This window comes from Methylomonas sp. Uni0011 (assembly GCF_056850255.1).
In genome coordinates this window covers 1-57225 of the sequence record NZ_JBVVNO010000024.1, presented here as the reverse complement: position 1 = coordinate 57225, position 57225 = coordinate 1, and the positions used below count along the sequence as shown (strand labels likewise).

General features: G+C 54.0%; 60 protein-coding genes (1 of these 60 only partly in view). 19 read left to right on the top strand and 41 right to left on the bottom strand.

From position 1 onward, the window contains the following. On the top strand, positions 1-548 hold the end of the coding sequence (thiO, locus tag AC0IM9_RS18785) for a glycine oxidase ThiO (protein ID WP_482805003.1). Its footprint begins 556 nt before the window's first position; the window shows 548 of its 1104 coding nt (coding positions 557-1104); its start codon lies beyond the left edge, outside the window; it ends in the stop codon at positions 546-548. Beyond that, a complete protein-coding gene (locus AC0IM9_RS18780; protein ID WP_482805002.1) occupies positions 545-1558 on the top strand; it encodes a quinone-dependent dihydroorotate dehydrogenase in 1014 nt (337 codons plus the stop codon). Before thiO ends, AC0IM9_RS18780 begins: the two co-directional genes overlap by 4 nt. 219 nt (positions 1559-1777) lie before the next feature. Here AC0IM9_RS18780 and AC0IM9_RS18775 read toward each other — a convergent pair whose 3' ends face one another. From AC0IM9_RS18775 to AC0IM9_RS18745, 7 genes are all read right to left on the bottom strand, one after another. Continuing rightward, complete coding sequence (locus tag AC0IM9_RS18775; protein WP_482805001.1) at positions 1778-3250, bottom strand: efflux transporter outer membrane subunit; 1473 nt, start codon at positions 3248-3250, stop codon at positions 1778-1780. Positions 3251-3342: 92 nt separating this feature from the next. Further along, positions 3343-6441 carry an efflux RND transporter permease subunit gene (locus AC0IM9_RS18770; protein ID WP_482805000.1) on the bottom strand — a complete coding sequence of 1033 codons (3099 nt, stop codon included), beginning with the start codon at positions 6439-6441 and terminating at the stop codon, positions 3343-3345. Further along, positions 6438-7619, bottom strand: a complete 1182-nt coding sequence (locus AC0IM9_RS18765; RefSeq protein WP_482804999.1) for an efflux RND transporter periplasmic adaptor subunit — start codon at positions 7617-7619, stop codon at positions 6438-6440. The genes AC0IM9_RS18770 and AC0IM9_RS18765 overlap by 4 nt, the downstream gene beginning before the upstream one ends. 38 nt (positions 7620-7657) lie before the next feature. Continuing rightward, complete coding sequence (locus AC0IM9_RS18760; protein ID WP_482804998.1) at positions 7658-8272, bottom strand: TetR/AcrR family transcriptional regulator; 615 nt, start codon at positions 8270-8272, stop codon at positions 7658-7660. A gap of 74 nt (positions 8273-8346) precedes the next feature. Continuing rightward, positions 8347-9093, bottom strand: coding sequence for an SDR family oxidoreductase (locus AC0IM9_RS18755; RefSeq protein WP_140913656.1), 747 nt, complete (start codon positions 9091-9093; stop codon positions 8347-8349). Positions 9094-9151: 58 nt separating this feature from the next. Continuing rightward, positions 9152-9610, bottom strand: coding sequence for a PaaI family thioesterase (locus tag AC0IM9_RS18750; protein ID WP_140913655.1), 459 nt, complete (start codon positions 9608-9610; stop codon positions 9152-9154). Next, on the bottom strand, positions 9607-9738 hold the full coding sequence (locus AC0IM9_RS18745) for an SDR family NAD(P)-dependent oxidoreductase (RefSeq protein ID WP_260839385.1): 132 nt from the start codon (positions 9736-9738) through the stop codon (positions 9607-9609). The genes AC0IM9_RS18750 and AC0IM9_RS18745 overlap by 4 nt, the downstream gene beginning before the upstream one ends. Positions 9739-9841: 103 nt before the next feature. Here AC0IM9_RS18745 and AC0IM9_RS18740 point away from each other — a divergent pair, with 103 nt between their 5' ends. Then, complete coding sequence (locus AC0IM9_RS18740) at positions 9842-10285, top strand: winged helix-turn-helix transcriptional regulator (RefSeq protein WP_482804997.1); 444 nt, start codon at positions 9842-9844, stop codon at positions 10283-10285. A gap of 96 nt (positions 10286-10381) precedes the next feature. Then, a complete protein-coding gene (locus AC0IM9_RS18735; RefSeq protein ID WP_482804996.1) occupies positions 10382-11107 on the top strand; it encodes a glutathione S-transferase family protein in 726 nt (241 codons plus the stop codon). Here the strand turns inward: AC0IM9_RS18735 and AC0IM9_RS18730 are convergent. Beyond that, the gene (locus AC0IM9_RS18730; RefSeq protein ID WP_140913652.1) at positions 11068-12024 is read right to left on the bottom strand and encodes a LysR family transcriptional regulator; all 957 of its coding nucleotides are present in this window, start codon (positions 12022-12024) and stop codon (positions 11068-11070) included. The two genes, AC0IM9_RS18735 and AC0IM9_RS18730, sit on opposite strands and share 40 nt — an antisense overlap. Positions 12025-12260: 236 nt before the next feature. Between AC0IM9_RS18730 and AC0IM9_RS18725 the strand changes: the two genes are divergently transcribed. The 3 genes from AC0IM9_RS18725 (at position 12261) to AC0IM9_RS18715 (ending at position 15935) form a co-directional block, all read left to right on the top strand. Continuing rightward, the gene (locus tag AC0IM9_RS18725) at positions 12261-12809 is read left to right on the top strand and encodes a tautomerase family protein (protein WP_260839384.1); all 549 of its coding nucleotides are present in this window, start codon (positions 12261-12263) and stop codon (positions 12807-12809) included. 20 nt (positions 12810-12829) lie between these two features. After that, entirely contained in the window at positions 12830-14347 is a 1518-nt protein-coding gene (locus tag AC0IM9_RS18720) for an NAD-dependent succinate-semialdehyde dehydrogenase (protein WP_482804995.1), read from the top strand. A gap of 115 nt (positions 14348-14462) precedes the next feature. Continuing rightward, the gene (locus AC0IM9_RS18715; RefSeq protein WP_482804994.1) at positions 14463-15935 is read left to right on the top strand and encodes an MATE family efflux transporter; all 1473 of its coding nucleotides are present in this window, start codon (positions 14463-14465) and stop codon (positions 15933-15935) included. A 96-nt stretch (positions 15936-16031) separates the two neighbouring features. Here the strand turns inward: AC0IM9_RS18715 and pmbA are convergent, their stop codons facing one another. Genes pmbA through AC0IM9_RS18685 form a run of 6 tightly spaced genes read right to left on the bottom strand, consistent with a single transcriptional unit; the run spans position 16032 to position 21850 of the window. Next, entirely contained in the window at positions 16032-17363 is a 1332-nt protein-coding gene (pmbA, locus tag AC0IM9_RS18710; protein WP_482804993.1) for a metalloprotease PmbA, read from the bottom strand. A gap of 56 nt (positions 17364-17419) precedes the next feature. Next, on the bottom strand, positions 17420-18856 hold the full coding sequence (tldD, locus tag AC0IM9_RS18705) for a metalloprotease TldD (protein WP_140913649.1): 1437 nt from the start codon (positions 18854-18856) through the stop codon (positions 17420-17422). A 36-nt stretch (positions 18857-18892) separates the two neighbouring features. Then, a complete protein-coding gene (locus tag AC0IM9_RS18700) occupies positions 18893-19357 on the bottom strand; it encodes a hypothetical protein (protein WP_482804992.1) in 465 nt (154 codons plus the stop codon). A gap of 11 nt (positions 19358-19368) precedes the next feature. Then, positions 19369-20226: a 23S rRNA (adenine(2030)-N(6))-methyltransferase RlmJ gene (locus tag AC0IM9_RS18695; RefSeq protein ID WP_482804991.1), complete on the bottom strand. Its 858-nt coding sequence runs from the start codon at positions 20224-20226 to the stop codon at positions 19369-19371. A 38-nt stretch (positions 20227-20264) separates the two neighbouring features. Next, a complete protein-coding gene (locus AC0IM9_RS18690; RefSeq protein ID WP_482804990.1) occupies positions 20265-20636 on the bottom strand; it encodes a DMT family protein in 372 nt (123 codons plus the stop codon). Next, positions 20612-21850, bottom strand: coding sequence for a multifunctional CCA addition/repair protein (locus AC0IM9_RS18685; protein WP_482804989.1), 1239 nt, complete (start codon positions 21848-21850; stop codon positions 20612-20614). Before AC0IM9_RS18685 ends, AC0IM9_RS18690 begins: the two co-directional genes overlap by 25 nt. A gap of 427 nt (positions 21851-22277) precedes the next feature. On the opposite strand from AC0IM9_RS18685, the gene pqqA reads away from it, so the two are divergent. The 6 genes from pqqA (at position 22278) to pqqE (ending at position 26083) form a co-directional block, all read left to right on the top strand. Beyond that, on the top strand, positions 22278-22352 hold the full coding sequence (pqqA, locus tag AC0IM9_RS18680) for a pyrroloquinoline quinone precursor peptide PqqA (protein WP_054760176.1): 75 nt from the start codon (positions 22278-22280) through the stop codon (positions 22350-22352). 105 nt (positions 22353-22457) lie between these two features. After that, the gene (gene pqqB / locus AC0IM9_RS18675) at positions 22458-23369 is read left to right on the top strand and encodes a pyrroloquinoline quinone biosynthesis protein PqqB (RefSeq protein WP_482804988.1); all 912 of its coding nucleotides are present in this window, start codon (positions 22458-22460) and stop codon (positions 23367-23369) included. Between the two features lie 12 nt (positions 23370-23381). Continuing rightward, positions 23382-24110 carry a pyrroloquinoline-quinone synthase PqqC gene (gene pqqC, locus AC0IM9_RS18670; protein WP_482804987.1) on the top strand — a complete coding sequence of 243 codons (729 nt, stop codon included), beginning with the start codon at positions 23382-23384 and terminating at the stop codon, positions 24108-24110. Between the two features lies 1 nt (position 24111). Continuing rightward, positions 24112-24675, top strand: a complete 564-nt coding sequence (locus AC0IM9_RS18665; protein WP_482804986.1) for a Uma2 family endonuclease — start codon at positions 24112-24114, stop codon at positions 24673-24675. Between the two features lie 33 nt (positions 24676-24708). Beyond that, positions 24709-24981, top strand: coding sequence for a pyrroloquinoline quinone biosynthesis peptide chaperone PqqD (gene pqqD / locus AC0IM9_RS18660; RefSeq protein WP_482804985.1), 273 nt, complete (start codon positions 24709-24711; stop codon positions 24979-24981). Further along, positions 24959-26083 carry a pyrroloquinoline quinone biosynthesis protein PqqE gene (pqqE, locus tag AC0IM9_RS18655; RefSeq protein WP_482804984.1) on the top strand — a complete coding sequence of 375 codons (1125 nt, stop codon included), beginning with the start codon at positions 24959-24961 and terminating at the stop codon, positions 26081-26083. The genes pqqD and pqqE overlap by 23 nt, the downstream gene beginning before the upstream one ends. 30 nt (positions 26084-26113) lie before the next feature. Here the strand turns inward: pqqE and msbA are convergent, their stop codons facing one another. After that, on the bottom strand, positions 26114-27865 hold the full coding sequence (msbA, locus tag AC0IM9_RS18650) for a lipid A export permease/ATP-binding protein MsbA (protein WP_482805008.1): 1752 nt from the start codon (positions 27863-27865) through the stop codon (positions 26114-26116). Between the two features lie 77 nt (positions 27866-27942). Between msbA and AC0IM9_RS18645 the strand changes: the two genes are divergently transcribed. The 6 genes from AC0IM9_RS18645 to AC0IM9_RS18620 all read left to right on the top strand — a co-directional run bounded on the left by AC0IM9_RS18645 (position 27943) and on the right by AC0IM9_RS18620 (position 34175). Next, entirely contained in the window at positions 27943-29043 is a 1101-nt protein-coding gene (locus tag AC0IM9_RS18645) for a glycosyltransferase family 9 protein (protein ID WP_482804983.1), read from the top strand. Positions 29044-29195: 152 nt separating this feature from the next. After that, a complete protein-coding gene (locus tag AC0IM9_RS18640; RefSeq protein WP_482804982.1) occupies positions 29196-30134 on the top strand; it encodes a hypothetical protein in 939 nt (312 codons plus the stop codon). 146 nt (positions 30135-30280) lie between these two features. Continuing rightward, positions 30281-31579 carry an O-antigen ligase family protein gene (locus tag AC0IM9_RS18635; RefSeq protein WP_482804981.1) on the top strand — a complete coding sequence of 433 codons (1299 nt, stop codon included), beginning with the start codon at positions 30281-30283 and terminating at the stop codon, positions 31577-31579. A 29-nt stretch (positions 31580-31608) separates the two neighbouring features. After that, positions 31609-32433 (top strand): glycosyltransferase family 2 protein, encoded by an 825-nt coding sequence (locus AC0IM9_RS18630; RefSeq protein WP_482804980.1) that lies wholly within the window; start codon positions 31609-31611, stop codon positions 32431-32433. A gap of 78 nt (positions 32434-32511) precedes the next feature. Next, positions 32512-33318 (top strand): glycosyltransferase family 2 protein, encoded by an 807-nt coding sequence (locus AC0IM9_RS18625; protein ID WP_482804979.1) that lies wholly within the window; start codon positions 32512-32514, stop codon positions 33316-33318. An 8-nt stretch (positions 33319-33326) separates the two neighbouring features. Further along, positions 33327-34175, top strand: a complete 849-nt coding sequence (locus AC0IM9_RS18620; RefSeq protein ID WP_140913635.1) for a glycosyltransferase family 2 protein — start codon at positions 33327-33329, stop codon at positions 34173-34175. On the opposite strand, the gene AC0IM9_RS18615 is transcribed toward AC0IM9_RS18620, so the two are convergent. From AC0IM9_RS18615 to AC0IM9_RS18490, 26 genes are all read right to left on the bottom strand, one after another. After that, the gene (locus AC0IM9_RS18615; protein ID WP_482804978.1) at positions 34172-34591 is read right to left on the bottom strand and encodes a DUF2802 domain-containing protein; all 420 of its coding nucleotides are present in this window, start codon (positions 34589-34591) and stop codon (positions 34172-34174) included. The two genes, AC0IM9_RS18620 and AC0IM9_RS18615, sit on opposite strands and share 4 nt — an antisense overlap. Before the next feature lie 209 nt (positions 34592-34800). Beyond that, positions 34801-35274, bottom strand: a complete 474-nt coding sequence (locus AC0IM9_RS18610) for a chemotaxis protein CheW (RefSeq protein WP_054760137.1) — start codon at positions 35272-35274, stop codon at positions 34801-34803. A 24-nt stretch (positions 35275-35298) separates the two neighbouring features. Further along, positions 35299-36039, bottom strand: coding sequence for a chemotaxis protein CheW (locus tag AC0IM9_RS18605; protein ID WP_482804977.1), 741 nt, complete (start codon positions 36037-36039; stop codon positions 35299-35301). Continuing rightward, positions 36036-36839 carry a ParA family protein gene (locus AC0IM9_RS18600; protein WP_445372424.1) on the bottom strand — a complete coding sequence of 268 codons (804 nt, stop codon included), beginning with the start codon at positions 36837-36839 and terminating at the stop codon, positions 36036-36038. Before AC0IM9_RS18600 ends, AC0IM9_RS18605 begins: the two co-directional genes overlap by 4 nt. Beyond that, positions 36836-37729, bottom strand: coding sequence for a flagellar motor protein MotD (gene motD / locus AC0IM9_RS18595; protein ID WP_482804976.1), 894 nt, complete (start codon positions 37727-37729; stop codon positions 36836-36838). Before motD ends, AC0IM9_RS18600 begins: the two co-directional genes overlap by 4 nt. Before the next feature lie 10 nt (positions 37730-37739). Beyond that, the gene (locus AC0IM9_RS18590) at positions 37740-38486 is read right to left on the bottom strand and encodes a flagellar motor protein (protein WP_140913629.1); all 747 of its coding nucleotides are present in this window, start codon (positions 38484-38486) and stop codon (positions 37740-37742) included. Continuing rightward, positions 38486-39586 (bottom strand): protein-glutamate methylesterase/protein-glutamine glutaminase, encoded by a 1101-nt coding sequence (locus tag AC0IM9_RS18585; RefSeq protein WP_482804975.1) that lies wholly within the window; start codon positions 39584-39586, stop codon positions 38486-38488. Before AC0IM9_RS18585 ends, AC0IM9_RS18590 begins: the two co-directional genes overlap by 1 nt. 9 nt (positions 39587-39595) lie before the next feature. Then, the gene (locus AC0IM9_RS18580) at positions 39596-41842 is read right to left on the bottom strand and encodes a chemotaxis protein CheW (RefSeq protein ID WP_482804974.1); all 2247 of its coding nucleotides are present in this window, start codon (positions 41840-41842) and stop codon (positions 39596-39598) included. An 11-nt stretch (positions 41843-41853) separates the two neighbouring features. After that, positions 41854-42579, bottom strand: coding sequence for a protein phosphatase CheZ (locus tag AC0IM9_RS18575; protein ID WP_140913626.1), 726 nt, complete (start codon positions 42577-42579; stop codon positions 41854-41856). Positions 42580-42595: 16 nt separating this feature from the next. Next, complete coding sequence (locus AC0IM9_RS18570) at positions 42596-42970, bottom strand: chemotaxis response regulator CheY (protein WP_445372419.1); 375 nt, start codon at positions 42968-42970, stop codon at positions 42596-42598. 101 nt (positions 42971-43071) lie between these two features. Next, positions 43072-43818 (bottom strand): RNA polymerase sigma factor FliA, encoded by a 747-nt coding sequence (locus tag AC0IM9_RS18565; protein WP_482804973.1) that lies wholly within the window; start codon positions 43816-43818, stop codon positions 43072-43074. Then, entirely contained in the window at positions 43815-44648 is an 834-nt protein-coding gene (locus tag AC0IM9_RS18560; RefSeq protein ID WP_222101925.1) for a MinD/ParA family protein, read from the bottom strand. Before AC0IM9_RS18560 ends, AC0IM9_RS18565 begins: the two co-directional genes overlap by 4 nt. Positions 44649-44679: 31 nt before the next feature. Beyond that, positions 44680-46095, bottom strand: a complete 1416-nt coding sequence (gene flhF, locus AC0IM9_RS18555) for a flagellar biosynthesis GTPase FlhF (protein ID WP_482804972.1) — start codon at positions 46093-46095, stop codon at positions 44680-44682. Between the two features lie 18 nt (positions 46096-46113). Continuing rightward, positions 46114-48210, bottom strand: coding sequence for a flagellar biosynthesis protein FlhA (flhA, locus tag AC0IM9_RS18550; protein WP_482804971.1), 2097 nt, complete (start codon positions 48208-48210; stop codon positions 46114-46116). 18 nt (positions 48211-48228) lie between these two features. After that, a complete protein-coding gene (gene flhB / locus AC0IM9_RS18545) occupies positions 48229-49356 on the bottom strand; it encodes a flagellar biosynthesis protein FlhB (protein ID WP_445372415.1) in 1128 nt (375 codons plus the stop codon). Next, positions 49357-50133 carry a flagellar biosynthetic protein FliR gene (gene fliR, locus AC0IM9_RS18540; RefSeq protein WP_482804970.1) on the bottom strand — a complete coding sequence of 259 codons (777 nt, stop codon included), beginning with the start codon at positions 50131-50133 and terminating at the stop codon, positions 49357-49359. Next, positions 50130-50399, bottom strand: a complete 270-nt coding sequence (fliQ, locus tag AC0IM9_RS18535; RefSeq protein WP_445372413.1) for a flagellar biosynthesis protein FliQ — start codon at positions 50397-50399, stop codon at positions 50130-50132. The genes fliR and fliQ overlap by 4 nt, the downstream gene beginning before the upstream one ends. Positions 50400-50407: 8 nt before the next feature. Continuing rightward, positions 50408-51163: a flagellar type III secretion system pore protein FliP gene (gene fliP / locus AC0IM9_RS18530; protein WP_482804969.1), complete on the bottom strand. Its 756-nt coding sequence runs from the start codon at positions 51161-51163 to the stop codon at positions 50408-50410. Then, entirely contained in the window at positions 51150-51593 is a 444-nt protein-coding gene (fliO, locus tag AC0IM9_RS18525) for a flagellar biosynthetic protein FliO (RefSeq protein ID WP_445372978.1), read from the bottom strand. The genes fliP and fliO overlap by 14 nt, the downstream gene beginning before the upstream one ends. 5 nt (positions 51594-51598) lie before the next feature. Beyond that, positions 51599-52051, bottom strand: coding sequence for a flagellar motor switch protein FliN (gene fliN, locus AC0IM9_RS18520; protein WP_140913617.1), 453 nt, complete (start codon positions 52049-52051; stop codon positions 51599-51601). Positions 52052-52070: 19 nt separating this feature from the next. Then, positions 52071-53054 (bottom strand): flagellar motor switch protein FliM, encoded by a 984-nt coding sequence (gene fliM / locus AC0IM9_RS18515; RefSeq protein ID WP_140913616.1) that lies wholly within the window; start codon positions 53052-53054, stop codon positions 52071-52073. Beyond that, positions 53055-53597, bottom strand: a complete 543-nt coding sequence (locus tag AC0IM9_RS18510) for a flagellar basal body-associated FliL family protein (protein ID WP_445372411.1) — start codon at positions 53595-53597, stop codon at positions 53055-53057. A gap of 285 nt (positions 53598-53882) precedes the next feature. Next, complete coding sequence (gene fbaA, locus AC0IM9_RS18505) at positions 53883-54959, bottom strand: class II fructose-bisphosphate aldolase (RefSeq protein ID WP_140913614.1); 1077 nt, start codon at positions 54957-54959, stop codon at positions 53883-53885. Positions 54960-55063: 104 nt separating this feature from the next. Further along, the gene (locus AC0IM9_RS18500; RefSeq protein WP_140913613.1) at positions 55064-56053 is read right to left on the bottom strand and encodes a transaldolase; all 990 of its coding nucleotides are present in this window, start codon (positions 56051-56053) and stop codon (positions 55064-55066) included. A 249-nt stretch (positions 56054-56302) separates the two neighbouring features. Then, complete coding sequence (locus AC0IM9_RS18495) at positions 56303-56998, bottom strand: LPXTG cell wall anchor domain-containing protein (protein WP_482805007.1); 696 nt, start codon at positions 56996-56998, stop codon at positions 56303-56305. 90 nt (positions 56999-57088) lie between these two features. Continuing rightward, a partial coding sequence (locus AC0IM9_RS18490; RefSeq protein WP_482803537.1) for a transketolase-like TK C-terminal-containing protein occupies positions 57089-57225 on the bottom strand: 137 nt, incomplete at its 5' end.

Genomic DNA, 57225 nt, shown 5'->3' with positions numbered 1-57225 from the left:
GACACGGTCGCTTTACGGTGAACGAACTGGTCGTCAGCACTGGCGCCTGGACTCGCGAATTTTTAAACAATTTGCTGCCGGATTGGCCGGTCGATATCAACATCCGCCCGGTTCGAGGCCAAATGCTGCTATTCGACGCCAAGCCTGACACACTGCAGTATATGGTTCTGGACGGCGACCAGTATTTGATTCCCCGCCGCGACGGCAAGATTCTGGTAGGCAGCACAGTCGAACAGGCCGGTTTCGACAAAACCACCACGGAACAGGCTCGCGAACAACTCTATCGGTTCGCCACGCAACTGCTGCCAACCCTGAAGCAGTTCCCGGTCAGTCACCATTGGGCCGGTCTGCGCCCCGGCAGCCCGCAGGGCATCCCTTTTATTGGCCGACATCCGGACATCGAAAATCTTTACATCAATGCCGGTCATTTCCGCAATGGCCTGGTCATGGGACCGGCATCCGCCAAATTACTGGCCGATCTGGTTCTGCAACGGCCAACCGACCTGGATCCTTCTCCTTATTCGTTAAAACCTGCTACCGCATCATGAACTTATATCCCTACCTGCGCCCGCTATTGTTTTCGCTTGACCCGGAAACCGCCCATCATGTCACTCTAGACTTGCTGAAACTGGCGGAGAAAATCGGCCTGTCCACGCTAAGCCGGGCGAAATCGAGCAACAAGCCGGTCGAGGTAATGGGCTTAAATTTTAAAAATCCGCTAGGACTTGCAGCCGGCCTGGATAAAAACGGCGACTATATAGACGCGTTGGCCGATTTGGGCTTTGGCTTCATCGAAATCGGCACGGTCACGCCGCGCCCGCAACCGGGGAACCCCAAACCACGGCTGTTTCGGCTCCCGGAACATGAAGCCATCATCAACCGGATGGGGTTTAACAATTTAGGCATCGACCATTTGCTGGCACAAGTCGGTAAATGCCAGTATCGCGGAATATTGGGTATCAATATCGGCAAGAACGCCGACACCCCCTTGGAAAATGCCACCGAAGACTATTTGATCGGCTTAAGAAAAAGCTATGCCGCAGCCAGCTATATCACCATCAACATTTCCTCACCCAACACCAAGAACTTGCGGCAATTACAGCAAGGCGACGAGATCAAACAATTATTGAGCGCTCTGAAAGAAGAACAATTAAAGCTGCAGACCGCGCAGGGTAAATACACGCCTATCGCCGTGAAGATAGCCCCCGATTTAACTGACGAGGAAATAAGCCATATTGCAGGCTTACTAATCGAATTTGCGATTGACGGTGTGATCGCCACCAACACCACCATCGCCCGCGACCACATTAAAGGCCATAAGCACGCCGACGAAACCGGCGGTTTGAGCGGCGCACCGGTCAGGGAAAGTTCAACGCGAGTCGTTAAAGGCTTGGTGGCCGAGTTGAACGGCAAGCTGCCGATTATCGCCGCCGGCGGAATTTTGAGTGGTGAAGATGCCCAGGCGAAATTAGCCGCTGGCGCCAGCTTGGTGCAGATTTACAGCGGCTTGATTTACAAAGGGCCGCAACTGATCGAAGAGATATTGAGCACAATCTAATCGCCCCTGACCTTATCAAACCCATCTATTTGAGGCTGTCGTAAAAGTCAAAATGTAGGTTGGGTTAGCGTAGCGTAACCCAACAGAATCAAAATGTTGGACTTCATAGCATGAAGCATAACCTACCTTTTACGCCCCCCTCTATTTGGCAAGATCACTCGATCATTCATCGTCTTCGGCACTTTCAGGGCTCGCTAGCCGATGCCAACTCGCCGCGAATCACCTTGCAGAGGCGTTTTCGAAGGCCCTCACCGACGCATCCATCGACCAGCCGCCGCCAAAAGCCCGGTACAGCGACACCATCGCCACGCCGGTCGCGGTTTCGGCTTTGGCCCGCTCGTCGCTGACGGCCAGTTTGCTGCGTTGGGCGTCCAGTACTGCCAGATAATCGCCCGCGCCATGCTGATACAAGGCATCGACCAGTCGGTAAGCCTTTTCCGCCGAGGCTTCCGCTGCCGTCAATTGGCCCAAACTCTCCGTGGCGGAGCGATGTGCGACGAAAGCGTTTTCCACGTCTTCCAAGGCCAGCAAAAAAGTCTTCTCGTAATTGGCGGCAACTTGGTCCAGCCGCGCATCGGCGGCGGCGATATGGGCGCGGATGCGACCAGCGTTGAAGATCGGCGCGGAAAGACCCGAACCCAAGGCATAGACGCTCTCGGCCAGACTCGGAAAACCACCGACTGCCAGTGCACCGACACCGCCGCTGGCCGACAGCACCAACTTCGGATACAGATCAGCCCGCGCCGAACCCAGGCTGGCGGCCGCCGCACTGACTTCGGTTTGCGCCAGGCGCAGATCCGGCCGTTGTGTCAACAAATCGGCAGGCAGCAGGTTTGGCATGGTCGGCGCTTGTTTCGGTAACGGGCCAACAGCGGCCAAGCAGTTTCCTAGGCTTTCCGGCGACTCGCCCAATAACACACCTAAGCGATGAATCAGGTTTTGCTCGGCGTTGGTCAGTCCGGGCAGCGTCGCTTCGGTGCCCTGCAGCAAGGTTTGCTGGCGAGCAATGTCAGCCTCGTTAGCCAATCCGGCTTTAAAAAATACCTCTAAAGTTCGCAAGCGTTCGCGCTGCAAGGCGATATTGTTTTGCAGAATGCCGATGCGTTGCTGCACGCCGCGCAGCTCCATATAGTTGGTCGCAACTTGCGCCAACAGACCGACTTGCGCCGCGTGCAAACCTTCCTTGCTGCCTTCGGCTTGCGCGGCGGCGGCTTCCGCTTCCAGATGTCGACCACCGAACAAGTCGATTTCCCAGCGTGCAGCCAAGCCGCCGCTGACGGCATCGGCGGTCGGTGTAATCAATTTGATGCCTTGCCCGCTCGGCACGCCGACGATGCGGTCGATGCGTTTTTCCCGGCCGCCCGAGAGTGAGAAATCCAGACTGGGATACAAGGCCGCTTCAGCGACGGTGACCATCGCATTGGCTTCACGGACCCGAGCGGCGGCGATCTTCAGATCGTGGTTGGCGGCCAAGGCTTGGTCTATCAATTCATTTAGCAAGGGATCGTTGAAACCTTGCCACCAAGTCTTCAGGTCAACCGCTTCGGCGGTTTGGGCGGTTTTGGCATTAGCCGCGTGTTGCCATGTTGCCGGGCTATTGAGCGCCACTTGGTCGCCGACACGGGTCGGCGTGCAGGCGATTAGACTAGTCAGGGACAGTAGGAATAGCGGTGTTAAATATCGATTATTCATTGCAAGACTCCGAGGTCTTATTTGCCAAAAACGTAGGTTGGGTTAGCGAAGCGTAACCCAACAAAATCAAAATGTTGGGCTTCAACTCCCCCTCACCCCAACCCCTCTCCCGCGAGGAGAGGGGCTTTTGCGTCGGCATCAGCCTGTCCACGCTCCACCCTAAACCACGCCGCATACAATGCCGGCAGGAAGAAAACCGTCAACGCGGTCGCCACCGTCAGCCCGCCCATGATGGCGATGGCTTGCGGGCCGAAGAAGTCGTTGCGTGACAACGGTATCATCGCCAGGATGGCTGCGGCTGCGGTCAGCATGATCGGCCGGAACCGCCGCACCGTCGATTCGACGATGGCCGACCAGGTGTCGAGCCCCGATTTTTCGTCTTGATCGATCTGATCCACCAGAATCACCGAGTTACGCATAATCATACCGGCCAGCGCCAGGATGCCGAGCAAGGCCACGAAACCGAACGGCGCCCGGAACAGCAGCAAGGCGAAGGCGGCGCCGATCACCCCGAGCGGCGCGGTGCTGAACACCATGAAAGTCCTGGACAGGTTCTGCAACTGCATCATCAACAAGATCAGCGTGACGATCAGCACTAGCGGAATCCAGATCAGAATCGATTTTTGCGCGGTCACCGCGTCTTCCTTGGAGCCGCCGGTTTCGATGAAATAACCGGCCGGCAAGCTATCCTGTATCGGTTTAAGTTTCGGGATGATTTCCGCCGCCACGTCCGGGGCCATCTTGCCGTCGGCCACGTCGGCGCGCACCGAGATGGTTGGGAAGCGGTTACGACGCCAACGTACGCCGTCCTCGAACACGGTCTCGAATTTGACGAACTGCGACAGCGCTACCGACTTGCCGTTGGCGGTGCGCACCGCAACATCCGGCAATTCGTCGGCGGCGGTGCGCAATTCGGGGATGGCCCGCCAGACGATGTCGATTAATTTATCCTGCTCGCGCAATTGTCCGACCGGGATGCCGGCGTAATGCGCCTGCAAGGCTTGCGACAGGCTGGCCGTCGAAACGCCGAGGGCGCGGGCCTTGTCCTGATCCAGCATCAGCCGTAACGACGGCATGCGGTCATGCCAATCGTCGTTGACATCCACGGTGCCGGGATGGTTACGCACGACTTCGGCTACCCGGTCGGCAATGCCACGTACGATGTTGGGGTTTTCGCCGAGCACTCTGAACGCCAACGGATAATCCATCGGCGGCCCGACATTGAGGCGCTTCACTCGGCCGCGGACATTCGGAAAATCCGTCTCAAGAATTTGCCGGACTCGCTGCATCACCCGTTCGCGGGCCTGGTTATCCTTAGTCATCACCACCAATTCGGCCAGATTGGTATTCGCCAGTTGCTGCACGATCAACATGAAAAACCTCGGCGTGCCGCTACCGATATAGCTGGCAACATGTTCAACATCCTCGTCCTTGGCCAGCATTGCCTCCATGCGTTTGGCGGCGGCTTCGGTTTGTTCAAAGGCACTGCCCTCCGGCAGCCACAGGTCGACGATGACTTCCGGCCGGTTGGACAGCGGAAAGAACTGTTCCGGGACATGGGCTAACGCAACGACGCCGAGGCCGAACAAAGCCAGGGTGGCGACAATGACTTTCTTACGATGCGTCACGCAGGCATCCACCCAGCGGCGCAAGCGGTTGTAGAACGGCGTATCGAACAAGTCGTGAGCCGCTTGCTCGCCGTTGGCATGTACCTTGAGGATCAAAAAGCCCAAATACGGAGTGAATACCACCGCGCCTATCCAAGACAATATCAGCGAAATGCCAACCACCTGGAAAATCGCCACGGTATATTCACCGGCCGAGGATTGCGCCAGACCCACCGGCAAGAAACCAGCGATGGTGATCAAGGTGCCGGTCAGCATCGGAAAGGCCGTGGCCGTATAAGCATAGGTTGCGGCGCGCATCCGGTCCCAGCCTTCTTCCAGCTTGCGGGCCATCATCTCGACGGCAATCATCGCATCGTCCACCAACAGGCCCAGCGCCAGAATCAATGCGCCTAACGAAATACGTTGCAGATCGATGCCGCACAGCAGCATGACCAGCAAGGTGGCGGCCAGCACCAGCGGCACGGTCAGCGCCACCACGGAACCGGTGCGCCAACCCAGGCTCAAGAAACTGACCACCAACACGGTGGCCAGGGCTTCGAAGAAGGTACGGCCGAATTCCGCCATCTGGTTTTTAACGACGTGCGCTTGATTGGCGACCGGCGCTACATCCATGCCTAACGGTAACTCGCTTGCCATGCCGGCCAAAGCGTCTTCCAAGGATTTCCCCAAGTCGATAACGTTGCCTTGCTTGCTCATCGTCACGCCAAGACCGAGGGCCGGTTTGCCGTTGAAACGCATCTTGAATTCCGCGGGATCGATATAGCCGCGCGTCACCTTGGCAAAATCGCCGACCTTGAAGGTTCGATTAGCGATGCGCACCACCATATTGGCGACGCTATCTTCCGAGTCGAAGGAGCCGGTCAGGCGTATCGGCAGATTGCGCTGAGGTGAAAACACCGTACCGGCCGGCGTCATGCCGTTCTGTGCTTGCAAAGCTTGGGCGACCGCCGAAGCATCCAGGCCCAATTCGGTCAACTTCTTGTCGGAGAATTCGACGAAAATCTTTTCGTCCTGCACGCCGATCAGATCGACTTTCTCGACATCCTTGACTCGCAACAGCTGTTGGCGGACCGAATCGGCCGCCAATTTCAGATCGGCATAACTAAAGCCCTCGCCGGAAAAGGCATAGATCAGACTGTAGGTATCGCCGAATTCGTCGTTGAAAAACGGCCCGATGCTGCCGGGCGGCAGCGTCATGCGGATGTCGTCGACCTTCTTGCGCACTTGATACCAAAGCTCGGGAATCTCCTTGGGCGGCGTATCCTCGCGGGGCGTGACGAAAATCACCGATTCGCCGGGTTTGGAGTAACTGCGCAGATAATCCAGATTGGGCAGCTCCTGGATTTTCCTTTCCAGTCTATCGGTTAACTGTTGCTCGACTTCCAGTGCGGTGGCGCCGGGATAGAGGGTTTTGACAACCATGATTCGAAAGGTGAACGGCGGATCTTCCTGCTGGCCCAGTTTGTAATAAGCGAATAGGCCGCCGAGCACCACCAATGCGAGCATAAAGCCGGTAAAGGAGCGGTGTTTAAGCACCCATTCGCTGAGGTTGAACTCTTTCATAGTTGTGCCTCTGTTGTACCCTGCTTAGCCGGTGCATTTTCTGCCGGTAAGCGGACAGACTGTCCCTCGGCCAGACGCTGGACGCCGGCACTGACCAGCAATTGGCCGGCGGCGAGTCCCTCGACGGCAATGCGTTCGCCGGCCAGCGTTTCGCCCAGCTTAACCGGCATGGATTTGACGGTAGCCGACTGCTCATCGACTAGCCAGACTAAAGGATGATCGGGCTGGTTTTGCGGGGTATAGATTGCGGAAAGCGGGATGGCGATGCCGGCAGCGGTGTTCGCCACGATATGAACGGTCGCCGTCATGCCTAATTGCGCGGCGTCCAGACCTTCCAACAAGGAGGCCTTGACGCGGTAGGTGCGGCTGGACGGATCGGCGGCCGAGGCGATCTCGCGAATTTTGGCCTTGATCCGCCGGTTGTCGTCGGACCACAAAGACACATTAACGGCTTGTTGACGCTGGATTTCCGATAGTTGATGTTCGGGAACGTCGAAATGAACTTCCTTTTCGTCGAGCTGGGCCAGCGTTACCACGGCCTGACCGGTGGCCAGCACTTGTCCGGCTTCGACAGCCAACGCCGTGACCACGCCGTCGCGGTCGGCATGCAGCTCGGTATAGGATAGCTGGTTAAGCGCCTCGCCCAATTGCGCTTCCAGCGCCGCCGTCCGCTCCCGCGCCGTGGTATAAGCCGTTTCGTGCCGCTCGAACTCCGGTGGACTGATGACTTGCTGAGCCAACAGCTCGCGGTACCTAACAAGATCGTCGCGCAAGAAATTACTGTCGGCCTGGGCGGAAGCCAGTTGAGCCCTAAGACCTTGCACAGCGAGGTGGTAATCATTGCCGTCCAGTATTGCCAGCAGTTGGCCTTTACGTACCGGGTCGCCAACATCAACTTTGCGCTCCAGCAGTTTACCGGCCACCCGGAACGATAAGGGCGTCTCGATTCTTGCCCTGACTTCACCAGCAAAGCTTCTGGCACTAGCGACGGCGTTCTCCTCGATTCGAAACACCTTTACCGGTCGCGAAACTGCTGGTGTTGGTTTGTTCTGGTCGCTGCATCCGACGCTTATCGTCAGCGGCAACAACAACACGGCCAACAACCGGCCTATGCTTAAGTATCGGAATTGCAGCCGGTTACGGTAGTTTGGCATTAACGGAGTTTTGGGGGGTAGCATGTTGCTTACTCCTTCGGTAAAAGGTTCGGTACTATTAGTCATTCAATGCTGTTCGCTATCAGTAGCTCGGCGGCCAACTTGGCATCATCGGCCGCGCCGGAATGGCGCTGCAATTGTTCGGAGACGATGGTGCCTTGGAACAAGGCGCAAAGTTGCCCGGCCAGCCGCTGCGGAGAACGCGCTCCGGCTTGTTCGGCTAGGTCGGTCATATGGTTTTGTAGTTTGCGATAAAACGCCGCGGATACTCGATGTATTACATGGTTTTGATCGGGGAATTCGGCAGAGGCATTGATAAAGGGGCAACCTTGAAAATCAGGATTGGCCAACCATTCGCCATGGATATCGAAAATTGCCAACAACTTGTCTTTTGAGGGCTGATCTTTGCGCTCGATTTGTTCAACAAACCTATCCCACAATTCGGCGTCACGGCTTTGAAGATATGCGACTATCAATGCTTCCTTAGAGGGGAAATGCTTGTACAGAGTCATCTTGTTGGTGTTCGCAGATTTAACGATGCTATCGACGCCGCTCGCCCTGATACCCTGGCGGGAAAATAACGTTGCCGCGACCAGTAAGATTCGTTGTTGCGCACTTGCGGTTTTAGTTGACATAGTCATGCTTGAAATAAGTTTTGCCCCGGCAAAATAAAGCAATTTGACGTGGGAGCGGCGCTTCCTTGCATCGAAACGTCGCTCCCCTGGTTTTCAGTTCAGCTCAGGATTCAGAACTAGTTGGCGATCATGCTGGCGTTGAAGCCGTCGACAAACGCGTGCTCTTCGGGCCCTGGATTGGCCCTAAGCGCACGAACAGCCTCGACGACCACTTCCGGGGCTTCAGTTGCCAAGCCCTGCATGGTTTCGGCGATAAACACATCGACCGGCATGGCGCGAGGGTCGCCGCGCTTTTGGATAATATCGGTGTCCACCCAGGGCGGCGCGATTTCCTGCACACTCACATTGGTGCCGCGCAACAAGAAGCGTTGTGACAGCGCGTAGGAATGCAGCGCGGCCTTGGTGGCGGAATAGATCGCGCTGGGCGCCATCGGCACGAAAGCCAGGATAGATGAGTTGTAGATGATGGTGGCGCGCGACTGACGTTTCAGATGCTCGATCAACGCCGAGGTCAGTAAGACGGGCCCGAGCAGGTTGGTATCGATCAGGCGGCGCGACGCCGCTTCGTCGATTCGACCCGCCGCATCGTCGAAGGTCATGATGCCGGCATTGTTGATTAACACATTGAGTGCCGGATAACGGGCTATCAGAGTTTGCGCCACGGCATTGATGCTGGTCGGGTCGGCGACGTCCAGTTCGATGGCATCCATGCCGGGATTGGCCGCGACGACCTCATCAAGCCAAGCCTTGCGGCGTCCGGCAATGATGACTTTGTTGCCCAGCTTGTGGAAGGCCTCGGCTAGACCGCGACCGATGCCGGAAGCGCCGCCAGTGATGAGGATGGTATTGTCGTTCAGTTTCATGTTGTGTCCTTTGGCTTGGTGTAAAAGGGGTAATGCATTTATGCGCGGTCGAATCGCATCACGAGCCACGCCTATCGAATATCAATAAGGTTGATGTCGCCGAGGCATAGAGCCGGCCTCTGCTGTCGGTAAGTCGAGCTTCGGCAAATGCCGCTTGCCGAGCCAGGCTCAGAACGCTGCCTTCCGCCCGCAGTAGTCCTGTTTTTTTGGTCATCGCCCTGTGATAGGCAATTTTCAATTCCAGAGTCGTGTAGGTCTGTTTCTCGGTGAGCTGGGAGTGGACGGCGCAGCCGCAGGCAGAGTCCAACAAAGCGGCCGCATAGCCGCCATGAACGGTGCCCAGAGGGTTGTATGCATGCTCGCCCGGCTTGCCGGCAAATACGGCTTTGCCGAGGTCGACCTCCACCAGCTCGAAATCCAGCGACACCATGATTCCAGGCTTCAGCCCCGAGGCCATTAAGGCGCGCAGCTGGTCTAGGCCATTGAGCCCGGCACCGATTTTGTTTACGAGACTCATCGTACTGTCACCCTGCGACGAATTCCGAATACGCGGTAACCGGCTTGTTGCAGGGCCTTGGCCGTTACCAGCCCGATGCCCGAAGATGCGCCGGTGACCAGGGCTAGAGCATTGTCTTTATTGCTCATATCGAATCTCTTTTTGAGGGTGGATAGTCTGTCGACTAAGTGTTACTATCATTTTGAAAGCAATGTTACTATCAAAATGAAACCAAGTCACTACTAAAAATGTATGAACGATAAAAATAATTGCGCCGACCCTTGTCCGATCGCTCGCTGCCTAGCTTTTCTTGGCGACACCTGGAGTTTATTGATACTGCGGGACGCCCATTTCGGCCTAACCCGCTTCGACCAATTTCGGAAAAGCCTCGGTATAGCGCCGACGATACTGACCCGGCGCTTGGCGACGTTAACTGAGGAAGGATTATTGGAAAAACGGCTTTATTCGGAGCGACCGCCGCGCGAGGAGTATGTATTGACGGCCGCCGGCCGCGACTTTCTGCCGGTGCTTATGATGATTGGCGCCTGGGGGAGCCAGTATCGCGGCGACGGTCCGTTGGTGCGTATCCAGGATGTTGAAACGGGAGAATATATTAAACCGGTGGCCATCGACGAGGTGACGGGGGCAAAGATAGGCACGCGGCCGTTACGCTTTGTGTTGCCGGACGAAGGCTGATCAATTCACCCGGCAACCCCTTTTTAACCGATACAATAGTTGGCCATTTCTAAAGCGCATGTCGACAGTTGTAGTGAGTCAGAAACGAAGTTCCACATGATTACGTTGTATCAATTTCCCAGAGCCTGGAACATTCCCAACCCCAGCCAGTTTTGCGTCAAGCTGGAAACCTATCTGCGCATGGCCGGCATCGAATACCGGATTGCCGAAACGTTGCCTCTCTATGCACCCTTCGGCAAGCTACCTTTCATAGCAGACAACGGCCTAAAGCTAGCAGATAGCCGGCTGATCATCGGCTATCTGCGAGAGCATTACGGCGATAGCCTGGATGGGCATTTGTCGGCCGCGCAATGTGCGCAAGCTCTGGCTTGGCAACGTTTATTGGAAGAACATTTGTACTGGGTGTGCATGTACAGCCGTTGGCAATACGGAGCGGAAAATTGGCACATCAATAAACAGGCGATCTTCCAAGGTTTACAGCAACCCTGGGCGGATGTGGTGGCCGCACTCTATCGGCTGCGGATTCGAGGGCAACTGCGCGGCCAGGGCATTGGCCGGCTACCTGCCGCACATATTTTCGAATTGGGCCGGCGCGATGTAGCGGCTGTGTCCGCCGCGCTTCAGAACAAGATGTTTTTACTGGGTGATCGGCCCTCTAGCGTCGATGCCTCAGCCTTCGGCGTATTGATCAATCTATTGGCCTGCCCGGTCAGTTCGCCGGTCAAGGATTATGCCTTAACCCAATCCGCCTTAGTCGATTATTGTCGGCGCATTCAAGAACGCTATTTTCCCGAATTGGGCGAACCTAAGTTTGGCGATTGATGGTCCAGCGTGGCGCAAGCCGCACGGATTTCTTCTCGTAGCCAGCGATTGGCAAACTCCTGGTCTTGCAGCGGATGCCAGACCATTACCGTGTCGTAATGCGGTAAATCCAGCGGCAAGGGCACCAATTGTAAAGGCAAAGTCTGAGCAAATTGTTCGGCCGTGCGTTTGGGAAAAGCCATGACCATGTCCGTTTGCGCCACAATCATCGACGCGGATAAAAAATGCGACACGGTCAGCGCCACACGCCGCTCGCGGCCATGTTCCGCCAACCAGCTGTCTACCTGCCCGGTACTGGCGCCGGTTCTGGACACCAGAATATGCGGTAGGTCTATATAGTCTTCCAGCGTTAATGCCGCATTCACTCGCGGGTGGCCGATGCGCGCCACGCAGACCATGAAATCATCGAACAGCCGTTCGCAATGTAGATGCTTGGAGGGATTCAACATCACTTCAAAACCCAGTATCAGGTCTATCTCACCTTGCTCCAGCGCATGCGAAGGAAAATGGCTGCTGGTACGTTTGAAATGAATATCCACGCCCGGTGCCTGTTGAGCAATGCGAGGCGCCAGTATGGGTAAAAGCAAGGCTTCCACGTAATCCGTCGCCGCAATGGTAAAAGAGCGCCGACAAGTGGCGGGATCGAACGGCGCCGGCGCGCGAATCAAACCTTCCACATCTTTGAGTACCGCCGCTACCGGAGCCACCAGGGACAACGCGCGTAGTGTCGGCGTCATGCCCGCCGGGGTTTTCACCAGCAACGGATCTTCCAGTTGTTGCCGCAAGCGTTGCAGCACGTGGCTCATTGCCGACTGGCTAATGAACATTTTGTCCGCCGCCCGCGACACGTTGCGTTCCTTCATCAGCAGATCGAAGGCGATCAATAGATTCAAATCAAACGTTCTTAAGTCCGCCATGGCTGGGTTTCCGGGATGTAAAGGCGGGCTATGTTACCGAAATGCCGGGGGCGTTTGGCATCAATTATTTTCATAGGCGCATGAATACAAAGCATTTTACCGCCTGCGGTCTCAGGCATAAATTTATCCCCGACGCAGCCACCGGCGCTTAGTTTTCCCCCCAAGGAATTTACAAGCCAACGCGGTGGCCCGTCTCCTTACTCTCAATCGTGCAGCAAGCGCGGAGTTTTGGCGGAATGCTGATTGAGAAAAACAAGGTGGTTAGCAAGATCACCAAAACTTACTCAAATATCAGGAGAATCATCATGCCTTTGTGGAAAGTCTATCATCCTACCAATGCGTTCAGTGCCGAAGACAAACAAGAATTGGCTGAGCAAATCACTAACGTCTATGCGGGCGTACCCATCCCAAGATTTTACGCCGTGGTCATTTTCGAAGAAGTGGCGAAAGGTAATTGCTTCGTCGGTGGCGTACGTAATGACAAGTTCGTTCGATTCAAGATCGACCAAATCGCCCGGACATTGCCTGGGCCTATCATACGAGAATGGTGGATGCGAACGCTTGACGAAGTCATTGCGCCTTTTGTGAAAGAGCGCGGATTCGATTGGGAAATTTCAATTGACGAAACCCCATTCGATCTTTGGTCGCTACAAGGCGAATTACCCCCGCCCTTCGAATCGATAGCCGAAAAACGTTGGGTTGCGGAAAACAAGGCCAGTCCTTACACATACCAAGAAAAACTACCCGCAGGCCACTTTTTACTGTCTCCAGGCGTAACCGGTTAGTTAATACGAGTGCCCCGTTCATGGTGAACCGGGCACTTTTTCCAAAATCATCGATACACGTTTCTGATCGCGCTATCGGTCTGGCTTTATGCCTCTTAGCAAGGCGGTATCGACTAAAACGAGATAGAAATATGGCTTATCAATCCATCAATCCCTCATCCGGCGAATTACTAGCATCTTATCCTGAACTATCCGATTCCGATCTTGAGCTTGCCATTGCGAAAGCCGATCAAGCCTATCGGGAGGCGTGGCGCCATTATTCGGTCGATGAACGCGCTAAGGTTCTGACGAAAGCAGCATCGATCCTGCTGGAAAGGAAAGAAGAGTACGCGCAATATTTGACGTTAGAAATGGGTAAACTCATTGGCGAGGCATACGCCGAAGTAGACATTACCGCCGGGATACTCCAGTACTACGCCAAAAATGCGAAAGCGTATCTTGCACCGAAAGCCTTGCCGGAAGCACCGACCGCCCAAGTATCGATCGAACCGATAGGGGTGATTCTGGGCATAGAGCCCTGGAATTTCCCTTATTACCAAGTTGCGCGCGTTGCTGGCCCACAATTGATGGCCGGCAACGTCTTATTGCTGAAACATGCGGAAAACGTCCCGCAGTCAGCACTGGCTTTAGCCAGGCTATTCGAAGACGCCGGCGCGCCGGCCGGTGTGTACACCAATCTATTCGCGACTATAGAACAAATCGGCCGCGTTATCGACGATTCGCGGGTGCGCGGCGTCACGATCACCGGTAGCGAAACTGCAGGTGCCGCCGTAGCGGGACGAGCTGGGCGGGCATTGAAAAAAGTCGTGGCGGAAATGGGCGGGAGTGATCCGCTGTTGGTACTGGAAGATGCTCCGCTAGAGTCCACTCTGGATAGCGCGTTGTTCGGGCGCATGTTCAACTGCGGCCAATGTTGCGTCGGCTCAAAACGCGTTATTGTGGTGGGACAAGCACGCGGCAAGGCTTTTCTGGAGGGTTTTGTCGAACGCATGTCGTCTTTGCACGCCGGCGATCCACTGAACCTGGCCACGACTTTGGCGCCGTTGTCCTCGGAAAAAGCGCTGAAGCTGTTACTCGATCAGATTGCTCAGGCCCAAGCAGGCGGTGCCAAAGTCGTACTCGGCGGCCAAAGAATCGATAGACCAGGCTATTTTCTTGAGCCTACCGTCATCACCGAAATAGACGCCAATAATCCGATCTATCAACAAGAACTGTTTGGCCCGGTCGCCGCCATTTACGTCGTTGAAAGCGAAGCGCAAGCCATTGCATTGGCCAACGCAACCTCGTTTGGACTCGGTGCATCCATTTTTACCGCCGATGTCGAACGCGGCCGTGCCGTCGCGGCGCAAATTGAAAGCGGCATGGTTTTTATCAATCAACCTGCCTGGACCGCCCCGGAACTGCCGTTTGGCGGTATCAAAAATTCGGGTTTTGGTCGTGAGTTATCGGAGCGCGGTTTTTACGAGTTTGTAAACGAAAAATTGGTAAATGTCGCACCGCCCGGCGCTTCGCCTTGGGGCCCGATCATCCCCGGTTAAATAAATCCCAAATGATGGAGAGCTAAAGGAGATTCCTTAATCCGCCAAGCGCAAAGAATGCGGAATTTGGTGTCTCCAGGCCAGACTTCATTCAAGATAACTTCTAAACCATTACATGAAAAAGCCAAGGCTTTCAACATTAAACGATCAGCCAATCCAGCACGGAAATAGCGATGATTGCTCACAGCTGAAAATCCAGTCCAAACTGATATCAAACCGGGAAAAACATGTGACGATGATCTTATCGGGCCCCTTGTTTCCAGTATTGGTTAAATTGGCATTGCCGACGGTTGGTGTCATGTTTCTGTCCGCAATAGTTAGCGTTGCAGAAACTTATTTTGTCAGTTCATTAGGGGTGGATTCGATTGCGGGTGCATCATTGGTGATACCGATGGTGATGTTGATGATCATGATGTCGAACGGAGGCATAGGCGGGGGCGTATCTTCCGCTATCGCTCGTGCCATCGGTGCCAGTGATATAGAAAGTGCGGAACGATTGGCCTATCACGCTACCTTGATAGGTATCGTGTTTGGGGGGCTATTTACCCTTGTGCTACTGGTATTTGGCCGCCCGATATACGCATCGCTGGGAGGAACCGGAGATGCCTTACAACAAGCGCTGCTTTATTCGGACATATTGTTTGGTTCGGCCACCATTAACTGGGTTTACATATTGCTGCAGTCTGCTTTACGAGGGGCAGGCAATGTCAAAGTGCCTGCGTTGATAACACTGGGAAATGTCTTAGCCTGCCTATTACTATCGCCCGTATTGATATTGGGACTATTGGGTACGCCGAAGTTAGGAATTGCAGGGGCTGGCTATGCCCAACTGATTTGCAATGCTGCCTCTCTGCTTTTAATTATTGGCTACATGCGCTCCTCAAGCAGTATTTTACGGTTACGGCGGCACCGAATTCGTTATCACTATTTCAAGCAAATTTTGGCCGTCGGCTTGCCGTCATCACTGAGTGCCATTTTTTCCAACTTGTCAGTTACCGCGATTACCTCGGTGGTCGGTGTTTTTGGCGTACCGGCCTTGGCTGGCTATGGCATTGCCTCGCGTATGGAGTATTTGCTAATACCGGTCATGTTTGGTTTTGGTACAGCGGTATTGACGATAGTGGGTACCAACATCGGCGCCGGCAATATCAAAAGAGCAAGGCAGGCGGCGTTACTTAATGCCCTGTTTGTTGGCGCTATGGTTGAGTTAGTGGGGCTATCCTTGGCATATAATCCAGGCATTTGGATGAACTTGTTCACTAGCTCGACGGATGTTCTGTTCGTTGGTGAAAAGTACCTAAAAGCAGTCGGGCCGGTGTACGGTATGGTTGCCTTTCTATTTGCGTTTTATTTTGCCGGGCAAGGCGCGGGCAAAGTGTTCTGGCCGATAACCGCAATTTTTACGCGCTTTGCATTCGCTGCATGCGGTTCCATCGTTGTATTTCTTTATCACCAGAACATGGATGTCCTTTTTTCCATTATAGCGATTGGGGCATTGATCTCAGGCATGCTAAGCGCAGCAAGCTTTTTAATGTTTTCTGGGAGGGCTAAGCAGATTGAAGTCCAAAGGTACGAAAACGTGCGTTAGCTGTTCGTATAGCCCTAAGGATTCATCCTCTGGCTCTCACGCCACCTTACCTGAATCTCTTGATTTATAAGGCACTGCTGCTTTCAAAGGCTAAGATTATTCGCCGGCAATCGCCATTTGCTCCAGCAAAATCGAGCCGACACGGATGTTGCCGCGCATATCCACGTCGTTGCCGATCGCCACGATATTTCGCAGCATGGACTTTAAATTGCCGGCAATGGTGATTTCTTGAACGGGGTATTGGATAACGCCATTTTCGACCCAAAACCCAGAAGCGCCGCGAGAATAATCGCCGGTCACTCGATTCACGCCCTGACCCATCAATTCGGTGACCAATAAACCGGTACCCAACAGCTGCAACATTTCGGCAAAATCGCGGTCGCCCGGCTCTACAATCAGATTATGTACCCCGCCGGCGTTACCCGTAGTCTGCATGCCCAGTTTGCGCGCCGAATAGGTGCTGAGTATGTAAGATTGCAAAACGCCGTTATTAACGATGTCTCGAGCCCGGGTCGCGACACCTTCCGCGTCGTAGCTCGCGCTTCCCAACGCCCGCTTTAACAACGGCTGCTCGTGTATCCGCACAAACTCCGGCAGAATTTGCTTTCCGAGGCTGTCCAATAGAAAAGATGACTTCCGGTACAGACTACCGCCGCTGATCGCGCCCAGCAACGCTCCGATCAAACTGGAGGCCATTTCCGGCGCAAACAACACCGGACATTGCCGGGTGCCGAGAGGCCGGGCGTCTATCCGCGCCAGCGTACGTTGCGCGGCTTTTTCGCCGACTTGTGCGGCAGCTTCCAGATCACTCGGGTTACGCGCCACACTATACCAATAGTCTCGCTGCATGGCGTCGCCGCTACCGGCGAGTACCGAGCAACTCAAGGAGTGCCGGCTGGACTGGTAACCCTGCAAAAAACCCAATGAATTGCCAAACACCCGTGTGCCCTGATGGGTATTGACTGAAGCGCCCTCGGAGTTGCTGATCACAGAGCTATAGCTGCGCGCCGCGTTTTCACACTCGATCGCCAGCTCGATAGCTTGCTCGGCATTGAGCTGCCAAGGATGGTTTAAATCGAGATCGGGAAATTCCGTAGCCAACCGCTCGGGATCGGGCAGGCCGGCAAACTCGTCTTCGCTGGCGTAGTGGGCGATACTGCATGCGGCTTTGACGGTTTCCTTCAACGATTCGCCGGAAATGTCATTGGTACTGGCAGAGCCCTTCCTTTTGCCGAAATACACCGTGACGCCAATGCCTTGATCGCAATGGTACTCCACGGTTTCCACTTCCCCGAGTCGAGCCGACACCGACAGCCCATTGTCCACGCTGAATGCCGCTTCTGCGGCAGTGGCTCCCTGTAGTTTGGCTTCGTCCAACAATTGTTGAACCACATTTTTCAAACGATTGATTTCTTCCTGATTTTGCACGGCAAATCTCTTGTTTAGTCGTTACGCGCACAAGCCGAATGGCTGCACCCTGTATTTCAGACGCTGGTACCGCCAACCGTTAAGCCGTCGATCTTCAACGTCGGCTGGCCCACGCCGACCGGAACGCTTTGGCCATCCTTGCCGCAAGTGCCGACGCCGCTATCCAGCGCCATGTCGTTGCCGACCATGGACACTTTGGTCAATACGTCGGGACCGTTGCCGATCAGCGTCGCCCCTTTCACCGGCCGGGTGATTTTGCCGTTTTCGATCAGGTACGCTTCGCTGGCCGAGAACACGAACTTGCCGGAAGTGATATCCACTTGACCGCCGCCGAAGTTGCGCGCGTACAGGCCTTTTTTCACCGAGGCGATAATCTCTTCCGGATCGCTCTGTCCTGGCAGCATGTAAGTGTTGGTCATGCGCGGCATCGGCAGATGGGCATAGGATTCGCGGCGGCCGTTACCGGTCGGCGCCACCCCCATCAACCGGGCATTCAGCTTATCCTGCATGTAGCCTTTCAGAATGCCCTTCTCGATCAACACGGTATTTTCAGTCGGCGTCCCTTCGTCGTCGATGTTCAACGAACCGCGCCGACCTTGCAACGTGCCGTCGTCCACCACGGTACACAGATCGGAAGCCACCCGCTCGCCGACTCGGCCGCTGAAAGCCGAAGTCCCTTTGCGATTGAAGTCCCCCTCCAAGCCATGGCCGATGGCCTCGTGCAACAAAATCCCCGGCCAGCCGGAACCCAGAACCACGGTCATATTACCCGCGGGGGCTTCCTCAGCCTGCAAGTTGACTTGCGCCTGACGGACCGCTTCTTTGCCGTATTCCAGGCCGCGGTCGCTCTCCAGAAAATAGGAATAGTCGCAGCGGCCGCCGCCGCCCATACTGCCTTGCTCGCGCCGGCCGTTTTCGGCCATGATCACCGTGACATTCATTCGCACCAGCGGCCGAATGTCGGCCGCCAACGAGCCGTCTTGATTCGCGATCAGCACGTGGTCATAGGCAGCAATCAGACTGACCATGACTTCTTCGATGCGCGAATCCAACTTTCGGGTTTCCCGATCGACGCGCATCAACAGTTCGATTTTTTGCCGATCGTCCAAAGACTTTAAAGGATTCACGGGGCGGTACAGACACGGCGCTGCGCGAAAGGTATCCACCTTGCGCTGCGCCTGTTGACCATGGCGGACAATGGCTTTCACGTTATTGGCCGCTTCCAGCAAAATCGGCAACTCGATCCGGTCGCTGTAGGCAAATCCGGTTTTATCGCCGCTGACGGCGCGCACCCCGGCGCCGTGCTCGATCGAATGACTGCCTTCCTTGATGATCCCGCCCTCCAAAGACCAGGATTCGAAGTGGCTAGACTGAAAATAGATATCGGCGGCATCGACCGGCGCGCTCAGCAACGCGGACATGACTCGATCGATATCCTGAGTTTGCAGGCCGTTGCCGGCCAAAATGGATTGCTTGACTTGTTCTAATGGCATCAGATAGCTCGAAACGGGATGGTAAAGCGCGTCCGGCTACATCACGAAAAACGACGCGATGTAAGCGACGAGCAATGCGGTTAGTGCGAGGGTCACTTTGTTACGCGTCGTGAGCGACAACCAATACAGATGCAACTCGGTTTTGCGCCGGACCCAGATATTCAGTAGCCGTTGCTTCAAAAAAGCGTGTAACCGTGGCAGAGTCTTCCACAATTTGTAAAATCCGAAACCGAAAATCGAGAGCAGGATGTAAAACGTCACGACCTGACTGCCGTGGCGATCGGATTCGAACAAATATTCGACAATTTCGCCGATATCCAATATGTGAAAAACCAACTCGACCGCTTCTTCGATTCCCAACTCGACGTATTCGAAAGCCACGTGCAGAGCTTCGAACAGCAGATGCATCAATTCTCCCAGCAATTCCAGCGTCACGTCGTACATGACCAGCGCCAAAACGATGCAACCGACGACGATCAGGTCGAGATTCTTCTTCAACATGGCTAATTCCGCTACGCGCCGTCCGCGCCGGTCTCGGGTGCTGTCCACTCGACTTTCCAACGTCCTGCGCCGTCGGCCAGAACCCGGTCCAACCAAGGCAGCAGCTTTTCTGCTTGGCTTGCCAGCAACCACGGCGGATTGATAAACAGCATGCCAGACCCCGTCATTCCTCTTCCAGCACCGTCTTCGGCAACACAATGTTCGATGCGTAACTGTTTGGGAATACCGCTTCCGGCCAGTTTACCGATGAAAGCTTCGGTTGCGGCCCGCTCGATAACGGGATACCAGACCGCAAAGATTCCGGTGGCGAAATGCCGATGGCCACTGACCAGAGCAGCGACCACTTTTTTATATTCGTCTCTCATCTCGTAACTGGGGTCGATCAAAATCAATCCGCGGCGCTGAATCGGCGGCAGCTTTTTCGGCAACATTTGCAGGCCGTCTTCCTTACTGACGCTTACCTGTTTGTCCCCGGCGAACAATTGCTGCAGCGCGGCAACATCGGAGCCGTGCAATTCCGACAATAATAACCGATCTTGGGGGCGGACCAAGCGCTTCACCAATTGCGGAGAACCGGGATAACGCGCCAATTGCCTGCCGGTATTTTCGGCGCGCACCGCCGCCAGATAATCGTGCAACTCGGTGGGAGGCTCAGGCTCGCGCCACACCCTGGAGATACCTTGCCGATACTCGCCGGTCTTTTCGGCGAATTCCGATTTAAATGAGTACTTGCCGGCGCCGGCGTGAGTATCGATGTAAACAAAAGGCTTGGACTTTTGTTTTAACGCCGCAACGGTCAAGGCCAGCAGGCTATGTTTTAAAACATCGGCAAAATTGCCGGCGTGAAAACCGTGTCGGTAACTGAGCATATTTGGATATCCGTGGTGCCGGCGGCTGCCGTATACGTTTAATTGAATTTGGCCCTGAAGATAAAAAACACTGCCCCGAGCAAACACAATCCGGCCCAGAGATAGTCCAGTTTCAACGGCTCCTTCATGTAGTACACCGAGAACGGCACGAACACGCCCAACGCGATCACCTCCTGCATAATCTTCAACTGGCCCAGGCTAAGCGAGCTATAGCCGATGCGATTCGCCGGAACTTGCAACAGGTACTCGAACAAAGCCACGCCCCAGCTCAGGAGCGCCGCCACCAACCAAGGCTGGCCATTCAACTCCTTCAAGTGCGCGTACCAGGCAAAAGTCATAAACACGTTACTGCAAACGAGAAGGCCGGCGGAAATCAGCACGGCATTCATGAAACGGCCGATTGGTAGCATTTCTTAAAATCGTCGACGGCTTGTATCCGCGACCGGCGGATCGCCGCCCCGATCTGTTCGCCTTGCAGCCCTTGCCGCAAGGCCGCTCCAGTATCTACTCCGGCAGCCGCCGCGGCGGCGCCACGAATGTATTCGGCTTGAGGATAACTGCGGTCTTCGAAACCGCTGCGTCCTCTGGCATCCGCCTCGCAGGCCGACAAAAACTCGTCGAGCCGATTTCCCGGTTTGAAGGCAGCTATCGCTTGCAACATATCGGTCAAGGTATCCGAACGTAGTTCCAGAGCCCTATGGCAATGCGTGTGATATTCCATGACTTGCATGCTCAAACTTTTGAAGGGTTTGGGAACCCGCAAACGTTCGCAAAAGCGCTCCAACACCCGTAAACCTTTTTTTTCGTGACCGTGGTGACTGGGCCAATGCTCTCTGGGCGTCAAAGCCTTGCCCAAATCGTGCAACAGCGCCGCCAAACGCACCTCGGCTTTCGCAGACAGACGAACGGCTTGCTCCAGCACCATTAAGGCATGTACACCGGTATCGATTTCCGGATGGTATTTTTCCGGTTGCGGTACACCGAACAGGGCATCGATTTCGGGGAACACAACGCCCAGTGCACCGCAGTCCCGCAAAACTTGAAAAAACGCCTGAGGCGTACGCTCCAACAGTGCTTTATGCAGCTCCGCCCAGACCCGCTCCGACACTAAGTAATCAGCCTCGCCGGCAGCAACCATATGCTTCATTAACATCATGGTTTCGTCAGCCACGCGAAATCCCAGATGCGCGTAGCGTGCGGCAAAGCGTGCCGCACGTAAAATCCGAACGGGATCTTCACTAAACGCGGGAGATACATGCCGCAACAGCTTTTGCTCTAAATCAAGCCGGCCGCAAAACGGATCGATCAGTACGCCATCGTCGCCGATTGCCATCGCGTTGATCGTCAAATCGCGCCGCTGCAGATCTTCTTCCAAGGTCACGTCAGGATCGGCATGCACGGCAAAGCCTTTATACCCCATGCCGGTTTTGCGCTCGGTCCTGGCCAAAGCATATTCTTCGTGGGTTTCCGGATGCAAAAATACCGGAAAGTCTTTTCCTACCGGCCGAAAACCGCGCGCCACCATCGCCTCGGCCGTTTCGCCGACCACCAGCCAATCGCGCTCCTCGACCGGATAATCCAGTAAACGATCACGCACCGCGCCGCCGACCAGATATGTTTTCATACCCAACAAATCCGCACTTAAAAAACGCACAGTATAAATGAGTCGCCAGCATAGCGTCCGGCTTATTCCACCTGCGGAAATCTCGGAAAACGCCACCGAGAGTGATTCAGCCCTAGCCTCATACGCCGACTTTCGCTGAGCTGTTAATCTCCCCAACCAGCCCGGACCTTTTTTCTACACCAGCGAATCAAATACGCGAGCCCCGACTCAGCCCAACGGGCAAAACCTTTCCTTGCCGGATACGGCTTCCAAGGCATTGCAAGCGGCGTAACCAACCGGGAACTTTTCGGAACGAAAACAGCTCGGAATCGTGCCGATAGTCTCGAATCCGCTTAGTTGCGCAAAGAAAAACTTCATCGTATACTTCGGCGCAGCTTTCTCGACCAAGCTATCGCACACAACAACAAAACCTCTGGAGGGTATACAAATGAAATGGGAAACACCAGCTTACAACGACATGCGTTTCGGTTTTGAAGTTACCATGTACATCTACAACCGTTAATTATTACGGTTGACCACAAAAAGGGGCAAATTCCTGCCCCTTTTTTTTGCCTGGCGTTTTTCAATCCCGTATCATGCGGCGCTCGTTCATCAATCCGAATCCGACATGAAAATCAGAGTTCTCGGCGCCGGCGCCGGCGGCGGCTTCCCGCAATGGAATTGCAATTGCGACAACTGCGGCCGTTACCGCAGAGGCGAATTTAACGGCAAGGCCCGCACCCAATCCTCGATCGCGATCAGCACCGACAACCGCAACTGGCTGCTGTTCAATACTTCGCCCGACATCCGCGCCCAACTGGAAGCGTTTCCGGCGATTCAGCCCAAAGAAGGCATTCGCGATACCGGCATTAAGGCCGTCCTGCTGATCGACAGCCAGATCGACCACACCACCGGCATGCTGATGCTGCGCGAAGGCAAGCCCTTGAACGTGTATTGCACCGAGATGGTTCGACAAGATTTGACGACCGGCTTTCCGCTGTTCACGATGCTGAAGGATTACTGCACCGTCAACCATCATCCGATTGCCTGCGACGAAACGCCGTTCGAAATTCCCGGCATCGACGACATCCGCATCTACGCCCATGCCTTAAAAAGCAAGGCGCCGCCCTATTCGCCCCACCGCCACGATCCGCACGACGGCGATAATATCGGCGTGATCGTCGAGCAAATCTCGACCGGTAAAAAGCTGTATTACTCGCCTGGCCTAGGCGAAATCGAACCGCACGTATTCAAGGCCATGCAAAACGTTGACTGCCTGATGGTGGACGGCACCTTCTGGACCGACGACGAAATGGTCACGCGCGGCATCAGCCAGAAACGCGCCCGCGAGATCGGCCACTTACCTCAATTCGGCCCCGGCGGCATGATCGAAGTTCTCAACGGGGTACCCAAGGCCCGTAAGATTTTGATACATATCAACAACACCAACCCGATTCTCGACGAAGATTCGCCGGAGCGTAAGACGCTGGCTGCCAACGGCATAGAAGTGGCTTACGACGGTTTGGAAATCGACTTATAACAAAGGTGTTACATGACTGCTGATAATCAACCCTGGAGCCGCGAAGAATTCGAAGCCAAATTGCGCGGCATGGAAAAGTACTACCACATTCATCACCCGATGCATGTGCTGATGAACGAAGGCAAGCTGACCAAGCAACAATTGCAAGGCTGGGTCGCCAACCGTTTTTATTACCAGGTGATGATTCCGATCAAGGACGCCAACATCATGGCCAATTGCCCGGACCGCGAAACCCGCGCCAAATGGGTGCAGCGTATTCTGGACCACGACGGCCACCCCGGCGATGCCGGCGGCATTGAGGCCTGGATACAACTTGGTATCGCAGTGGGTTTGAGTCGCGAGGACATTACATCACTGAAACATGTGCTGCCCGGCGTGCGTTTTGCCGTGGACGCCTACGTCAATTTCGCCCGCCGCGCCGAATGGCACGAAGCCGCCAGCTCGTCGCTGACGGAACTATTCGCGCCGAAAATCCATCAACAGCGCCTGGACAACTGGCCGGACGTCTATCCGTGGGTCGAACCGGAAGGTTATGCTTACTTCCGTAAACGCTTGACCGAGGCGCGCCGCGACGTTGAACATGGTCTTGAATTGACTTTGGATTGGTACAAGACCCGCGAGCAACAAGAGCGTATGCTGGACATCCTGAAATTCAAGCTTGACGTGTTATGGACCATGGCCGACGCGATGTATCTGGCCTACGTCGCCAACATGCCACCCTATTTCAATATCGAGCAATAACATGCAAACCGCCGAGCGACTACGTTTCAGTGCCGAAGATTACCTGGCTTGGGAAGCAACCCAGGCCGAGAAGCATGAATTCGTCGCCGGCGAGGTGTTTGCCATGGTCGGCGCGCGGCAGGATCATGTTGTCGTCAGCCTCAACATCGCCTCAGCCTTGAAACAGCGCTTGCGCGGCAGGCCGTGCCGCACTTACATGGCTGACTTAAAACTAAAGGTCGAAACCGCCGACGCCTTTTTTTACCCTGATGTAATGGTTTCTTGCCATCCAGGCGACCTAGGTAACCAACAGTACATCTCGAATCCGTCGCTAATCGTCGAAGTGTTGTCCGACTCCACCGCCGACTACGACCGCGGCGGCAAGTTCGTCGCCTACCGCAAGCTGGATTCGCTGAAGGAATACCTGATCGTCGATATCGAAGCCCGCCGCGTGGAATGTTTCCGCCGCACCGTCGACAACGACTGGCTATTGCACGATTATATCGGCGAAGCCGATTGCGAATTGACCAGCCTTGGCCTGAACCTGCCGATGGCGGAAATTTTTGAAGACATCGAAGCCGCGTAAACCGGCAATCACCTTTTCCAAATCCGAAGCCCAATGACGATCAACCCCGACCAAATCCTGCAATTCTCGCCGCTGCACCGCCTGCAATGGGAAGAAGCCCAGCAAAAATACGTGATTCTTTACCCGGAAGGCATGGTCGAACTGAACCAAAGCTCGGCGGAAATCCTCAAGCTGTGCGACGGCGTCCATAACCCGACACAAATCGTCGCCGAACTGGAAGCCAAATTCGAAACCAGCGGCTTGAGCAACGACATCCACAACTTTCTGAACATCGCCCTGCAAAATGGCTGGATCAAACAAGGCTGACATTACCCCGCCGCGCTGGCTGCTGGCGGAACTGAGCTACAAATGCCCGCTACAATGCCCGTATTGCTCTAATCCGCTGGACTACGCCAAATATCCTGAAGAACTAAGCACCGACGACTGGAAGCGGGTACTCAGTCAAGCCCGAAAAATGGGCGCGGTGCAACTGGGCTTTTCCGGCGGCGAGCCGCTCACCCGCCAAGACTTGGTAGAGCTGGTGGGCCATGCCCGCGAGCTGGGTTATTACTCCAATCTGATCACCTCCGGCTACGGCCTGACCGAACAGAAAATCGTCGATTTGAAACAGGCCGGCCTCGATCACATCCAGATCAGCATCCAGGCCAGCACCCAGGAACTGAACGACCACATCGCCGGCACCGCGACCTACGAGCAAAAACAGGAAGTCGCACGTTTAATCAAGAAACACGGCTACCCGATGGTGTTGTGCGTGGTGATTCACCGCGAAAACATCCACCAAATGCCGCAAATTCTGGAAATGGCCGAAAACCTCGGCGCCGATTATCTGGAACTGGCCAATACCCAATACTACGGCTGGGCCCACATCAACCGCGATGCGCTGCTGCCGACCAGAGAACAGTTCGAGGAAGCCGAGAAAATTGCCCAGGCCTATAAAGAAAAAGTCGCCGGCAAAATGAAGATTTATTACGTGGTGCCGGATTATTACGAAGACCGTCCGAAAGCCTGCATGAACGGCTGGGGCACCACCTTTCTAACCATCGCCCCGGACGGCACCGCTTTGCCTTGCCATTCTGCTCGCGAGCTGCCGGGCCTGGAGTGTCCCAACGTCAAGGATTACAGCATCGAACACATCTGGAACGAATCGAAAACCTTCAACTTCTTCCGCGGCACCGATTGGATGCAGGAGCCTTGCCGCAGTTGCGACGAAAAACACAAGGACTTCGGCGGTTGCCGCTGTCAGGCCTATTTGTTTAATGGCGACATGTACAGCACCGATCCGGTTTGCTCCAAATCGCCGGAGCGGCATCGCATAGACGAAGCAATCGCCTCAGCCCGCGCCGCGTCGTTGCCCGGCAACGAAAAGCCGCTGGTGTTCCGTAATTCCAAAAACTCGCGGCAGTTTTAATAGCCCAAGATTGCTCAGCCGATGCCCAGTTCAGGTTTCGGCGGCGCCGGAGGAGGTCACATCCTGAAATTGCATCTTGTGCAATTTCGCATAGGCGCCGTCCTCCCTCGCCAGCAAATCCCGATGGGAGCCTTGTTCGACGATTCGCCCCTTATCCATCACCAATATCACATCGGCATTTTCGATAGTCGACAGACGGTGCGCTACCACTAAGGTCGTCCGGCCTTGCATCACCCGATTTAATGCCGCTTGAATATAGCGTTCCGATTCGGTATCCAGCGCCGAGGTGGCTTCGTCCAGAATCAGAATCGGCGCATCCTTCAACAAAGCGCGGGCGAGTGCCAGACGCTGGCGCTGGCCGCCGGACAATTTCACGCCGTTCTCGCCGATCTCGGTATCCAGGCCCTGCGGCATGCGGGCAATGAAATCCATCGCATAAGCGTCGATCGCCGCCTGTTCGACTTTCTGCCGGTCAGCACCCTGCAGACCGCCATAGGCTATGTTGTTGGCAACAGAGGCATTAAACAACGTGACGTTCTGAGTCACCAGCGCGATTTGCCGACGCAGGCTGTCCAACCGATACCGCTTCAGTTCGACGCCGTCGATCAGAATTTCGCCTTCCGCATAATCGTAAAAACGCGGCAACAGATTGATCAACGTGCTTTTACCGCCGCCGGAAGCACCCACCAAGGCCACGGTCTGTCCGGGCTCAATGGTCAGATCGATGCCATTCAGAGCGGGCGTGTCGCTGCCGGGATAACGAAAACTTAAATTCCGAAATTCGATTCGACCTTGGCAGCGATCAATCTCTACATCGCCCTCATCAATCTCCGCCGGCTCGTCCAGCACCTCGAACAACGACTCGGCGGCGGCGATGCCGCGCAGGATTTCGGAATTGGCGTCACTCAATTGGCGGATCGGTTTAGGCAACAAAAAGGCTGCAGTAAAGAAACCAACGAACTCACCAGGGCTGGATGACTTCATCATGATCAAGGCCAGATACATCATGCCGGCCAAGGCAAAGGAAATCACCAATTGCATCAACGGATTGTTCAGCGAAATCGTCATCATCAACTTGCGGTGCTGGGCCCGGTTTTCCAGACTCGCGGCTTTAAAGCGCTGCCGCTCGTAAGGCTCGCCGACAAAGCTTTTGACGATGCGGTTACCGGCCACGGTTTCCGAGGTTATTTGGGTCAAGTCGCCGACGGTATCTTGCATATTGCGGCTCAAACGTTTTAAGCGTTTACCTACATAGCGCACCATCGTCGCCACCACCGGCGCCAGCGCCAGGAACACCAGCGACAATTGCCAATTGGTATAAGCCAGATAAGCCAGCAGTCCCAGCGCGGTAAAGCCCTCCCGCACGAAGGAACGGATCGAATCGGACGTCGCTCTGGTCACTTCGCCGATGTTATTGGTGATCCGCGAAATCATATAGCCGCTGTTGTGGCTATCGAAATACTGGACCGACAGGCGCGTATATTGGTTGAAGATTTCGCAGCGCAATTTATGAATCAGATTGCCGGAGATCCTTGCTAGATAGTAGTTCCCCAAAAAAGAGCCGATGCCGCGTACCAGAAACAGCACCACAAACGCCAGCGGCAAATATTGGATGCTCGAACGGTCCGGAGCACCGAAGCTGTCTATGATGCGTTGAATGATCATCACCACAGCCGGCTCGGTACCGGCATAAATCGCAAAGCCAACTGCCACCAGCAAAAACAAGCGCCAGTAGGGCAGCACGAACTTCAGCAAGCGCCGGTAAACCTGGCTATCGGTCATCGTGCGTTGCGAATTTTGTAACGTGTCCAATATATTTACCTTTAAAATGTGCGCTTATGTCGATCAACCAGCGCTCAATGCCAAACCAAAAGCCGCTCAATATACATCCGAAACGCATTTTAGTAATAACCTTGCGTTACTTGGGCGACACTTTACTGGTTACCCCGCTGATTGGCGCTTTGAAACAAGCCTATACGGATGCCGAAATCGACGTATTGCTGCCCGCCGCCAACGCCGGCATGCTGGAAGGCAACCCGGATATCCGCCAATTGATCCGACTGCCGAGCAAACCTAGCCTGGGCCAATTCGTAAAACTGCTGTTCAGCGTCCGCCGCAACTATGATTTGGCGATCTCCACCCAAGCCGGCGACCGCCCGACCTTGATCGCGCGTGCCGCGGGCAAGACGGCGCTCGGTTTTGTGCCGGACGAAGCAGGTAAAGCTTGGTGGAAAAATCTGTTGCTGGACCGAACGCTGGTATTCGGCGCCGATTACGATCATGCCGTATTGGAAAACCTGCGCTTCTGCAGGGTGTTGAACATCGAACCCAGCTACCGGTTAACCCCGCCGCGCAGTTCAAAGCCAATGCCGCATCCGCCAACAAAACCTTACGTCGTACTGCACACCATGCCGCAATGGCGCTACAAGCAGTGGCACCGCGACGGTTGGCTTAGCCTAATGGAATTTTTGAATCGGTCAGGCTACCAAGTGGTACTGACCGGTAGCAGACAACCGGCCGAATTGGAAAGCTTGCGTGAACTGCAACAACACTTGGCCTTCCCTGTAACCAATATGGCCGGCCAACTGTCCCTGGCTCAGTTGGCGGAATTGATCGCGCAAGCAGCGCTGTTTATCGGGCCGGATACCGGTATCACCCATCTCGCTGCCGCCACCGGCACCCAAACCATCGCTCTATACGGCCCGACCGATCCGAAAAAATGGGCTCCGTGGCCTTACGGCTACGCCGACCACAACAGCCCGTTTGCCAAGGTTGGCAGCAAACGCATCGCTAACGTTTACTTGTTGCAGGGATTTTCCGAGCGCAACTGCGTCCCATGCCAACTGGAGGGGTGCGACCGCCACCGCAATAGCCACAGCGAATGCCTGGACCGGCTGCCGGCAGATAAAGTCATCGACACCGTTGCCGGGGTTTTGAGGCAAAACCGCCCAAGCATATAAGATGCCAGGCGTTGCCGTTTGGCCTCCATTTACCGTACCAATCGGATAAACTTTATTCACAACCATGTAAAGTTTGATTGCAACAATCGACCCTACAGATAATCACAGTGACCAGATTTAATAAAATATTAGTCGTATGCCCGGCAGGTGCCGTGACCGGCGGACCTGAAGCTTTACACCAGTTGGTCGATCACATGAACCGGCTTGGCTTGCCGGCGTACATTACTTATTTGCCGTTCGATCAGGCGGCAAGCACACCGGAGCCCTACCTGCGATATACGGCCCCGGTAGCGAATTACGAAGATGCGGCCGGCAACCTGATTATTTTTCCGGAGGTTTATCCGCAATTAGCCGATAAAGTACGCCATGCCAAAGCGGCAATCTGGTGGTTGTCGCTGGAAAACTTTCTGGAACGGCGCCATATCTGGCCACTACACGATAAGGTGCGTTATATAAAACGCGTATTTCAAGGACGACGGCCACTAAGGGGGGCAAAATCCTTGAAGCATATGATCCATTTCTCGCAGACCCAACACGCAACCGAATATCTCTATCAGTGCGGCATCGAACCGATACCGTTGATCGACTCCATCAACGAAGATTTTTTGAACGATAACCATCTGGCGTACACCAGCACCAAACGGGACATCATCCTGTACAACCCGAATAAAGGTAAGAAGGTAACGGATAAATTGATTGCGGCGAATCCGCAATGGCAATTCGTCCCGCTCAAAGGACTTGACCGCGAGCAATTGTCGCAACAGTTGTATGCGGCGAAACTCTACATCGACTTCGGTCACCATCCGGGCCGAGACCGGATGCCGAGGGAAGCGGCTATGCACGGCTGCTGCCTGATCACCGGCGTCCTAGGATCGGCCGGTAACGATGTCGACCTGCCAATCCCCAGGCGCTATAAATTGGATAGCTCTGAAGCCGGATTCGTGGCGGAATTTTCAAAATTGGCCGCAGACATATTGGCCGATTTTACAACTCATAACCGCAACTTCGACAGCTATCGCGCATACTTAAAAAGCGAACCCAATATTTTTCGAAAGCAAATAGCCGACTATTTTTTAGAGAAACAAAAATAACCTTCCAGCCGGCCCGATATTGCGGATACCGAGTTTAGTACTATAAGTATGGGCCACACCGAACCAAATTCACCAAATTCTGACTCAGCAGAACAATAACAAAAGGCCAGGTCTTGGATAATATATACAGCGTAATGCAAAAACCAATGCGAAAAATCGATATAACTCGCAACCAGTTTATCGAAAATCCCATGCTATCTTGGTTTGATTGGCCGGTTATCGTATTAACCGCCAGCAGCATCATTGCTTATTTATCGGTCCGAAGCTGGACCAATATTACAGTTTTCCTATTGTTAATCCCTGCGCTTGTTTTTTTTAAGAAGGCATGGAACGGCGCCAGCAGCGAAAAACATATAAACTCGATATTGCCGTTCGTTGTCGTTATGACATTACCGATGCTGGCAATATTCATCAGCCAAACATTAAGACAAGAATGGGCACTTAAACCCTACGACGGCCCGTTCCGGATATTGCTTTGCATTCCGGTATTGTTCTATTTTTTACATATAAAACTTAACTTTTCCAAAATCGTTACTCTTTCAGCGCCAATCGCATTGTTCATTTTGATTCCGGTCGTTTATTCTCACCCGGAGGTATTGGAACGCTGGATCGGCAGATTCGCCACGCCGGCTGTAGACCCCACCGAATTCGGTACCTATACCTTGGTTTTGACAGCCTTTTGTTTGTTCAGCATAGAAACCCAAGCCGATAAACTTAGCCTCAAACTCTTGGTGTACCAAATTGCCGGAGCCCTGGCCGGCATTTATCTGCTTCTGGGTTCCGGCACACGCGGCAGCTGGATTGCAATACCGCCTTTACTGGTTTTATGGGTGGTTTTAAACCGGAACAATTTACCGCGTAAAACTCTGTGTTATCTGGGGTTTCTGACCGTTACCGGGTTCGCCGTTATTTGTTTATTAAAGCCTTATACTCTCGACAGAATATTCAGCGGCATTTACGAACTGAGCTCCTGGCTCAACGGCAGTAACACCGAAACCTCAACCGGCTTGCGACTGACGATGTGGCAAATAACCTGGGAGCTCTTCAAACATAACCCCTTAAAAGGATATGGCGACCACAATTTTCAAGCGTATCTCCATGCGCCTTGGATAGGAGCGTTTGCCAGCAACGAAGCGACCGAGACCATGCTTTATAACGGTCCACATAACGAACTACTGGCAAATTTAGTGCGCTCGGGAGTGATGGGCGGGATTTCCGTAGTGGGTTTATTCTTGGTTCCTCTTACAATTTTCTGGCGAAACAGATACATGGAAAAGTCAAAATTTGCCAGCCACTTAGGCCTGGCGTACGTCGGCAGCCTGATTTTATGTAGTATCAGCAGCGAAGTGCTGACCTTTAAATACACCAGTTCCTTTTACGGCCTGATCATCGCCGGAATTTCGGCGCAAATCATATCGGCCCAAACCCAAACCCCGCGCGATTAACATTTGCCTGCTCCCTATCATTCGAACGCATGAAACCCGATAAATACGCCATCACTTTCGCCTGTTACAACCAAATCGACTATACACGCCAATGCATCGACAGCATGGTCAGACACGGCTTGGATCTAAAACGCTTGGTGATCGTGGATAACGGGTCCAGCGACGGCACGTGCGATTATCTGAGCACACTGGATCTCGGCGGATTGATCCTGAACAAATCCAACCTCGGCTGCGGTGTGGCCTGGAACCAGGGCGCCCTGGCGCTCCAGGCGGAATGGACCGTAGTGATGAATAACGATGTGCTGGTCAGCGCCAATTGGCTGGAAAACCTGATCGAAACCGCCGAGCAAAATCGGCTGAAAATCATTTCACCGGCATTGGTGGAAGGCAAGCTGGATTACGACTTCGACGAGTTTGCCGGCCATGCCTCGCTAAAAATGATCAATGCGCTACGTCTGAGCGGAAAACATGCCGTCTGTTTGGCAATCCACGCTTCAGTCTGGCGCGAAATCGGCTATTTTCAACCGGTACCCAAATTACTCGGCTACGAAGATACGCTGTTTTTCCACGAGGCCGAGAAAGCCGGCATTGCTTGTGCGATCACCGGCGCATCCTGGCTACACCATTACGGGTCGGTAACCCAAACCGCGATGAAGCAGGAACGGGGCTTATCCGACAAACAAGGCTTGGGCAACCGCTACAATTACCGTCTGCTGCAGCAAAGCTGGCTGGAACGGAAATTAAAGAAAATGGCCCGTATCCGCCAAGCCAATCAATGGCGTGACAGCGAACTGGCGCAATTCGGCATGACCATGCATGGCATTCGGCTCAACGGCGACTTTAACTGGCAATAGCGTGGCATTGACCAACATGCGCTACCAAGCCTTAGACCTTAGCTCAAAGCACCATCAATAGATTTTTACGGCCACGTTATGACAGAAACATCCGCCAATCACGTTCAAACCGGGCCTCGTTCGAAACTGAGCGTCTACATCATCGCCTATAACGAGGCCGACAAAATCGCCGCCGCGGTGCAGAGCGTGCTGTGGGCGGACGAAGTGCTGGTGCTTGACTCGAACAGCACCGACAGCACTGCGACAATAGCCGCCGACTTGGGTGCGACCGTGCAACAAATCCCGTTCACAACCTTCGGTAAGTTGCGTAACGACGCAATTGCCGCCTGCAGCCACGACTGGGTGTTCAGCCTGGACGCCGACGAACGCTGCACGTCGGAGGCAAGGGCCGAAATCGAGCGCCTGTTATCCGCTCCCGAGGCCGATGCTTACTATGTACCGCGCCGCAACTGGTTCATGGGCCGCTGGATCGAGCATTGCGGCTGGTATCCGGATTATCGGCAACCGCAGTTATTCCGCAAGCAAGCCATGGTTTTCGACGATCATGCCGAAGTTCACGAAGGCTTCACGGTAAACGGCAAAATTGGCTATTTCAATTCGGCGATCATCCAGGTGCCGTTTCTGAATCTGGAACAACTAATACACAAGATGCAGCGCTATTCGACACTAGGGGCACGCAAATTGGAACGTGCGGGTAAACACCCGACTATGACGACGGCTCTGTTGCACGGCTTATGGGCGTTCTTTCGAATTTACGTCTTAAAACTCGGCTTTCTCGACGGCTGGGCCGGATTCGTCTTGGCACTGGGCAATTTCGAGGGCACCTTTTACCGCTACGCAAAAGCAGCTACCGCGACAATGAATTGGACGCCTGACGAGCGATAAACCAAGCCATGTCGCAAGCCCCGCAATTGATTTCCGTCATCGTCACCACCTACAACCGGCCTCCTGCTTTGCTTGCTTGTTTGCGCAGCCTGCAAGACCAATTGGATAGAAATTTCGAAGTCCTAGTCGCGGATGATGGGTCTGGCGAAGCCACCCGCCAGCTAATCGAGCGGGAAGGTAAGGCCAGCCCGATACCGATCCGCCACATCTGGCATGAAGACAAGGGCTTCCGCGCCGGCACCATTCGCAATAAGGCGGCGGCTAATGCCAACGGTGACTATCTAATATTTATGGACGGCGATTGCATCGCCTTTCCGAGTTTTATCGCACGACACCGGCTGCTGGCCGAAACCGGGTATTTCGTGCCCGGCAACCGATTGCTCATCAACGCCCAGGGTACCGAAGATGCCTTGAACGGCAACGCGGCGTTACACATCAAGCCATTGGTCTTTTTCATCGGCTTATGGCTCAAACGGCAACTAAACCGCTTGCTACCCTTGATCAACCTACCGTTGCACGCTTGGCGTTACCTCAATCCATACGGTTGGGAAAAAGCCATGACCTGCAACCTTGCGTTGTGGAAATCCGATTTTCTGGCCGTTAACGGTTTCGATGAAAAGTTCGAAGGGTGGGGATATGAAGATTCCGATTTGGTGATTCGCTTGATTCACTTCGGCTGCAAACGCAAGGAGGGCCGCTTTGCCGTGCCGGTGCTACACCTTTGGCATCCCTACAACGACAGAAGCCAGCACGACCAAAATTATCGGCGGCTGTTGGAACGAGTTGCCGATCCGCGAATCATTCTTGCCGAACGCGGCGTCAGGCAACATTTGGAAGAAATAAACGATAGCCGTTAACGCTTACTACCACCGTGCAGGCGCATCAACAACAAAGCCTCATCTCGGGTCAGGCCGCAATCTCTGACTAATTCGTCTATCTCGGCCCCACGGCGAATTTTTTGGATGACATCTTCGTACCCTTGAGCTGAAGCAGGCTCATCCTGGACGGAATGGTGCTGATACGGCGCAGCAGGAGCCGGTCTGTTCACTCGATCCGCAATCGTGTCAAGCCGATTGTCGTTGGCCGCCAACCTACGGTCTACCGCGACGGCAGCCGAACACAACCCCGCCAGATCCTCGTTGCTGCGCCGCAAACGCTCTTGCAAAAGCTTGAGCTCCTGCTCCAGCCGTTTTTGGTTACCGATCAGGCGCAGTAACACGGCCAAGGTAACCAACACGCTTGCCGCCAAACCCCAAACTAAGTAATCGGTCATTACACTATTTCGTCTATGTGCTCGGCGGGACCTTGGTTCGCATCGTTTTGGCCGCGCTCTGCCTTTGCGCGCGGCGGCCGTTTATCCGGGTTACGCTTGTCGCGCGGCTCTCGTTCCACTTTCAAGGGCGCAGTTACCGGCGGATAAGCTGTTATCGGCGCGATCTCTGTCATAAAGCCCTCCCACCCTATTCAGCCGGTAGCTTCCTACTAAAACATATCCAACTCAGCCTTCTCGTCGTCACTGAGGAATTTGTTCAAATCCACCAAGATCAACAGCTGGTTATCGCGACTAGTCACGCCTTGAATATACTTTGAGCTTTCTTCGTTACCGACGTTAGGGGCGGTTTCGATTTCCGATGCGCGCATCTCTACCACTTCGGCCACGCTGTCCACCAAGATACCGATAATATGCCGATCAGTTTCGATAATCACCACCCGGGAGGCATCGTCAGTCTCTTTCGACGGCAAACCGAACCGGTTGCGGGTATCGATCACGGTAACCACGTTGCCGCGCAAATTGATAATTCCCAGAACGTAGGAAGGAGCACCCGGTACCGGCGCAATCTCGGTAATCCGCAATACCTCCTGAACCTGCATCACATTGATACCGTACTTTTCATCGCCCAGACAAAAAGTCACCCATTGCATCACTGGATCGCCTTGTTTTCTATCTTCACTCATCTTGTTCATCCAAAGGCAGTTAAATTATTTTCGATGTGGCACCAATTGTTTAACATCGACAATTGCTGTCAGTTCGTCTATTACCGTACCGATTAACCACGGCTTTTTTTGCCTGGCCGTGCGCCAACGAACACCGTCCGGCTTGACTCTACCGATAGACAATATTTCGTCGCAGATCAAACCCCATCTCTTGTCCTGCGTAATCAAGATGCGGCTAGCGGGAGAATCTTCGAAATTTCGCATCCTGGCGCGGCTTTTACCGAAGATTAACTGGCTGGTATCCAACACGCCGATCCGGCTGTCGTGTTCGTCGACCAACCCCAGGAACCAGGAAGGCTGGCCGGGAATTTGGCTGGGCCTGCGATCGATTTTGATCGTTCGAGCCAATTCAACCAGTGGAGTAGCCAATATCAGCTGGTCGACTTTGAAAAACAACGCTTGAAACTCGTACTGCGACCAATCCGGCATTACCGACAACGCTTGAAGTTTAGCCGGATTTTCAGTGGCGACAAGCGTGGTTCTAGGTCGAACCTTTCGCGTCGGAACCACTTTTTCCAATGGCCGCACCACCGGCTGCGGCAGCGTCACCCCGGCAAGTGGTTTGGAAGACGGCGTTGCAACGATTACCGGTTTTTCTGCGGGCTTAGCTAGCGCCTCAAGCTCAAAATTTGCGTCCGCATCGGGTACGTCGTCGAGTAGGGTCTGCAGATATACGTCAAGCGCAAGTTGCTGTTTGACGATACTGGGAGGAGATTTTTGCTTCATGAACGCGGCGCCAAGGTTTTGTCTCCACTTTTCTCAAGCAATAACAATTCCAACAATTCGGTATAGGCTTCGGCTGCCCGCGCATTTTTATCCAACAGCGGCAGCGGCGCCCCCGCTTGGCTGGCATCCCTGACCTTGGTGTCCACTGGGATCACCGACCGCCAAGCATTTTCCGGATATTGCTGGTACAACGCTGCCAAGCTATCGCGGGCGGCCTTGGTCCGCTTATCGAACATGGTCGGCACGATGGTGAACTTGGGCGGAGTTTTACGCGAGTGAAACACCATTTTGATGGTATGCACCATCCGATCCAAACCTTTAAGCGCCAAAAATTCGGCCAACACCGGAATCACCAGATGGTCGCAAGCCGCCAAGGCGTTGATCATCAGCACACCCAACATCGGCGGGCTGTCGATAATCACGTAATCGTAGCGGTCGTCCATTTTGTGTAGTGCGGTCGAAACGACCAAGCCCATTCCGCCGATCGCCGCTACCTGCCGATCCAATGTCGCGATCGCCGTAGCGGCCGGCAACACGTCGATACCGTCGAAGCGGGTCTTGGCGACATACACCTGGGGATCGATATTCTTCTTCTTTTCGCTGGCATCGAGAAACAGATTGTAAACGCCCAACTCGACTTCTTCGGGGTTGATCCCAAAATAACTGCTCAAGGAGCCGTGCGGGTCTAAATCCACCAGTAAAGTCCGGAACCCCCAGGAGGATAGCAAGCCTCCCAGCGTCACCACGGTAGTCGTTTTGCCGACGCCGCCTTTTTGATTGGAAACAGACCAGATCTTCATAATTGTGGTACCGGTGCCGCCGGTGCGCTTTCGATAATGGGCTCGGGCGTTGGCGTTGACGAGTCCGACTGCGGCGCCAAATTCAATGCTCTGGCTCGCTCGTCGTCCGACATGCCATAACGGGCAAAGGCTTGCGACATCAAAACCAACACCACCCGACGATTCTTGAACCGCCCGTCTTCATCTTTGTTATCGGCAATAGGATGGAATTCTCCATAGCCGACCGCCGATAAACGCGTGGCCGGGATATTATTTTTCACCAACTCCTTAACCACACTGGTGGCGCGCGCCGAGGACAGGTCCCAATTAGACGGATATATTCCGCTGGAAATCGGCACATTGTCGGTGTACCCCTCAACGTTTATGACATTTGGCACGTCGCGGACCACTTCCGCCACCTTGGCCAGCACCGGAAGGGCTTTACTCGATAATTCAGCCTTACCGCTGGCGAAGAGCAATTCGCTATTCATCTCCAGCTCGACCCAAAAATCGTGCTTTTTAATACCAACCAGTTTGCTCTCGACGTAAGGCTGCAAAGCCCCCTGAAATTGTTCGGAAACCTCGCTCAACCGCTGCTTTTCCTGCAATATTTCTTCGCTGAGTTCGCGCTCTTCTGCGGTAGCCAGATTTGGCAGCTCGATCGGCTGGATCGCGGTGGGAATGGTGCCGATTTGGATCGGCTCCGCTTCCTTCTCCACTTTATCGTTGTGAAATAATGCCTGATCCAACGATTCGGAAAATGTCTCGTATTTGCCTTTGTTGACCGACGAAATCGAATACATCACGACGAAAAACGCAAACAACAAGGTGACAAAATCGGCGTACGACACCATCCAGCGGTCATGGTTGTCGGTCGGTAACGAAGATTTAACGCGTTTGCGCCGGCTCATGTCCAATTCCTTACTTCTCGATCAAAAACCCGGACAATTTCAACTCGATATTGCGCGGATTTTCGCCTTCGGCGATCGAAGAAATCCCCTCGATCACCATCTCTCGCGCTTGGGAGACCTCGAAAATCAGACTTTTCAGCTTATTGGAGATCGGAATGAACAGCAAATTGGCTAGGCCGACGCCGTATATCGTCGCCACAAATGCGGTGGCGATGCCGCTGCCCAATAACTCGGGTTTGGCCAAATTCTGCATCACGTGTATCAAGCCGATTACCGCGCCGATAATGCCGATAGTCGGCGCGTAGCCGCCCATGGCCTCGAATACGCGTGCGGCCTGGTTATCCAAGTGCTCCTTGGTCGTCAACTCCACTTCCAAACAATCGCGAATCACCTCCGGCTCGTTGCCGTCTACCAAAAGTTGCAGGCCTTTTTTGGCGAAGGTGTCTTTTTCGCTATCGATGACGGCTTCCAAACCGAGCAAGCCCTCTTTTCTGGCCAGCGTGCTCCAACGCACGATCTTATCGATCTGTTTTTTCAACTGCAGATTTTGCGGCATAAAAATCCAAGCCAAAATGCGCATGCTGCGCAGAAACACCTTGGGCGGAAATTGCAGCAAGGTCGCCCCCAAAGTCCCGCCCACCACGATGACGAAAGCGTGAAAATTGACCAGGGCACCGATCTCGCCGCCGCCCATCAGATTGCCGCCGATTATCGCGGCAAACCCGATCAAAACCCCCAGAACGCTAAGAATATCCATCAGTGCAATTTGTTAAATTGGTTCGCAATCTCGTCCAGCGAATAAACATGATCGGCCAGCCCGGCTTCGGCAATCGCTTTCGGCATGCCGTAAATCGTGCTGCTGGCTTCGTCCTGCGCCCAAATCTGCGCACCGTGCTGGCGCAATTTCATCGCGCCGAGTTTGCCGTCAGCCCCCATGCCGGTCAGCACCACAGCTAACACCCGGCCATTGAAGTTATCGGCCAACGAGCTAAATGTGATATCGACACTGGGGCTGTAGATTTCGCCGGATTGTTTGGGCCGCAAGGTTATTTGGCGGGAGCCCGGCGTTTGTTTGAGTTGCATTTGTGCGGCGCCGGGACTTAACAGCGCCAGTCCGGGTTGTAGCATATCGCCGTCCTGAGCCTCTCTGACTTCGATGTTGCATAGCGAGTTCAGCCGCTCGGCAAAGCTCTTAGTGAAGTTGGGCGGCATGTGCTGCACCAGCAGGATCGGCAACGAGCAGTCAGCCGGAATCCGACTCAACACATATTGCATAGCCACCGGCCCTCCGGTCGAAGCGGCGACGGCCAACAGATCGACTTTGCCGTGTCCGGCTGGCGTCGGTTTGGCCGCCAACCCAAAATCTTTGCCGGCAACCGGAGTGCGGGTCCCGGTCAGGACACCGCTGTCTCTGCTGATGCCGGTCTCACCGATCGTTTTAGCAGAATTCAGTTTCACTCCCTGTCCCGCGACCATTCTGACCCGGTACCGCAACAGGTAGCGGGCGGTTTCCCGGTTGGCATCGATGTCCTCCAATTGCTTGGGTAGAAAATCAATGGCGCCGGCGCTAAGCGCATCCAGCGTCGCCTTGGCACCAACCTGAGTCATAGCCGAAAACATCAGAATCGGCACCGGCCGGGTACTCATGATGCGCTTGACGGCGGAAATACCGTCCATCACCGGCATTTCCACATCCATGGTAATTACATCCGGTTGCAGCGCTGCCGCCATATCGACCGCTTGCCGCCCGTCGTGGGCCACGCCCACTACTTTGAATTCTTGGTCTTCTTCCAGAATTTCGGTGATTCTGTGGCAGATGAAATGGGAATCATCGACTACCAATACCCGAATGGCCATATCGCCAGATCAAACCGCGTACTTTTTCATCAAGCCCGGCACATCCAAAATCAGCGCGATTTTACCGTCGCCGGTAATAGTCGCTCCCGCCAGCCCTTCCAGACCGTGTAATTTGGCGCCTAACGCTTTGATTACCACCTCCTCCTGACCGATTAACTGATCCACCACAAATCCGATATGACGGCCGCCGGCATTGACCACGACGACATGGCTAGTGGCTTGGACTTCGCTGCTGGCGTAATAATCCTTAACCAACCATTCGCTGAGATAGAACAAAGGCAAGGCCTTGTTCCTGACCATAACCACCAACTGGCCGTCCACCTTGTTAGTTTTACTCAGATCCAAATCCAGAATTTCCAACACGCTGGCCAGCGGCAAAGCAAACGCCTGACCGCGCAGTTTCACCATCAGCGTCGGCATAATCGCCAAAGTCAGCGGCACTTTGATAATGATTGTGCTGCCCTTGCCTTCGACCGAATCGATTTCAACCACACCGTTCATTTGCGAGATTCGGGTTTTTACGACGTCCATGCCCACACCGCGGCCGGAAACGTCGGAAATTTCGTTCTTGGTGGAAAATCCGGGCAGAAAAATCAGGTTGTAACATTCCTTATCGTCCAGCCGTGCGGCAGATTCTTCGTCCATCAGGCCTTTTTCTACGACTTTAGCCCGCAATAAATCCGGATTCATGCCTTTACCGTCATCCTTGATCGACAGCTGAATGTGGTCGCCTTCCTGCGAGGCTTTCAGGATCACAACACCCTCGCGCGGCTTGCCTTTTGCCTCCCGCTCATCCGGCGACTCGATACCGTGATCAACGGCATTCCTGACCAGATGCACCAACGGATCGGCCAAAGCTTCGACCAGATTTTTGTCAAGATCGGTTTCTTCCCCGACCAGCTCCAAGCGAATTTCCTTTCTTAGGCTGCGCGCCAAGTCGCGCACGACGCGCGGGAAACGGCCGAACACTTTTTTGATCGGCTGCATGCGGGTTTTCATCACCGCCAATTGCAAATCGGCGGTCACCACGTCCAAATTGGATATCGCCTTGGACAACTGTTCGCCGGCCTCGGCGTTGGCCTTTAAGGTCTGGAACCGATTACGCACCAACACCAATTCCCCGACCATATTCATGATGTCGTCCAGGATCTGGGTGTCGACCCTCACGGTAGTGTCGGCTTGCGGTGCGGCCTTGGCTTTATCCAGGCCTGGGTCCATCGCTGTAGCCTTGTTGGTCGGACGTTCGGCATCGTCGGCAGCTACCGGAGTAACCGCAACCGGCTCGGGTTTGGCACGAGCGGCTGGCTTGGCAACAACCGGCTCAGCCGGCGGCTCTGCGCTCGGCGTATCCTCGCTGCGCAGCTGCGCGGCGGGAGCTGTGGATACATCGATATTTTGCAGATTGGCGGCATCGAATTTACCTTTGCCGTGCAATTCATCAAGGATCTGATCGAACTCCTGTTCGCTGATGTCACCGGAATCCGCCGTTGGCGTGCTTGAAGGTGGTTCCATCGGCGTTTCGACACTACCCGAAAATTTGCCTTTTCCATGCAATTCGTCGAGCAAATTTTCGAATTCTTGCTCGGTTATTTCGTCATCAGCGACTGCCGGAGCGGATACGGCGGCGGGTTGAGTTTTTGCCGTGGGCGAGCCGCCTTTACCGTGCAATGCATCCAATAAATTTTCAAACTCTTGCTCGGTAATCTCGTCGGAATCGGCTGCCGATTCATCGCCGGCCAACAACTCCTCCGGATCCAGCATGGCGTCGAAATCCTGCATCGCAGAGCTTTGCGCGACAATCGGCGGCACCGGCTCCACGGGCGTTTCAACGGCTACCGCTTCGGCTGCCGCCATCTCCCCCGGTCCGGCAGGCTCGGCGTAAGCCTTCAAACGGGTCAACAGGCCTTTGTCCGCGGGTCTGGGTGCATTGCCGGATCGGACCTGGCCGAACATTTCGTTGACGATATCAACCACTTGCAGGATCACGTCCATCAAATCCGGCGTAACTTGGCGATCGCCCTGCCGCAATACGTTAAATACATCTTCAGCATTGTGGCAAACATCCACCAATTCGCTAATCGCTAGAAATCCCGCACCGCCTTTAATCGTATGAAAGCCGCGAAAAATCGCATTCAGTAAATCCAGATCGCCAGGCGACTGTTCCAACTCAACCAGCTGCTCGCCCAGCAAATCCAGAATTTCTCCGGCCTCAACCAGAAAATCCTGCAAAATTTCATCGTCCAGATCGATCGCCATAACGTTTTTCCTCAAAAACCTAGACTAGACAATAAGTCATCGACATCGACCTGGCTCGTCGCAACATCGCCCTCTCTATCATCGACACCTGGCACCACCGGCCCCGGCAATTCGTTCTCGTGGGCCGGTTTCTGCGTATTTGGCCCGACTTTACGGCTGGAAATTTTGATCAGATTGACCATGCTGTTTTCCAGATCCTGCACCAAATCGATAACGCGGCGAATGATTTGGCCGGTGATGTCCTGGAACCCTTGAGCCATCAAGATATCGTTCAAGCCCGCCTGAATTTTGTCCAATTCCAGCCGCGACTGATTGAAATACTGGCTCAAATCGGCACTCATGGCCTTGAATTCGTCGAACGGCATTTCCCGATCGAGAAAACGGTTCCATTGCCCCGCCAGTTGATTGACCCGATTACTTAATTCGTCCGAAACCGGCAGCAAATCTTCCACCGCCGTCAAGGTTTGGTTAGCGGCCTGTTCGGTCATCGCAATGACGTACTGCAAACGCTCCTTGGCATCCGGTATGTCGTGTTCGGTCATTTCGGTGATCTTCGAATCGACCGAGAAACTCACCATGGTGTCGTGCAATTGCCGAGTCAAGCGTCCGACTTCCTGGAACAACTGCGTCTCTCTGACGCCGGCAACCTGATCCAGAATCTGGTCGGCAGTCGCTTCGTCACCTTTTTCCAAGGCTGAAACCAGTTCCCGGGCCAATTGCAATAGCTCATTATTCATAGCGCGCTTCCTGGTGTTAGCCGTCGATACGTTCGAAAATCTTTTCGATTTTTTCTTTCAACGTCGCAGCCGTAAACGGTTTGATCACATACCCGTTTACGCCAGCTTGCGCGGCCATGATGATCTGCTCGCGTTTGGCTTCGGCGGTCACCATCAAAACAGGGAGATTGGCCAGACTCGGCGTCGATCTGACCGCCTTAAGCAGGTCTATGCCGGTCATACCGGGCATATTCCAGTCAGTAATCAGGAAATCGATCCCGCCTTTTTCCAAAATCGGCAGTGCGGATTTGCCGTCGTCTGCTTCTACCGTGTTGGTAAAACCGAGATCTTTTAACAAGTTTTTTACTATTCTCCGCATTGTCGAAAAATCGTCGACAATCAGAATGCGCATATTTTTATCCAAGGAAAATCTCCACCCAGATCACATTATTTATTAAGAAACAACCAGGCAAATTGCCGAAACTCACGAAAAAACCTTGAAATAACCGCAATTTAGCAGGACTTTTCATTATCTTTCCGTTCTATCCAATCCGCAAGCCTAGCACGCAAGCGCAACATGGCTTGGCTGCAGATTTGGCTGACTCTCGACTCGCTGACATCGAGAACCTTGCCGATCTCACGTAAATTTAGCTCTTCATCGTAATAAAGCGAGATCACCAGACGCTCCCGCTCCGGCAATTCCGCTATCGCTTTGGCCAAGGCCTTGCGAAAACTCTGCTGTAACAATAGTTCATCCGGCTGGTGATGGCCTTGAACATCGTCGATGATACTGTCTTCGCCCTGGATCAATTCTTCGACGCTAAAGGTCTTACAAGACACTGCGTCCTGCAAAATCTGGTGGTATTCGCCCAGATCGATCCCCATATGCTTGGCGACTTCGGCATCCTTGGCGTCGCGTCCCAAGGTATTCTCAAGCTCGCGTATAGCTTCCGCCACCATGCGCGCCTTTTTATGTACGGAACGCGGGGTCCAGTCCGAGCGGCGCAATTCGTCCAGCATCGCACCGCGAATCCGAATGCCGGCATAGGTCTCGAAACTGGCACCCTGGCCGGCGTCGTAATGTTTCAGCGCCTCCAGCAACCCCAGCATGCCGGATTGGATCAAATCGTCGAGCTGTACCGTATCCGGCAAGCGGCCCATCAAGTGGTAGGCAATCCGTTTTACCAATGGCGTATGCTGCGCCACCAAAGCGTCAATATTTGCGGACTGTACGGCCGCATACATTGCCGCTCCACTCATGCAACATCCTCTTTTGCACTGTACTGAATCATGCGTTCGACAAAAAACTCCAAGTAGCCGCCGGCTTTCGGTTTGATCGGCCAATGGTCGATCTTTCTCGCCAAATTTTTGATTGCCAGGGCCGCTTTGCTTTGCGGAAAAGCTTCCACCACCGGTACCTGTTTTTGCACCGATTTTTTCAAGTATTCGTCTTGCGGCACCGCACCGACAAATTGCAAAGCCACGTCCAGGTAGCGGTCGGTCACCTTGCTCAATTTATTGAACAACGCCTGGCCGTGCTCCGCCGACTGCACCATGTTGGTAATAATGTGAAAGCTGTTTAAACCGTAGTCTCGGTTCAGCAATTTGATGTAAGCATAGGCGTCGGCCAGCGAAGTCGGTTCGTCGCAAACCACGACGATAATTTCCTGGCAGGCGCGGGCGAAATTGACCACGCTGGCCGAAATGCCGGCCGCGGTATCGACAATCAGCACGTCCAGTTCTCTATCGATCTCGCTGAACGCGCGAATTACACCGGCCTGCTCGACACTGGACAGATCCGACATACGTTGTATCCCGGAAGACGCCGGAATAATTTTCAGCCCGGCAGGACCGGTCATCATGATGTCTTGCAAGCTTTTCTCGCCGTTCAGTACGTGCGACAAGTTAAATTCCGGAAACAGGCCCAATAGAATGTCTACGTTGGCCAATCCCATATCGGCATCGAGTATGGCGACCCGCCGGCCGATCTTGGCCAGCGCCACGCCAATATTCACGGAAAGGTTGGTTTTGCCTACCCCGCCCTTGCCGCTAGTCACGGCGATCACTCGTACCGGTTTCATATGTCTCATCTGTCTTATTCCAGCTGCTTGATCGAATGGCTTATGCATGGCTTTCCGCCAACCACTCGCCGTAATTCAATTCGCCGCCATACGGACTGTCGCCTTCGCTACCGCTCATGCACTGCCGAATCAAGGTGTCGGCTTCCGGCTGATAAATATCCTCCGGTACTTGTTGGCCATCGGTAATAAACGACACCGGCATCCGCCGTTCGATAACAGCCGACAACGCAGTTCCCTTACTGACAGCCTCGTCCATCTTGGTAAGTATAGTCGCTTGTGGCTCGAGTATTCGGAACGCATCCATAATTTCCAGCATTGCTTTGTATTGCGTCGTTGCCGACATCACCAGGTAAGAACGGATCGGCAAATCGCCGTGTTGTAGAGTTTTCAGCTGTTCGGCCAAACGCATATCGCGCTGACTCATGCCGGCCGTATCGATCAAAATCAGGCGTTTGTCGGCAAAGCTATCGATGTGCCGACGCAACTCGTCCGCATCGCCGGCCACTCGCACCGGGACATCCAGAATTCTGCCGTAGGTGTTGATTTGCTCATGAGCCCCGATCCGATAATTATCGGTGGTGATCAATGCGATTTGGCGGGAGCCGTGCTTAAGAATGAATTGTGCTGCCAATTTGGCGACGGTCGTGGTTTTACCAACGCCGGTCGAACCGACCAACGCCGCAATACCGCCTTGCTCCAGCAAGCGATCGTCGGCAATCGGCACCAGCCCGGCCAACATTTCTCTGGCCTTATCCATCGCCAACTCGAGGTTTTTATGGCTGCCCAGGCGGTTGGCAATTTTGCCGGACAAATGTCTGGAGAAACCGTAGTCGCCCAAGCGCTCGCGCAATTCCTCGTGCATGGTCTGACCATGTTGCGGCATTTGCATGACGATACCGGACAGCTTGGCGTCCAACATACTGCGCAGCTCCTTCATTTCCTGGCGCATTTCGTGGATGAATTTGTCGGGCGCAGTAGCTTGAACCGGCCGCGGATCGAGCGGCGCCGGTTTCAATTTCGGGTCGGCGCCGGCCCAAGCCGGTTTTTCCGCAGGACGGACTTTTTCAGCTATTTTCTGCGCCTGACTATTGCCGACCTGGAGTTTTTCAGCGTAGCCGATGTACTGGTCCATGTGGCGTCGTATCGGATTTTCCGGCAGCGAACCGTCCGCATTACGTTTTCTGGCGCTGGGCAACACATGTAACGATTTTTTGTCGCCATCGAAATCGGGCAAATCGACTTTCTTCGGTTCGCGCACCGGCGCCGGCGCCTTTTCTTCCTCGCGCTGTTTCAGATTCCGGTGGATCACCTGCTCGTCGAAATCGCGGGCCGCCACGATTTCGACACCGCCGTCCACAGACTTGTTGGACATAATCACCGCATCGGCGCCCAATTCTTCTTTGACCATGCGCATGGCCTGCCGTATGTCTGCTGCAAAAAAGCGTTTGATTTTCATTGCGCAACCTCTGTTTTATTAACGCTGCCCCACTGTCGAAACCACCCTGATCTGCCGATCTTGGGGAATTTCGTTATAAGCCAGCACATGTAGCCCCGGTATCGAATGGCGAACGAAGCGAGCCAACCAAGGACGGATGAAGGAAGACACCAGCAAAACCGGTGCTTGCCCTTCCATTTCCATCCGCTGCGCACTGTCCTCCAGGGATTTGTGCATCTGCTCGGCCAGACCCGGCTCCAAGCCGGCCCCGCTCTCGCCCGCCGTTTGCAATGACTTATGCAATATCTGTTCCAACCCTGGATCGAGGGTAATAACAGGAATTTCAATCTGTACCCCATTGATTTCATGCACAATTGACCGGCCTAACGAGGCACGCACCGCCGAAGTTAAGATGTCCGGATCTTGACTCTTGACCCCGTACTCCGCCAAAGTTTCGGCGATGGTCCGCATATCCCGAATCGAGACCCGCTCTTGCAGCAGGTTTTGCAACACTTTTACCAACACGCCCAACGGCAGGGTTTTCGGCACCAAATCCTCGACCAACTTCGGCGCCAGCTTGGCCAGGTTATCCAGTAACTGCTGCGCCTCTTCGTAACCGAACAGTTCGTGGGCATTGCTTTGCAAGACATGGCTGAGATGAGTGGCGACAACGGTGCTCGGATCGACCACTGTGTAACCCAGAGTCTGCGCCTGGTCTTTTTGATTGCCGTCTATCCAGACCGCATCCAAACCGAAAGCCGGATCCTTGCAAGGCGTACCCGGCAAACTGCCGAACACCCGGCCGGGGTTAATCGCCATTTCTTTTTCCGGCATGATATTGGCCTCGCCGACGCTGACCCCCATCAACGAAATCCGGTATTCCGTGGGCGCCAGATCCAGGTTGTCGCGAATATGTACCGACGGAATCAGGAACCCGAGTTCTTGCGACAATTTCTTGCGCACGCCTTTGATCCGCATCATCAACTGGCCGCCCTGGTTGCGGTCCACCAGCGGAATCAGCCGGTAGCCAACCTCTAAACCGATCGCGTCGACCGGCATCACATCGTCCCATCCGAGCTCTTTGATTTCGGCCTTAGCCGCTTGCGGCGAGGCGATATTCACCGCCGCCAAGGCGGTTTCCTCCTCCAATTTACGGCGGCGATCGATCAAATAGGCGCCGCCGGCCAAAGTCGATGCCAGCAGGATGAATACCAGATTCGGCATACCGGGAATGATGCCGAGCAAGCCCATCACTGCCGCGGTGACCAACAGGGTTTTCGGATCCTCGAACATCTGCGAGGTCAATTGCTTGCCGATGTCCTGTTTGGCGCCGCGTACCCTGGTTACGACCATCGCCGCGGCCACCGACAGTAACAAGGACGGAATCTGGGCGACCAAGCCGTCGCCAATCGTCAACAACACATAGACGTTGGCCGCATCGGAGAAACTCATGCCGTGTTGGCCGACACCGATCGCCAACCCGCCGATCATGTTAACGAACATAATGATGATGCCGGCCACCGCATCGCCGCGCACGAATTTGCTGGCACCGTCCATAGAACCGTAGAAGTCGGCCTCGGCGGCCACCTCTTCGCGCCGGGCACGCGCCTCGTCCTGATTGATCAGGCCGGAATTCAAGTCGGCGTCGATCGCCATTTGCTTGCCGGGCATCGCGTCCAGGGTAAACCGCGCGCTGACTTCGGCCACCCGCCCGGCACCCTTGGTCACCACCATGAAATTGATCACGATCAGGATCACAAACACGACGATACCGACTGCAAAGTTGCCGCCGATCACGAACGAGCCGAATGCCTCGATCACTTTACCGGCCGCATCGCCGCCCTCGTGGCCGCGAATCAGCACAACCCTGGTCGACGCCACGTTCAACGCCAACCGCAGCAACGTCGCAATCAGAATCACGGTCGGAAACGAGGCGAATTCCAACGGCTTCAGGGTGTAAACCACCACCAGCAGGATAATCAGCGAAAACGCGATGTTGAAGGTAAAAAACAGGTCCAGCACGAACGGCGGTAGCGGCAGGATCAACAGCGACAACAGCATGATGATCAGCAGGGGCGCCCCCAGGCCGAGGCCGGTGACCATTTTCAAGGCATTGGTTAATTTGCTGAAATCCATAACGGGCTCGGTAAGACGCTATTGTTTGAAATCATCGGGCACCGGGACGTCGCCCGGCGGCACCGGCTTGATCCAGCCGTATTGAGAGGAAGCGCGTAATTGGTAAACATAGGCCAATACCTGCGCGACCGCCAAAAACAGGCCGCGCGGGATTTCCCGGTTCAAATCGGTGGAATAGTACAAAGCGCGGGCCAACGACGGCGCCGCTACCAGCGGCACTTTGGCGCCTATCGCCAACTGCCGGATCTGCGCGGCAATCAAATCGACGCCTTTGGCGACCAGCACCGGCGCTCCGTTGCCGCTCTGTTCGTATTTCAATGCAACAGCAAAATGGGTCGGATTGGTAACGATGACATCCGCACTGGGAACTGCGTCCATCATCCGCCGTTGCGCCGCTTCCATTTGCAGCCGCCGTTGCCGGCCTTTGACCTCCGGACTGCCCTCCTGCTCCTTGGATTCGTCGCGGACTTCCTGCTTGGTCATTTTCAGTTGCCGCTGGTAATTCCACAGTTGGTAAGGCGCATCCAACATCACCAGCAACACGAACGTGGCGCTTAAAATCAGCAGCGAGACCGATATCATTTCGCCGGCCTGCTGCACCGACTGCGCAATCGGCAGCCTGCTCAATGCCATGAATTCGTCGAAATTCCATTTGAACAGATTCCACGCCACCAGCGCCACCAATACGGTCTTCAACACCGCCTTGACCAATTCGACCACACCCTGGACGCCGAGAATTTTTTTGACACCGGCCAAAGGATTCAATTTGGCGAAATTAAAGGCAAAGCCTTCGCTGGTAAAGTTCCAGCCGCCCAACAGCGTCGCCGCCAGCAAATCGAAAACCGCCAACACCGCCAAGAACGGCAGAATGATCCAAACGCCGTCGGCAAAAGCCGTTTTTAGGTAGGTGGTCAAGGTCACCGGGTCGAAAATTTGCTCGCGCGATACTCGCAGCGGCCGCTTCATCACCTCCAACAAACCATGCCACATGCCCTGGCCGGCATAAAAGAACAGCGCCGAACTGACCATCAGCGTGACAAAGGTATTCAGTTCTTTGGAGCGGGGAACCTGGCCTTTTTTACGCGAGTCGGTGAGCCGCTTGCCGGTGGGGTCTTCGGTTTTGTCCTGACCGGATTCTTCCGCCACTTACTGCAACCTCAACAACTCGTTCACCAACGCGAAGCCCTGGTGCAACATATCGGCGAAGACTTCCAGCAAGGTCGGTAATCCTACCCAAATCAAGACCATCCCCAACATGATGGTTACCGGAAAGCCGACGCCGAAAATCTGCAATTGCGGCGCAGCTTTGGAAGCCACGCCAAAACTGATATTGACGAACAGCAACGCTGCCATCACCGGCATTGCCAACAATAAGCCGTCGGCGAATATGGTGCCGCCCCATAACGCCACCCGCCACAAATCGGCTTTTCCGATTCCGGTTGCCGCAACCGGCAGGGTATGGAAGCTTTGCGCCAGCATTTCGATCAACAGCAAATGACCGTCCACGGCCAAAAACAACAGACTGCCGCTGATCACGAACAATTGCGCCACGACCGGGACTTGCACGCCCGAGACCGGATCGACCATCGAGGCGAAGCCAAGCCCCATGCTGTAGGCGATGGCCTGACCGGCGAACAGCATGATTGAAAACACCATTTGCAGAATGAAGCCGGCAGTAGCGCCCAGGGCAACCTGTTGGACGGCGACCAGTAAACCTTGGTAACCGAATACGTCGATTGTCGGCATGGTCGGCAAAGTCGGAAATATCGCCAAAGTGATCAGCAGGCTGGCGATCACGCGGACCCGGGCCGGCAAGGCGTTAACGCTGAAAACCGGGATGGTGATGAACATCGAACTAATGCGAAAGAATGGCCAGATGAAACCGGCGAGATAGCCCAATATCTCGTTTTCGGTGACGTTCATCCGATCAAGGAGGGAATATCGCGCATCAAGTCCTGGAAATAATCGATCAGCATTTGCAGCATCCCCGGACCCGCAATCATTAGTACCACGATAATCGCGACCAACTTGGGGATGAAGGTCAGAGTCTGCTCCTGGATCGAGGTTGCCGCCTGAAACATCGAAACCAGCAAGCCCACGACCAGGGAAGCGATCAATATCGGCCCCATCAGTTTCAGGCCGATCAATACCGTGTCCTGCGCTACGTTTGAGATCGTTTCCGGAGTCACATTCAGGCCTACACGTAAAAACTGGCCGCCAGCATTTCCATGACCATGGTCCAACCGTCGGCCAGCACGAACAACATGATTTTAAACGGCAAGGACACGATCATAGGCGACAGCATCATCATCCCCATCGACATCAGTACGCTGGCCACAACCAGATCGATCACCAGAAACGGCAGGAAAATCAGAAAGCCGATCTGAAATGCGGTTTTCAATTCACTGGTGACATATGCCGGCACCAACAACGAAAACGGCACGTCTTCGGGTTTGTTGATTTGCTCGCGGCCGGATATCCGGACGAAGGTATCCAAATCCGCCTCGCGCGTTTGCTTTAACATGAATTGTTTGAAAGGTTCCGACGCCTTTTGCAACGCGGTGACTGCATCGATCTTTTCTTCCAGGTAAGGCTGTACCGCGGTTTCGTTCACCTTGTCCAGCACCGGGGTCATAATGAAAATCGTCAGGAATAACGACAACCCCAGCAAGACTTGGTTGCTGGGAGCTTGCGCTGCGCCAATCGCCTGCCGCAATAGCCCCAACACGATCATGACCCGGGTAAACGCGGTCATCGACAGCAATAACGCCGGCAGCAGCGTCAATAGCGTCATCAGCGCCAAAATCTGGATCGTGACCGTATAGGTTTCGCCGCCTTTGGGATTACTGGTCACCGCAATAGCATCCACACCGGGCACAGCCTGCACCCCGGCAGCCCACAGTAATCCGCAGCCTCCCAGCAAAACCAAAATCAGCTTACTAGGCCCGTTCATCAGCTTTACTTTGCATGGCTTGCAATAATTTCTTCGCAAACGGGCTGACACTTTGCGGGTCGGACTGGTCGGCGAATAAGCGTTGCTCGCCTTCCAACTCGAGTAATTTGTCGATACGGCCGCTGCTGACACCTAACAATAATTCTTTTTCGCCGACGCGGACCAAAATCAGCTTTTCCCTCAAGCCCAGTGACAGCCCAGCCAGTACCGCTAATTTGTTTTTGCCGGTAAAACCCAATCCCCCGGTTTTTTTCAGCGCCCAGGCCAACGACAAAAACAGCGCCAACACCAACAGCAAGGCCAACACCCATTGCGCCACGTCCGCTGAGGTCACGAGTTTGGCCCCCGCCTTGGGCGCGGTGGGCAAGTCTTCGGCCCAAGCACAGGACACCAGCCCCATCGCAAATATCAACCTTGCCAGACTTTGCACAATACTCAACCCAGTTTTCGCACCCGTTCCGAAGGGCTGATAATATCGGTCAAACGGATACCGAATTTGTCGTTTACCACAACCACCTCGCCGTGGGCCACAAGCGTCCCGTTAACCAGCACGTCCATCGGTTCTCCCGCGAAACGGTCCAATTCCACTACCGAACCCTGGTTAAGCTGCAACAGGTTACGGATATTGATCTTGGTTCTGCCGATTTCCAGCGACACGGTAACCGGCACATCCAAAATTACGTCCAGCTTCACCTCTTCGCCGCCAGCGGTCGGCTTGGGCTTACTGTCGCCCAAGTCCGGAAATTCGGCGGTGGAATAGCCGCTTGACCCCTTCGACACAGCCGCTTGTTCCTTCAAGGCATCGCCCCAATCCGCTTCCGCTTCGGCTTCCGCCTGCTCGTTCATGGCCGCGGCCCAATCGTCACCAATTTCGTCGTTCTCGCTCATCTCAATCCCTTCCCATGTCTCAAATATTATCGAGCGTCATTTTGTCAATAATTTCAATAGCATAATTGCCATCCGACAAGCCTAGCTTACCGCGAAATACCGGCACGTTCTCAACCTCCAACAACACGGTCTCCGGCAATTCGATCGGTATTACATCGCCTTTTTTAAGCGCGATGACTTCGCTGATAAACATTTCTTTTTCAACTAATTTGCTGTTCAATGTGACTTCGCTACGCATGATTTCGACCCGTAACGATTCCTGCCAACGACCATCGACTTCTCCTCGGTCGCTGGTGACAGCGTCTAATAACTCTCTGATCGGCTCAATCATCGAATACGGCATCGCGATGTTGATGTCGCCGCCGCCGCCCTCCAATTCCACGTGTATCGTCGATATGACTACGATCTCGGAAGGGCTGACGATATTGGCAAATTGCGGGTTTACTTCGGAATTAATGTATTCGAACTCGACATCCATCACCGGCTTCCAGGCTTCAGCCAAGTCCTTGAAAATCATGTCGATAATCAAGCGGATGATCCGCATCTCGGTAGGCGTGAACTCGCGACCTTCGACCTTGTTGTAAAACTGGCCGCCACCGCCAAAAAAGTTATCCACGGCAGTGAATACCAAGCGCGGTTCCATCACAATCAACGCCCGGCCGCGCAATGGCGACATCCTGATCACGTTCAAATTGGTCGGAACGAACAAACCCTGAATGAATTCGGAAAACTTCTGTACCTGTATCCCGGATACCGATATCTCGGCCGCACGGCGCAAAAAGTTAAACAATGCGATACGGAAATGGCGAGCGAAACGCTCGTTGACCATTTCCAAGGTCGGCATCCTGCCGCGAACGATTCGTTCTTGGCTATTGAAATCGTAAAGTCTGGTCGCCCCGCGACCGCGTTCGTCGTCGTCGGCCGCCGTTTCGACATCGCCGTCGTCTACGCCGTGCAGCAGCGCATCAATTTCATCCTGGGAGAGTAAATCGGCGGTAGACATTTATTGCATTATGAAATCAGTGAAATAGACTTCTTTAAGCGTATTCTTGCCTGCCATCTTTTCCAAAACCTTGCCAATCTCTTGTTGCATCATTGCCCGCAATTCCTGCTTACCTTCCAATGTCTTCGCTTTGTCGGCACCCACCGAGCTAATGACCATCAGTAAATTGTTCCGGATCATCGGCTCGTGTTTTTTCATGGCTTCTATGCTGGCTTCGCCTTTGGTTAAAACGGTCAGCGAAATTTTGATGACCCGGGCACTCGCCCCGCTCGGATAGTCGACCAGTAGGGGGGTAGGAAACGCATAATACACATCGGGCTCGGCCGGCTTGTCGTGATCCGTTTCGGCTTCATGCGCGGACGACTCGGCATGTTTATCCTCGCCATGTTTTGCCTCGGCCGCTTCTTTGCCATTCTCGGCCGGTTTGGCCAAGAAAAAATAAGCGGCTCCACCGCCACCCAACGCCAAGACAACCACCGCAATAATGATTATCAGTTTTTTGGATGATTTTTTTCCTTCGTCTTTTCCTTGAGTTTCAGCCATTTTTCACCTTTTTTACTCTTAAAGCACAACGCATGCCACGTTATTGGTCAAACCGAAAACCAAGAGTATGCCGACTCAGTGTTTTTCGATCATACAAGAAAAATCATGGTTTTAGAATGATAGTATAGTCGGCCGAACGAATACGGCGAGGCTACAAAACCGAATTTAGCGTGCTGAGACAGCATGGACTGACGGAACGGATCGTCAACAATTTGACTAATTGCCAACGACGGGTAAGCGGGAAAGCTGCAAAAGCAGAATGCTTTTGCAGCTGGATAGCACTCGTTACAAAGAGTTGACGGCGTTCAGTTCTTGGAACGCTTGCTGCAGACGGACAACCATGCCTTCTTGGCCGGCGCGTTGCCATACCCGAGGATCATAGTATTTTTTGTTCGGCTTATCGGCGCCTTCCGGATTGCCGATTTGGCCTTGCAAATAGCCTTCGTTCTTCTTGTAGTAGTTCATCACGCCTTCCCATGAAGCCCATTGGGTATCGGTGTCGATATTCATTTTGACGACACCATAGCTGATGGATTCTTTGATTTCCTCCGGAGAAGAACCCGAGCCGCCGTGGAAGACAAAGGTCAATGAGTTATTCGGCAGGCCGAATTTTTCGGACACGTATTTTTGCGAGTTGTCCAAAATTTTTGGGGTCAGTTTGACATTACCGGGTGAGTACACGCCGTGAACGTTACCGAATGATGCGGCAATGGTGAAGCGGTGGCTGATTTTGCTCAAGCGCTCGTAAGCGTAGGCAACATCCTCCGGTTGGGTGTACAACGCAGAGTGGTCCATGCCGCTGTTATCGACGCCGTCTTCTTCGCCGCCGGTGCAACCCAATTCGATTTCCAGCGTCATGCCCATTTTCGACATGCGCTCCAGATATTTACCGCAAATTTCGATATTTTCTTCCAGGCTTTCTTCGGAAAGATCCAACATGTGCGAGCTGAATAGCGGTTTGCCGGTCGCTGCGAAATGTCTTTCACCTTCATCCAGCATACCGTCTACCCAAGGCAGCAATTTTTTAGCGGCATGGTCGGTATGTAAAATCACAGGCACGCCATAGAGTTCCGCCATCCGGTGAACATGGTGCGCGCCGGAGATTGCACCGTGAATCGAACAGCCTTGGCCTTCCAATTTCAAGCCTTTGCCGGCAACGAACGCCGCACCGCCGTTGGAAAACTGGACGATAACAGGTGATTTGGCTTTGGCCGCCGCTTCTAAAACGGAGTTAATGGTATCGGTGCTGATTACGTTAACCGCTGGCAGTGCAAATTTGTTTTCTTTGCAGATCGCAAAGACTTTTTGCACATCTTCACCGGTGACGACGCCAGGTTTTACTACATCTAAAATTTTTGCCATGAATTTTACCTATATAACAATGAACAAAGGCCGCGTACTCGATTCGGCGGCCTTGCATATCAACTTAAGTCGCGCACAACATTGATTGTGCGCGATTACAGCGCTTACGCTTCCAGCGCCGCCAAACGGTCGGCCAACAATTTCTCTAGAGTTTCCAATGCCTTGGCGAAACCGTCGATACCTTCTTTCAATTTCTCATTTGCCATGCGGTTTTCTTCGTGCATACGCTCGAAAGTCGCTTTATCAACACTGATTTTCTCGATAGAAGCGGACGCAGCTTTGGCCGGATCCAGTTTGCGCGGCAGTTCGCCTTCAACAGATTGCAACTCAGCCAGCAAGGAAGGCGCAATGGTCAACAAATCGCAACCAGCCAGTTCGGTAATCTCGCCGAGGTTACGGAAGCTTGCACCCATTACTTCAGTCTTATAGCCGAATTTTTTGTAATAGTTGTAAACTTCAGTTACCGACAAGACACCTGGATCTTCATCCGGTGCGTAAGAATCGCGACCGGTGTCTTTTTTGTACCAGTCCAGGATACGGCCGACGAAAGGCGAGATCAGCTGAATACCGTTTTCAGCGCACGCGATCGCTTGATGCATGCCAAACAGCAGGGTGAGGTTGGTGTGAATGTTTTCCTTTTCCAGCACCGCGGCAGCTTGAATGCCTTCCCATGTCGCAGCGATCTTGATCAGAATCCGCTTCTCGGTGTCGATACCGGCAGCTTTATACTGAGCGATAATGTCGCGAGCCTTGGCCAGAGTACCTTCGGTGTCGTAAGACAAACGAGCGTCAACTTCGGTTGAAACGCGGCCTTCAATGATTTCCAGTATTTTTAAACCGAATGAAACCGCCAGACGATCGAAAGCCAAGGAAGCGACTTCCGCAGGAGACGCGCTAGCGCCCAAAGTTGCGCGAGCCGATTTCAAGGTATCGTCGACGATGCCTTGATATTGTGGCATCTGTGCTGCAGCGGTAATCAAAGATGGGTTGGTAGTCGCATCGCGCGGCTTGAAAGTTTCGATTGCTTGAATGTCGCCGGTGTCGGCCACCACGACAGTCATTTCACGAAGTTGTTCTAATAAGTTTTTTGCCATAAAAATATCCTCGGTTAATGTATTCCCTTTGCGTCGGCAAAATCGTTGCTGAACTGGAACGCTTCAGCTACCGATTCGCACTTGATGCTTGATGGGGAGTTTTTCCAAAATTGGGTATATGAGACTGAATCGCCACTTGACATATTTTGAGGCCATTTGGCTCTCCAAAACACGCTAAGTGGCGATTCCGCAGATAACGGCGGGACAATCACCCCACCGGACTTCTACCTAAGAATAATTCGCGATAAATTACACTTTATCGCGCAAATACTTTTCCACGCCTGTGGCTTTCGCCGCAGCGCCTTCTCTGTCCTTGATGATTTGCTTCGCCATATATTTAGCAACACCGGTTGCAGGAGTGGAGTCTTGTTTCTCCAAATACTTAGCAACGCCGGTTTTATTAATACCCAGTCTGTCGATATATTTTTCGACACCTGTAGAGCCGCTAGCATCGCCGTAAGTCGCGTCTGAACCACCGCCGGAAGCGGAACCGGCTCCACCTTTCTTGTTAAACAGGAAGAAGCCAACAGCGGCCAAGGCGACCAAGCCCAACAAACTGTTGTTGGACGAACCTTTTTCTCCGGCACTTGAACTTACCTCCTCGCTAGCGTCGCTGCTCGCTGCCGACGCAGACGATGCGGAAGACGAACGGGCACCAGGTGCTTGCGGAGCGGTCTTATCGTGTTTATAAGCCGAGTCGCTGAAAACTACTTTGGGCTGGAAATTGGTCGCAGGATAATTTGGATCGTTTTCTACCACTTCTACAGCTTTAGCAGCCGGCGCAGGCGCGGCTGCTTTAGCGGCAGGAGCTGCTTCCGGTTTGTAATCCGGATTGGTATACAGAACTTTTGGCTGATAATCAGCCGCCGGATAATCCGACTCTGCCATTGCTACGGAACTGGTCAGCAATAACGCCGCCATTACGCCTTTTGTCAATTCATTCATTTTCACGTCTTTCACCTATAGCTGTTGGAAAAGAGAAGCCCGGCCATTTGATATTTCAAAAGCCGGAGCTTCGCCTACTGATTATCAAAATTAAAGAACGGCTTCGACGTTAGCGACGACATTGTCCACGGTGAAGCCGAACTCTTTGAAGAGCTGGCCGGCCGGGGCCGATTCGCCGAAACGGTCCATGCCCACCACGCGGCCTTGGCTGCCGGCATATTTCCACC

Coding starts and splice junctions, on each gene's coding strand:
- AC0IM9_RS18780 (WP_482805002.1), top strand. CDS start 545: ATGAACTTATATCCCTACCTGCGCCCGCTATTGTTTTCGCTTGACCCG.
- AC0IM9_RS18775 (WP_482805001.1), bottom strand. CDS start 3,250: ATGAATAATCGATATTTAACACCGCTATTCCTACTGTCCCTGACTAGT.
- AC0IM9_RS18770 (WP_482805000.1), bottom strand. CDS start 6,441: ATGAAAGAGTTCAACCTCAGCGAATGGGTGCTTAAACACCGCTCCTTT.
- AC0IM9_RS18765 (WP_482804999.1), bottom strand. CDS start 7,619: ATGCTACCCCCCAAAACTCCGTTAATGCCAAACTACCGTAACCGGCTG.
- AC0IM9_RS18755 (WP_140913656.1), bottom strand. CDS start 9,093: ATGAAACTGAACGACAATACCATCCTCATCACTGGCGGCGCTTCCGGC.
- AC0IM9_RS18750 (WP_140913655.1), bottom strand. CDS start 9,610: ATGAGTCTCGTAAACAAAATCGGTGCCGGGCTCAATGGCCTAGACCAG.
- AC0IM9_RS18745 (WP_260839385.1), bottom strand. CDS start 9,738: ATGAGCAATAAAGACAATGCTCTAGCCCTGGTCACCGGCGCATCTTCG.
- AC0IM9_RS18740 (WP_482804997.1), top strand. CDS start 9,842: ATGAACGATAAAAATAATTGCGCCGACCCTTGTCCGATCGCTCGCTGC.
- AC0IM9_RS18735 (WP_482804996.1), top strand. CDS start 10,382: ATGATTACGTTGTATCAATTTCCCAGAGCCTGGAACATTCCCAACCCC.
- AC0IM9_RS18730 (WP_140913652.1), bottom strand. CDS start 12,024: ATGGCGGACTTAAGAACGTTTGATTTGAATCTATTGATCGCCTTCGAT.
- AC0IM9_RS18725 (WP_260839384.1), top strand. CDS start 12,261: ATGCTGATTGAGAAAAACAAGGTGGTTAGCAAGATCACCAAAACTTAC.
- AC0IM9_RS18720 (WP_482804995.1), top strand. CDS start 12,830: ATGGTGAACCGGGCACTTTTTCCAAAATCATCGATACACGTTTCTGAT.
- AC0IM9_RS18715 (WP_482804994.1), top strand. CDS start 14,463: ATGAAAAAGCCAAGGCTTTCAACATTAAACGATCAGCCAATCCAGCAC.
- tldD (WP_140913649.1), bottom strand. CDS start 18,856: ATGCCATTAGAACAAGTCAAGCAATCCATTTTGGCCGGCAACGGCCTG.
- AC0IM9_RS18700 (WP_482804992.1), bottom strand. CDS start 19,357: ATGTTGAAGAAGAATCTCGACCTGATCGTCGTCGGTTGCATCGTTTTG.
- AC0IM9_RS18695 (WP_482804991.1), bottom strand. CDS start 20,226: ATGCTCAGTTACCGACACGGTTTTCACGCCGGCAATTTTGCCGATGTT.
- AC0IM9_RS18690 (WP_482804990.1), bottom strand. CDS start 20,636: ATGCTACCAATCGGCCGTTTCATGAATGCCGTGCTGATTTCCGCCGGC.
- AC0IM9_RS18685 (WP_482804989.1), bottom strand. CDS start 21,850: ATGAAAACATATCTGGTCGGCGGCGCGGTGCGTGATCGTTTACTGGAT.
- pqqB (WP_482804988.1), top strand. CDS start 22,458: ATGAAAATCAGAGTTCTCGGCGCCGGCGCCGGCGGCGGCTTCCCGCAA.
- pqqC (WP_482804987.1), top strand. CDS start 23,382: ATGACTGCTGATAATCAACCCTGGAGCCGCGAAGAATTCGAAGCCAAA.
- AC0IM9_RS18665 (WP_482804986.1), top strand. CDS start 24,112: ATGCAAACCGCCGAGCGACTACGTTTCAGTGCCGAAGATTACCTGGCT.
- pqqD (WP_482804985.1), top strand. CDS start 24,709: ATGACGATCAACCCCGACCAAATCCTGCAATTCTCGCCGCTGCACCGC.
- pqqE (WP_482804984.1), top strand. CDS start 24,959: ATGGCTGGATCAAACAAGGCTGACATTACCCCGCCGCGCTGGCTGCTG.
- msbA (WP_482805008.1), bottom strand. CDS start 27,865: ATGACCGATAGCCAGGTTTACCGGCGCTTGCTGAAGTTCGTGCTGCCC.
- AC0IM9_RS18645 (WP_482804983.1), top strand. CDS start 27,943: ATGCCAAACCAAAAGCCGCTCAATATACATCCGAAACGCATTTTAGTA.
- AC0IM9_RS18635 (WP_482804981.1), top strand. CDS start 30,281: ATGCGAAAAATCGATATAACTCGCAACCAGTTTATCGAAAATCCCATG.
- AC0IM9_RS18630 (WP_482804980.1), top strand. CDS start 31,609: ATGAAACCCGATAAATACGCCATCACTTTCGCCTGTTACAACCAAATC.
- AC0IM9_RS18625 (WP_482804979.1), top strand. CDS start 32,512: ATGACAGAAACATCCGCCAATCACGTTCAAACCGGGCCTCGTTCGAAA.
- AC0IM9_RS18620 (WP_140913635.1), top strand. CDS start 33,327: ATGTCGCAAGCCCCGCAATTGATTTCCGTCATCGTCACCACCTACAAC.
- AC0IM9_RS18615 (WP_482804978.1), bottom strand. CDS start 34,591: ATGACCGATTACTTAGTTTGGGGTTTGGCGGCAAGCGTGTTGGTTACC.
- AC0IM9_RS18610 (WP_054760137.1), bottom strand. CDS start 35,274: ATGAGTGAAGATAGAAAACAAGGCGATCCAGTGATGCAATGGGTGACT.
- AC0IM9_RS18605 (WP_482804977.1), bottom strand. CDS start 36,039: ATGAAGCAAAAATCTCCTCCCAGTATCGTCAAACAGCAACTTGCGCTT.
- AC0IM9_RS18600 (WP_445372424.1), bottom strand. CDS start 36,839: ATGAAGATCTGGTCTGTTTCCAATCAAAAAGGCGGCGTCGGCAAAACG.
- motD (WP_482804976.1), bottom strand. CDS start 37,729: ATGAGCCGGCGCAAACGCGTTAAATCTTCGTTACCGACCGACAACCAT.
- AC0IM9_RS18590 (WP_140913629.1), bottom strand. CDS start 38,486: ATGGATATTCTTAGCGTTCTGGGGGTTTTGATCGGGTTTGCCGCGATA.
- AC0IM9_RS18585 (WP_482804975.1), bottom strand. CDS start 39,586: ATGGCCATTCGGGTATTGGTAGTCGATGATTCCCATTTCATCTGCCAC.
- AC0IM9_RS18580 (WP_482804974.1), bottom strand. CDS start 41,842: ATGGCGATCGATCTGGACGATGAAATTTTGCAGGATTTTCTGGTTGAG.
- AC0IM9_RS18575 (WP_140913626.1), bottom strand. CDS start 42,579: ATGAATAATGAGCTATTGCAATTGGCCCGGGAACTGGTTTCAGCCTTG.
- AC0IM9_RS18570 (WP_445372419.1), bottom strand. CDS start 42,970: ATGCGCATTCTGATTGTCGACGATTTTTCGACAATGCGGAGAATAGTA.
- AC0IM9_RS18565 (WP_482804973.1), bottom strand. CDS start 43,818: ATGAGTGGAGCGGCAATGTATGCGGCCGTACAGTCCGCAAATATTGAC.
- AC0IM9_RS18560 (WP_222101925.1), bottom strand. CDS start 44,648: ATGAGACATATGAAACCGGTACGAGTGATCGCCGTGACTAGCGGCAAG.
- flhF (WP_482804972.1), bottom strand. CDS start 46,095: ATGAAAATCAAACGCTTTTTTGCAGCAGACATACGGCAGGCCATGCGC.
- flhA (WP_482804971.1), bottom strand. CDS start 48,210: ATGGATTTCAGCAAATTAACCAATGCCTTGAAAATGGTCACCGGCCTC.
- fliR (WP_482804970.1), bottom strand. CDS start 50,133: ATGAACGTCACCGAAAACGAGATATTGGGCTATCTCGCCGGTTTCATC.
- fliP (WP_482804969.1), bottom strand. CDS start 51,163: ATGAACGGGCCTAGTAAGCTGATTTTGGTTTTGCTGGGAGGCTGCGGA.
- fliN (WP_140913617.1), bottom strand. CDS start 52,051: ATGAGCGAGAACGACGAAATTGGTGACGATTGGGCCGCGGCCATGAAC.
- fliM (WP_140913616.1), bottom strand. CDS start 53,054: ATGTCTACCGCCGATTTACTCTCCCAGGATGAAATTGATGCGCTGCTG.
- AC0IM9_RS18510 (WP_445372411.1), bottom strand. CDS start 53,597: ATGGCTGAAACTCAAGGAAAAGACGAAGGAAAAAAATCATCCAAAAAA.
- fbaA (WP_140913614.1), bottom strand. CDS start 54,959: ATGGCAAAAATTTTAGATGTAGTAAAACCTGGCGTCGTCACCGGTGAA.
- AC0IM9_RS18500 (WP_140913613.1), bottom strand. CDS start 56,053: ATGGCAAAAAACTTATTAGAACAACTTCGTGAAATGACTGTCGTGGTG.
- AC0IM9_RS18495 (WP_482805007.1), bottom strand. CDS start 56,998: ATGAATGAATTGACAAAAGGCGTAATGGCGGCGTTATTGCTGACCAGT.